The organism is Streptomyces sp. SCPE 10, assembly GCF_051980735.1.
In the GTDB taxonomy this organism is placed as follows: domain Bacteria; phylum Actinomycetota; class Actinomycetes; order Streptomycetales; family Streptomycetaceae; genus Streptomyces; species Streptomyces misionensis.
This window is the reverse complement of record NZ_CP197069.1, coordinates 3,894,889-3,951,121: the sequence shown is the minus strand read 5'-3', so window position 1 is coordinate 3,951,121 and position 56,233 is coordinate 3,894,889. Positions and strand designations below refer to the sequence as shown.

The following is a 56,233-nucleotide window of genomic DNA, read 5'->3' as shown; positions in this document are numbered from 1 at the left end:
CGGCCTAGTACGAGAAGGCCATCGGCTTGTCGGCGTCACGGGTGTCGCCGCCGATCTTCGTGGGCGGGTTGAGGTCGTCCTCGGTCAGCTCGGGCGGTCCGGCCTTGACGTACTTCGCGAGCAGCTTGACCTCGACCACCGCGAGGATCGCGTACAGCGCGGTGAAGACGATCAACGAGGTGAGGACCTCGCCCTGGGAGACACCGGGGGAGACCGCGTCCCTGGTCTGGAGGACGCCGTAGACGACCCATGGCTGGCGGCCCGTCTCGGTGAAGATCCAGCCCCAGGAGTTGGCGATCAGCGGGAAGGCCATGGTCCAGGTCGCGATGCGCCAGAACCAGGGAGCCATCTTGGGGCCGAGCGCCTTCTTCGGGAACAGCACCAGGTGCGGGATCTCGTCCTCGCCGACCCGCAGATGCTGGGGCAGCATGAACTTCTTGCGGGTCAGCCACAGTCCGGCCAGGCCGATGGCGAAGGAGGCCATGCCGAAGCCGATCATCCAGCGGAAGCCCCAGAAGGCGACCGGGATGTTGGGCCGGTAGTCGCCGGGCCCGAACTTCTGCTGCTCGGCCTTGTTGACGTCGTTGATCCCGGGGACCTCCGACGTGAAGTTGTCGTCGGCGAGGAAGGAGAGCAAGCCGGGTATCTCGATGGCGACCGTGTTGTGGCCCTTCTCCACGTCGCCGTAGGCGAAGATCGAGAACGGCGCCGGCTTCTGGCCGTCCCACAGCGCCTCGGCGGCGGCCATCTTCATCGGCTGCTGCTTGAACATGACCTTGCCGAGGGTGTCGCCGCTGACCGCGGTGAGCAGGCCGGCGATGACCACGGTGATCAGACCCAGCCGCAGCGAGGTCTTCATCTCGCGGATGTGCTTCTTGCGGGCCAGGTGGTAGGCGGATATGCCGACCATGAAGGCACCACCGGTCAGGAAGGCCGCGGAGAGAGTGTGGAAGGCCTGGCTCAGGGCGGTGTTCTGGGTCAGCACCGCCAGGAAGTCGGTCAGCTCGGCGCGCCCCCGCGCCTTGTCGATCTTGTAGCCGACCGGGTGCTGCATCCAGGAGTTGGCCGCCAGGATGAAGTACGCCGACAGGATCGTGCCGATCGAGACCATCCAGATGCAGGCCAGATGGATCTTCTTCGGCAGCTTGTCCCAGCCGAAGATCCACAGGCCGATGAAGGTGGACTCGAAGAAGAAGGCGATCAGCGCCTCGAAGGCGAGCGGGGCACCGAAGATGTCACCGACGAAGCGGGAGTAGTCCGACCAGTTCATACCGAACTGGAACTCCTGCACGATGCCGGTGACCACACCCATCGCGATGTTGATCAGGAAGAGCTTGCCCCAGAACTTCGTCGCCCTGAGGTACTTCTCCTTCTCCGTGCGGACCCAAGCCGTCTGCAGCCCGGCCGTGAGGGCGGCCAGGGAGATCGTCAGCGGAACGAACAGGAAGTGGTAGACGGTGGTGATCCCGAACTGCCAGCGCGCCAGTGTCTCCGGCGCCAAAGCCAAGTCCACGTCGTCACTCTCCTTACTACGCCGTGGTACTGCGGCGATTCGCCCCGACTGTCACGTACATACGGGGCAAACGGGACGCGCTTGTGAACGCGTTCACATTCACAAGCCATTATGGCGCACTGGTTTTCGGCCAGGAAGTCCGGGGTCGCCCTCTTGCCTCGGAGTCAAGATCCGCACGGCCCGGACTGTGTCCTCCGGCGGAGGCCCTTGCGCGGGCATGGATCTTCCAGCCTGCGGGTAATCCCCACCGCGGGCTGCGCAGATGCCCCGGAAACCCCTGTTTCACGTGAAACGGGCGCCCGGCAGAGCCGGGCGCCCGTGATCTTCTCCGCTGTGAGCCGGACTACATCTCCTTGCGGAACGCCTCCGTCACCTTCAGGAAGATGTCGTTCGCCTCGGTCTCGCCTACCGTGACCCGGACCCCCTCGCCCGCGAACGGCCGGACCACGACCCCGTGCTCCTCACAGACCTGGGCGAACGCGGTCGTCCGCTCCCCGAGCCGCAGCCACACGAAATTGGCCTGCGTCTCCGGCACCGTCCAGCCCTGCGCCCGCAGCCCCTCGACCACCCGATTGCGCTCGCACACCAGCGAGCCGACCCGGCCCAGCAGCGCGTCCTCCGCCCGCAGCGAGGCGATCGCCGCCTCCTGCGCCAGCTGGCTCACCCCGAAGGGCACCGCGGTCTTGCGCAGCGCCGCGGCCACCGGCTCATGGGCGATCGCGAAGCCGACCCGCAGCCCGGCCAGGCCGTACGCCTTGGAGAACGTCCGCAGGACGCAGACATTGGGCCGCTCCCGGTACAGCTCGACGCCGTCGGGCACCTCGGGGTCGCGGATGAACTCCCGGTAGGCCTCGTCCAGCACCACCAGCACATCCCGGGGCACCCGGTCGAGGAAGCGCTCCAGCTCGGCCCGCCGCACCACCGTGCCGGTCGGATTGTTCGGGTTGCAGACGAAGATCAGCCGCGTCCGGTCGGTGATCGCCTCGGCCATCGCGTCCAGGTCGTGCACCTCGCCGGACGTGAGCGGCACCTGTACCGACCGGGCCCCGCTGATCTGCGTGATGATCGGGTACGCCTCGAACGACCGCCAGGCGTAGATCACCTCGTCGCCGGGGCCGCTGGTCGCCTGGATCAGCTGCTGGGCGACGCCCACCGAGCCCGTGCCGGTGGCCACATGGGCGGCCGGCACCCCGAAGCGCTCCGCCAGCTCCGCCGTCAGGGCGGCGCACGACATGTCCGGGTAGCGGTTGAAGGAGGCGGCGGCCGCGGTCACGCTCTCCAGCACACCGGGCAGCGGGGGGTACGGGTTCTCGTTCGAGGACAGCTTGTAGGCGACCGGACCCTCGGCCGCGGCCGGCTTGCCCGGCTTGTAGGTGGGGATACCCTCCAGCTCGGCGCGCAGCTTGGGGCTCGTCTCGCTCACCGCAGTCCTCCTCGCGACCACCGGCGGACCGTCGACACCACCGGCTTCCAATACTGCTCACCATATGAGGATTCGGCTCCGCTGAGTATGGGTCGTGGGCAAACCTCCTGGATCGCGACAGCGGCACGGGCATCACGCCAGGAAGACACCGTTTCGGGGGGCGCACCGCACATATATCTATGCGCCGGTGGCTTACGCCCTGGCGCGCATCACCCGTCAAGGTGAGTTGAGACCTCTTCGAAACATCGGACCATTGGCAGGCTCATCCGCGCCGTCACATCGTGTCTTGCAAAGAAAGCGCTCAACTACCATGGATTCCGAGGTAGTTGACCCCGAACGGCCATGCAGAAACGTGCCTGTCAACGAGTGCATATGCGTCCGCCCTACCCCACCGCATGAGCCCTACTATCGGCTCGCCATGACAGCAGCAGGGAAGCACCAGGTGAGCCGCGCGGAAACCTCACGTCGAGGCAGCAGGCCGAGCCGGGCAGGCATCAGGGACGTGGCCGCCGCCGCCGGCGTCTCCATCACGACCGTCTCCGACGCCCTCAACGGCAAGGGCCGGCTCCCGGATGCCACCCGGCGCCACGTCCGCGAGGTCGCCGACCGGCTGGGGTACCGCCCCTCGGCCGCCGCCCGCACCCTTCGTACCGGAAAGTCGGGCCTGATCGGCCTGACCGTGACCACGTACGGGGATGAACCTTTCACCTTCACCGAGTTCGCGTACTTCGCCGAGATGGCGCGGGCCGCCACCTCGGCGGCGCTCGCCCGGGGCTACGCCCTGGTCATCCTGCCCGCGACCTCCCGCCACGACGTGTGGTCCAACGTCGCCCTGGACGGCACCGTCGTGATCGACCCCTCCGACCAGGACCCGGTGGTCAGCGAACTGGTACGCCAAGGCCTGCCCGTCGTCTCCGACGGCCGCCCGGCCGGCGCGCTCCCGGTCACCGCCTGGGTAGACAACGACCACGAGGCCGCCGTCCTCGGCATCCTCGACCACCTCGCCGCCGCCGGCGCCCGCCGTATCGGCCTGCTCACCGGCACCTCGACCGACACGTACACCCATCTGTCCACCACGGCCTATCTCCACTGGTGCGAGCGGGTCGGCCAGGACCCGGTCTACGAGTCGTATCCGGCGCACGATCCGTGCGCGGGCGCCGTCGCGGCCGACCGGCTGCTCGCCCGCCCGGACCGGCCCGACGCCGTCTACGGCCTGTTCGACCCCAACGGCACCGATCTGCTCGCCGCCGCCCGCCGCTACGGGCTGCGCGTCCCCGACGACCTGCTGCTGGTGTGCTGCAGCGAGTCCACCGTGTACGCCAGCACGGAGCCGCCCATCACCACGCTCTCCCTGAAGCCGCGCCGCATCGGCACGGCCGTCGTGCAACTGCTCATCGACGCCATCGAGGGCGTGGAGTCGGAGCAACCGGTGGAGCAGGTGATACCGACCGAACTGATCGTGCGCACGTCCTCCCAGCGGCGGCCCCCGCGCACCACGGTCAGCCCGCCGCGCACCCCCGACGACGCGTAGCACGGACGGCGCCGGAGCCCCGGACAGAACCCCCGGCGGCCGCGCGCCGCTCGGGCCACACAGGGCCCGCGGCCCCTGGAGCGGGGGCGAACACCTGCCCAAACAGGGAGAAATCGGCGGTGCGGCGGAGCCTTGTTCCGATTCACCACCCCTGGGTCATCACATGGCGCGACGCGCATTCCTATGATGGGCCCACGACACCGCGGACCGCTGCGACCAGGCAGTCCGAAGCGGTGCAGATGCGGCGCGATGGTGGAGGGGTCTGATGACTCAGGGGGCCGGTCAGGGACCCGAGGTGGAGCGGACGGCGACGCTGCGCGACTTCCGGGTACCCGCGTACGTCCACGAGACCGGTCCGTACGTCCACCAGGACCAGCAGGCCGACACCGCGCCACCCGCCGAGGAGTCGTACCCCGAGGGCTACACGCCCACCCAGCGCGATCTGCCCGTCATCAACCGCGGCGACGCGCTCCAGGTCCCCGTCGACCCGATGCCCGCGACCCCGGCCCCGCAGCCCGCGGCCGGCCCCGGCCCGCTGTTCGTCGTCGGCGACGTCCACGGCTACCTCGACGAACTGATGGCCGCCCTGCGGGAGCAGGGCCTCATCGACGACGCGGGCCAGTGGTGCGCCGGCACCACCCGGCTGTGGTTCCTCGGCGACTTCACCGACCGCGGCCCGGACGGTATCGGCGTCATCGACCTGGTGATGCGGCTGTCCGCCGAGGCGGCCGCGGCCGGCGGCTACTGCAAGGCCCTCATGGGCAACCACGAGCTGCTGCTGCTCGGCGCCAAGCGGTTCGGCGACACGCCCGTCAACTCCGGTGCGGGCACGGCCACTTTCCAGGCGGCCTGGCTGCTCAACGGCGGCCAGAAGACCGACATGGACCGCCTCCAGGACCACCACCTCCAGTGGATGGCCCGTCTGGACGCCGTCGAGCAGGTCGACGGCTATCTGCTGGTGCACTCCGACACCACCGCCTACCTGGACTTCGGCGACTCGATCGAGGCCGTCAACGACAACGTCCGCGAGACGCTCACCCGCAACGACGCGGACGAGTGCTGGGACCTGTTCCGCAAGTTCACCAAGCGCTTCTCCTTCCGCGACGAGGGCGGCGCCGACGCCGTACGCGCCCTGCTCGACACCTACGGCGGCACCCGGATCGTGCACGGCCACAGCCCCATCCCCTACCTCCTCGGCGAGGTCGGCTCCGAGGACGACGAGGAGGGCAACGGCCCGGTCGTCGAAGGACCGCACGTCTACGCCGACGGCCTCGCCATCGCGATGGACGGCGGAGTGACCATGGCCGGAAAGCTGCTGGTCCGCCAACTCCCCCTGGAGCACTGACCGTTCCTCCGGCGGGTCCCGCCCCCGCGGAGTACGCGCAGGCCGGGACCCAATTTCCGGCAATCCCCTGTCACCACGCGCCGTCGCGGCTCTACCATCGGCTTATCCGTAGCAGGCTCCCCTCCGTTTCTGCCCGACGGCTCGCAGGTGTGCGGGCCCCAAGCCCTACGGAGCATCGGGGGATGCACATGAACAGCCTTCCGCAGCACCTGCGGAGCGAGGACCGCCAGGAATTCGAGCGGCTCCTCGACGAGGTTCTGCGCTCAGCACCGCACCGAGCGGAACTGGCCGCCGCCGGACAGCGGCTCAGCCCCGCACAACTGCGCACCATGGCCATCGCCGCCTGTGCGCTCATCACGGCGGCCGCGTCCGCCGAGTACGCGCACTACGTACGGATCCGCGACGAACTGCGCCGCCCGGAACCACCGGCGACCACGGACGGCTCCGACCCCACCGGAACCGACCCGGCCGCCGGGCCCCATGGGGCGGGTGCCATCGCGGTCGTCGCCGTCCTGGCGCCCCTCCTGTCCGCCACCGCGGCGGCGATATTTCTGCTCATCGGCTACATCCTGAGAAGCCTGGACCCCGGACAGCCCCTGGCCGGCACCATGCTCACCGCCGGCTGGGTGTTCGGGGCCCTGACCGTGGCGGCGATACTCGTCGCCGCCGTCGGATTGCTGCTCACCGCGCTGCGCAACGGCGCCTCGCCCGAGTCCCGGGCCCGTGACGCCGCCGCCGAAGAGGTGGCCAGAGCGAGAGAGGCATGGCAGGACGCCCTGCTGGAGCGCGGCATCCTGCCGTTCCTGCGGGAGGCCCTCGGCGAGCCCGGCCCGGCCGCACCGCACCGCACACCCGCCCCGCGCGGCCGTATGCCCCGGCTGGGCTACGACCGTCCCGGCTTCAGCAGCCCCGACGACGGCATCCGCACCGACCGCCCCCGCTACACCAGCCCCGACTACACCAGCCCCGACTACGGCGGCCCGGAGCACCAGCCGGACTGACCTCGCCGGGCGGCCGTGCCACAGCCGGAGGGCCACAACGGGAGGACCACAGCGGGCAGGCCGCACCCGCCGTCCACCGAGCCGGTGCCGGCCGGCCCGTGCGGACGGCGGGTCCAGCCTGCCCCGCTCAGTCCGCGATCGGCAGGTACACCCGGTTCCCCGAGGCCGCGAACTCCGCCGACTTCTGCGCCATCCCCTCCTCGATCTCGGCCCGGCTGCCACCGTGCTCGCGGCGGATGTCCTGCGAGATCTTCATGCTGCAGAACTTCGGACCGCACATCGAACAGAAGTGCGCCGTCTTGGCGGGCTCGGCCGGCAGGGTCTCGTCGTGGAACTCGCGGGCCGTGTCCGGGTCGAGGGCCAGGTTGAACTGGTCCTCCCACCGGAACTCGAACCGCGCGTCCGACAGCGCGTCGTCCCACTCCTGCGCGCCCGGGTGTCCCTTGGCGAGGTCGGCCGCATGGGCGGCGATCTTGTAGGTGATGACACCGGTCTTGACGTCGTCTCGGTTGGGCAGGCCCAGGTGCTCCTTCGGCGTGACGTAGCAGAGCATCGCCGTGCCCCACCAGGCGATCATCGCGGCGCCGATGCCGGAGGTGATGTGGTCGTACGCCGGCGCGATGTCCGTGGTCAGCGGGCCGAGCGTATAGAACGGTGCTTCATCGCAGATCTCCTGCTGAAGGTCGATGTTCTCCTTGATCTTGTGCATCGGGACGTGCCCGGGGCCCTCGATCATCGTCTGTACGTTCAAACGCCTGGCGATCCGCCCGAGTTCCCCGAGCGTGCGCAGTTCCGCGAGCTGCGCCTCGTCGTTGGCGTCGGCGATGGAGCCGGGCCGCAGACCGTCACCCAGCGAGTACGTGACGTCGTAGGCGGCGAGGATCTCGCACAGTTCCTCGAAGTTCTCGTACAGGAACGACTCCTTGTGGTGCGCCAGGCACCACGCGGCCATGATGGAGCCGCCGCGCGAGACGATGCCGGTCTTGCGGTTGGCGGTGAGCGGTACGAACGGCAGCCGCACCCCTGCGTGGACGGTCATGTAGTCCACGCCCTGCTCGGCCTGCTCGATGACCGTGTCCTTGTAGATCTCCCAGGTCAGCTCCTCGGCCCTGCCGTCGACCTTCTCCAGGGCCTGATAGAGCGGCACCGTGCCGATGGGCACGGGGGAGTTGCGCAGCACCCACTCGCGGGTGGTGTGGATGTTGCGGCCGGTGGAGAGGTCCATGACCGTGTCGGCGCCCCAGCGGGTCGCCCAGGTCATCTTCTCCACCTCTTCCTCGATGGACGAGGTCACCGCGGAGTTGCCGATGTTGGCGTTCACCTTCACCAGGAACCGCTTGCCGATGATCATCGGCTCGATCTCCGGGTGGTTGACGTTGGCGGGCAGCACCGCGCGGCCCGCGGCGATCTCCTCACGGACCACCTCGGGGGAGACGTTCTCCCGAAGGGCCACGAACTCCATCTCCGGGGTGATCTCGCCCCGGCGCGCATACGCGAGCTGCGTCACCGCCTGCCCGTCACGGCCCCGCCGGGGCTGACGCGGGCGTCCCGGGAAGACCGCGTCCAGATTGCGCAGCCCCCCGCGCGGCGAGGTGTGCTTGATCCCGTCGTCCTCGGGGCGGACGGGACGGCCCGCGTACTCCTCGGTGTCGCCTCGGGCGATGATCCAGTTCTCCCGCAGCGGCGCCAGGCCCCTGCGGACATCGGTGTCGACGTGCGGATCGGTGTACGGGCCCGAGGTGTCGTACAGCGTGACCGACTGCCCGTTGGTGAGGTGCACCTGACGGACCGGCACGTGCAGGTCGGGGCGCGAACCCTCGACATACGCCTTGTGCCAGCCGATGGACTTCCCGGCCTCCTCGGACATGTCGTCCTGGATGGAGGCAGGCGTGCGTGCGTCCTTGTTGGTCATGAGACCTACTCCCTACGCCGGCATTACCCGGTAACAGGTTCGGCGGTCGACGCAGCGGTTTCCGTCGGTCCGACGCCTCCCGTGGAACATCGCTCGTTCCACGTGAAACATCGCGTCTACGGAGGTCAGCGCCCTCTCAGCCCGGTGCTCCGAGCTCCCGCGTGTGCAAAGGTGACTCCACGCTAGCGCCATCGATGGCGCGATGAACAGTGGGCCTCCCCGGTTCTTGCGATGATCTGGCGATGACCAGGATGGAGCAGCACCCGCGCCGGCCGTCCGGCCCACGCCGACCCGGCGGCTCGGACCGTCCGGGACCTGACCACCTGCACGGCCACGTCCACACCGCATCGCACGACTCCTCCCCCGGTCACGGCCACAGCCATGGCCACGGGCCCGCCGCGCCCGTGTCCCGGCATCTGCGCAAGGTGATCGCGGCGGTCCTGGTCCCGTTCGCCGCGGCGGTGGTGGTCGGCCTGGTGGCGCTCTGGCCCGGTGGCACCCCCTCCCACAAGCACAGCGGCGTCGGCTTCGACCGGCAGACCCAACAGGCCACCGTCACCCGGGTGGTGGCGGTCGACTGCGCCTCGGTGCACGCCTCGGGTGGAGCCCCGGCCGCCGACCCCTCCGCCACCGGCGGCTCCCCGGCGGGGCAACGGTCCGGTGGCACCTGCAAGAAGGCGACCGTCCGGGTCGACACCGGCAAGGACAAGGGCCGTACGTTCACCGAGATCGTGCAGCCCGACCAGTCCCGGCAGCTGCACCAGGGCGAGCAGGTGGTCGCCGCCTACGAGCCCACGGCGCCGCGGGACCTCCAGTACTCGGTGACCGATGTGAACCGCACGTTCCCGATGGCGCTGCTCGCGGGCGTCTTCGCGCTCGCCGTCGTGGTGGTGGGCCGGATGCGGGGTGTCATGGCCCTCGTCGCCCTCGCCGTGAGCTTCCTGGTGCTCAACCAGTTCATCCTGCCCGCGATCCTCCAGGGCTCCAACCCGCTGCTCGTGGCGGTCGTGGGGGCGAGCGCCATCATGCTGATCGCCCTGTACATGTGCCACGGCCTGTCGGCCCGTACGTCGGTGGCGGTTCTCGGCACCCTGATCTCGCTGTCGCTGATCGGCCTGCTCGGGGCGCAGTTCATCGGCTGGGCGGCCCTCACCGGCAACACCGACGACAGCACCGGGCTGATCCACGGGCTGTATCCCAAGATCGACATGAGCGGTCTGCTGCTGGCCGGGGTCATCATCGGTTCGCTCGGCGTCCTGGACGATGTGACGGTGACCCAGACCTCGGCCGTGTGGGAGCTGCACGAGGCCAATCCCTCGATGGGTCCGCGCGGTCTGTACCGGGCGGCCATCCGCATCGGCCGCGACCACATCGCCTCCGTCGTCAACACCCTTGTGCTCGCCTACGCCGGCGCCGCGCTGCCGTTGCTGCTGCTGTTCTCCATCGCGCAGAGCGGTGTGGGGACGGTGGCCGACAGCGAGCTGGTGGCCGAGGAGATCGTGCGCACCCTGGTGGGTTCCATCGGCCTGGTGGCCTCGGTGCCGGTCACCACCGCGCTGGCCGCCCTGGTCGTGGCGTCCGACCGGCGGGAACCGGGCACCGGGGCCGCCACGGGCGCCCGGCCCGCTGCGGCGCGGGGCGGCCGGGGCCGGCGCCGCAAGCGGTGAGCCGGGCGGGCCCCTCGCCGTAAGCGGTGCGCAAGGAGGGGCCACCACCGGAAAGGGTGCACGGGGTGGGGCCCCCGTCGGAAGTGCCGTTCGCCGTACCGCGCAGAAGCGTTCCTGCACTGTTCCGTGCGACACGACGGAGCGACGGCGCCCCGTTCCGCGCTGCCTCAGCCCGCGCTCTGCTCCTCGGCCAGGATGCGGTCCAGCGCCTCGTCGAGGTGTGCGTCGAAATCGGCCAGCGCCCCCTCCTGGCCGAGCGGCACCAGTTTGTCCGTACGGTCGAGGAAGGCCACGAGCGGCGACGCGGACGAGCGGAACAGGGCCTGGTCGCAGCCGACCTGAAGCCTGATCAGCACCTCGCCCAGCACCTCGGCCTCGACGGGGGAGATGCGCACATCGCCCTCCCCGCACGGCCGTCCGACGCCGTCGATCAGCAACTCCCGCCCGAAGACCCAGGTGACCGGGGCGTCGCCGGGCAGATGGAAGGTGAGCCGCACGGCGTAGGGATCGCCGGTCTCGTAGCGCAACTCCACCGGAATGCGGAAGGAGAGCTCCTCCGAGACGAGAAAGCTCATCATGACCTCTGCCTGTACGGACTCGCGCATCGCCTACCCCGTCGTATGACTTCGACTGGCCGGGTTTGATCCCTCTGCCCGTGGTAAATCTTGCTGAAAGTACACAGTGGATCACAAGGAGTAAGATTTCAGATACTGATAGACAGCGTGAGCGACCCGATGTTGCGGCCGATCTCCGTTTGCAACCGGTGGGCCGCGGGCAGCAGCCGGTCGGCCTGATGGGCCGGGAGCGCGAAGGCCACGGTGGCCGCGGTCGTGCCGACCGTGATGGGGACCGCCGCGCAGACCGTGCCGAGCGCGTACTCCTGGCGCTCCACCACCGGCTCCATGCGCCGCACCCGGGCCAGCCGCCGCAGCAGGGCGTCACCCTCGCGCACGGTGTACGGGGTGAGGGCCTGTACCGGGTAGCGCGCGAGGTGGTCGCGGCGGGCGTTCTCGTCCAGCTGGGAGAGCAGGCACTGGCCGATGGCGTGCGCATGCCCGGTCTCGCGGAAGTCGGCCCACTCCTCGGCCGCGGGGGCGTCCCGGGAGTCGGAGACACACAGGACCTCGATCTCGCCGTCCCGGTACATCGCGTAGTACATCGGCGCACCGATGGAATCACGCCAGTGCGCGAGCGTGTCCGCGACCTTGCAGCGACGATTTTCCCGGGCTCCGTTGCTGCTCAGCCGCTCGGCCGCGTCACCGAGGAAGAACAGCCCCTTCTCCCGGCGCAGATAGCCCTCGTGCACCAGAGTGCGCAGCAGGTGGTAGGCGGTGGGCAGGGCCAGGCCGGTCGCACGGGCGAGCTGCTTGGCGGGGGCGCCGTACGGATGGGCCGCGACCGTCTCCAGCAGCCGCATGGCGCGCTGCACGGAGCCGATGAGGGTCGCGGTGGCCGGCTGCGGCTCGACGGCCATGCCGGACGGCCGCCGCGGGGAAGCGGCACGGGAGCGGGGCTGGGCGGGGAGTGAGCGGGTTTCTGCCGGTGCGGTGTCGACCGTGGCCAAAGGTTACTCCGGAAGCGCGAGGGGGCAGGCCGTGCGAGAGCGGGGAGCACGGTTGGGGGTCTGCGCCACCCACGGGGCGGGCCCGTGGGGAGTTCCGGACTCTAACGGCCTGCCACCGCGCGCAGACCGGCTCGCGGGGAAACTTCCCTCCCCCGAGGGAACCGGCACCCCCTCACCGGTCACCGGCTCCCCTCGTCGTTCACCAGTCGCTGTGCGAGGAGGAGTTCGACATGAACTTGCGCACGATGTAGATCAGTCCGCCGACCAGGGCCACGAAGACCAGGACCTTGAACAGCAGCCCGATCACGAAACCGACGACGCTCGCTATCAGCCCGCCGAAGACGACCAGGGCGATGACCGGCACCGCGACCCACTTCACCCACCACGGCAGTCCCGCGAAGATCCCTCGCATGGCCCTCGTCCTTCTCGTCTCGTGCGTACGTCTCGTACGGTCCCGATGTCCTGCGTCCGATGCTAGGGCCGTCAAGGGGGCCCGCGGGGCACCCGCGGCCCTTGTCCTCCCCTGAACCGTCCCCTAGGGAATCCGGGGGTCCGTTCTCACGCCTCGGGCGGAGAGAAGACGACGAGCACCCTCAGGTCCTCGCTGATGTGGTGGAACTTGTGCGCGACACCGGCGGGCACGTACACGACGCTGCCCCGCGCCACCTCGGTCGTCTCCAGGCCGACGGTGATGGACGCGCGGCCGCTGACGACGAAGTACACCTCGTCCTGGTTGTGCGGCTTCTGCGGGTCGTGCTCGCCCGCGTCGAGGGCGTAGAGCCCGACCGACATGTTCCGCTCGCGCAGGAACTGTAGGTAGGCACCCTCGTTGGCGGCGCGTTCCGCCTCCAGTTCGTCCAGCCGGAATGCCTTCATCTTCGTTGCCGCCCTCGCCTCACTGCTCGCATCCGATCGGGTCTGCCACGATCAGACACATGAAGAATTTCGTAGTCAAGACGATCGCGAACGCGGGAGCCCTGGCGGTGGCCGTATGGCTCCTGGACAAGATCACCTTGACCGGTGCCGGCACCGCCGAGAAGGCCGGCACGCTCATCGTCGTCGCGCTGATCTTCGGTCTGGTGAACTGGCTGGTCAAGCCCGTTCTGAAGGTGCTCACCTTCCCGCTGTTCATTCTGACGCTGGGCCTGATCACCCTGGTCGTCAACGCCTTGATGCTGCTGCTGACCTCGTGGGTGTGCGGCAAGCTCCAGCTGAGCTTCCATGTGGAGGGGTTCTGGACGGCCGTCCTCGGCGGTCTGATCATCTCGGTCGTCTCCTGGGCTCTGCACATGATCCTTCCGGACGAGGACTGAGCGCCCCATGACCTACCGCGTCTGCTTCGTGTGCACCGGCAACATCTGCCGTTCCCCGATGGCCGAGTACGTCTTCCGCGCGCAGGTGGCGGAGGCCGGGCTGGAGGAACACGTGGAGATCGACAGCGCCGGGACCGGCGGCTGGCACGAGGGCGAGCCCGCCGACCCGCGCACCGTCGCCGTCCTGCACGACCACGGCTACGACTGCGACCACATCGCGCGTCAGTTCCAGCCCTCGTGGTTCGCCCGCCTCGATCTCGTGATCGCCTTGGACGCGGGGCACCTCAGGGCCCTGCGCCGGCTCGCGCCGACCGAGGCGGACGCGCGCAAGATCCGGCTGCTGCGTGCGTACGCCCACACCTCGCCCGGCTCCCCCGCGCCGGACGAGCCTCCCGCGGGCGGTGACGACCTCGATGTGCCGGACCCGTACTACGGCGGCCTGGACGGCTTCGAGGAATGCCTTGAGATGGTGGAGGAGGCGAGCACCGGTCTGCTCGCCGCCGTACGGGAACACCTGGAGGGACGGGCGGCATGAGCGCGACCGGTATGAGTGAGGACCCTGTCGGCGACGGCACTCGCGCGGTCCGGGCCGGGCTGCCCGAGCCGGTCAAACACGAGCCGACCCTGCCCGGCCCCGTCTTCGCTGCGCACTTCCATCTGCCGGGCGAGGTCGCGGGTCCGTACTCCTACGGCCGGGACGACAACCCGACCTGGACGCTGCTGGAGAACGCCATCGGCGAGCTGGAGGCTCCCGGGCGGGCGGATGTCGAGACGCTGGTGTTCGCCTCCGGCATGGCCGCGATCTCCGCCGTGCTCTTCTCACAGCTGCGTGCGGGGGACGCGGTGGTGCTGCCGTCCGACGGCTACCAGGCACTGCCCCTGGTCCGCGCCCAGCTGGAGGCGTACGGCGTCGAGGTGCGCACCGCCCCGACCGGCCGGGACGCCCAGCTGGAGGTGCTGGAGGGGGCCCGGCTGCTGTGGATCGAGTCGCCGTCGAACCCGGGGCTCGACGTGTGCGACATCCGGCGCCTGGCGGTCGCGGCCCACGCCCAGGGCACCCTGGTGGCCGTCGACAACACTCTCGCCACTCCGCTCGGGCAGCGCCCGCTGGCTCTGGGCGCCGACTTCTCCGTGGCCAGCGGCACCAAGCAGCTCACCGGGCACGGGGATGTCCTCCTGGGGTACGTGGCCGGGCGCGACGCCGAGGTGATGGCCGCCGTACGGCGCTGGCGCAAGATCGTCGGGGCGATCCCCGGGCCCATGGAGTCCTGGCTCGCGCACCGGTCCATCGCCACGCTCCAGTTGCGCGCCGACCGGCAGAACGCCACCGCGCTCACCGTCGCCGAGGCCCTGCGGCAGCGGCCGGAGGTGTCGGGCCTGCGGTACCCGGGGCTGCCCGACGACCCCGCGCACAAGGTCGCCTCCCGGCAGATGCGCCGCTACGGCTGTGTGGTGTCGTTCACGCTGCCCACGCGCGCGCGTGCCGAGCGCTTCCTCGCCGCCCTGCGCCTGGTGGAGGACGCGACGAGCTTCGGCGGGGTGCGTTCCACGGCCGAGCGTCGCGCCCGCTGGGGCGGGGACGCGGTCCCGGAGGGGTTCATCCGGATGTCGATCGGCGCCGAGGACCCCGGGGACCTGGTGGCGGACATCCTGCGCGCCCTGGACGAGTCGGCGGACTGACCGGCGTCCACCGGAAAAGGGACGACGGTCCGAGCCTCCCCCCTCTTGGCTCGGACCGTCTGCGGTTCCGCTTGCGAAGAACCGTGCGACCAAGGCTAGTTGACTCTGTGTCAGTGTCCAATCACGCTGATGGCAGGGGGGTATCGACATATTTATCGTTGCCGACTGCCGGGGCCGCAGGGCGAGGGCAGGGAGGGGCTTGCCATGGATCTGGCCTTGCTGCGCACCTTCGTCACCGTGCACCGGGCCGGTTCCTTCACCCGCGCCGCGGCGCTGCTCGGCCTCTCCCAGCCCGCCGTCACCTCGCAGATCCGCACGCTGGAACGCCAGCTGGGCAGGCCCCTCTTCCTCCGCCAGGCCCGCGGCGTCACCCCGACCAGCATCGGCGACGAACTCGCCCACAAGGCCGCGCCCCACCTCGACGCGCTGGTGGAGATAGCCGAGAGCCGGCTGGAGGACGCGTCCTCGCGAAGAACGCTGCACCTGGCCGGACCGCCTGAGTTCATCGCCGAACGGGCCCTGCCCGCCCTCACCAAGCCGGTCGGCGAGGACGGCAGGGGCTTCGCACTGCGGGCCTCCTTCGGGACCACGGAAGAGGTCCTGGAAGGGCTGGCGGCCGGGCACCACGATCTGGCCATCAGCACCACCCGCCCACGCGGCGCCCTGTTCACCGCGACCGCGCTCTGCGACGAGGAGCATGTGCTGGTCGCCGCTCCCCGCTGGGCCGAGCGCATCGGCCCGGACGCGTTACGGCTGAAGGGGGCACCCGCACTCAAGGACCTGCCCCTGATCGACATCCACGAGTCGCTGCCGTTCGTCTCCCGCTACTGGACCTCGGTCTTCGACGCCCGCCCGGCCGCCCCCGGCACAATCGTCGTCCCCGATCTGCGGGCCGTGCTCGCCTGTGCGAACGCGGGCGCGGGACTGGCCGTACTGCCCCGGTACCTGTGCGCACCGTCACTCGACGGGGGAGCGCTCGTCGCCCTGCACGACCCGGTGGTGCCGCCGTTGCGCACCCACTTCCTGGTGGTGCGCACGGGCACGCTCGCCCTGCCACCCGTGGCGCAGGCCCGTGAACGCCTGCTGAGGGCGGCCGCACGCTGGTACTGAGCCCTCCCGAGGGCCACGCAACGCGGTCGTCCGAACCCGCTTTACGATGTTTCACGTGGAACCAGCCGGGCCACATTTCTCCCATGACCGTCCGACCCGTGGTCAAGCGCACCGCCCGCGCCGTTCTCCTGGACGGTGACGACCTGATCTTGATCAAGCGCACCAAGCCCGGCGTCGATCCCTACTGGGTGACCCCCGGCGGCGGGGTCGAGCCCGGGGACTCGACCGTCGTGGACGCCCTGCACCGGGAGGTATACGAGGAACTGGGCGCCAAGATCGCCGATGTGGTGCCGTGCTTCGTGGACACCGTGGAGCACATCGGCGAGGACGGGGGCGCGACCGGTGTGAAGGTGCAGCACTTCTTCGTCTGCCGACTGGAGTCCATGGACCCCTCCCTGCGCCACGGCCCGGAGGTGGACGAGCCGGCCGGCGAGTACGAGATCGTCCGTGTCCCGTTCACCCGGGTCGGCATCGCCTCCGTCCATCTGGTCCCACTGTCGCTGCGGCACTATCTGGACGGCAACATCGAGGGCGTGCGCGCCATGCACGCTCCGGATCTGGGATAGCCAGGCATCTCCGAGCAGCCGGCGGGCCGGGCGATGTTTCACGTGAAACACTCCCGCTCGGCCGCGCACCGCCGGGCTGTCCACGGACTGTACGTACGGCTACGAGATGACCTAAAGCGCGTGCGTCCGCATCGAAACGGGTGGACGCCGGGGGCCTGCTTCGGACAGCCTGACGTGCGTGCCAACTCCTTCCCTCGACGCTCTGCCCATTCGCCGTCTGACGCTTCGCGATCTCGCCGCCTGCGCCGACCTGTCCGAGGACCGGGGGTGGCCACGCGAGGAACACAAGTGGGGCTTCCTCCTCACGGCAGGACGGGGCTTCGGTATCGACGACCCCCGGGGCGGCCTCGTCGCCGCCTGCGTCCTCACCGAGTACGGAACCTGGGAGCGGCCGGAACTCGGCTCCGTCGGCATGGTCCTCGTCGCCGAGCGCCATGCCCGTCGGGGCGTCGGACGCCGCCTGATGCGCCATGTGCTGTCGCTCATGGACGGCACCCCGCTGACGCTGCACGCCACGGAGAACGGCCGCCCGCTCTACGAGGAGCTGGGCTTCAAGGTGACGGGGCGGGCTGAGATGCTCATGGGCCGCTTCACGCCCGGCGGGCCGGAGACCGGGGTGCGCACGCGCGCCGCCACCGCGGAGGACCTGGCCGGGATCCTGCGGCTGGACGAGGAGGTGTTCGGCGCCGACCGCACGCCCCTCATCGCCCGGTTGCCCGCCTTCGCGGACCAGCTCCGGGTGGCCGAGGAGGACGGCCGGATCACCGGTTACGCGGCCGCCTGGCCGAACATGGACACCCATGTCGTCGGACCGCTGATCGCCCGGGACACGGAGACCGCCCGGGCGCTGATCACCTCCCTGGCAGCCGGCACGGACCGTCCGCTGCGCACCGACATCGACGTGCGCCACGAGGAGCTGCTGGCGTGGGCCAAGGCGCGGGGCCTGGCGTCCGTGGTGTTCAACTCGGTGATGTCGTACGGCACCCACGAGCTGCCCGGTGACTGGACGCGCCGGTTCGCCCCGTTGACGGTGGCCGCCGGCTGAGCCGCCGTACGACATGGACAGGCCCCGCCGCGGGAAGCGGCGGGGCCTGTGTCCGTACCGGAGCGGGCGATCAGGCGAGGGCCCGCACGGCCGCGGTGGCGAAGCCGTGGTCCTGCACGGGCGCCCCGCCACCGACGCCGACGGCGCCGATCAGCCGGCCGTCCCGGTGGACGGGGACGCCGCCCGCGATGAACAGCAGCGGCCGGTCGAGGGCCGTCGGCAGCGTGTGGAAGAGGCCGCCCGGCTGCACGGCGTCGACCAGGTCGGCGGTGGGGGTGTTCAGCTGAAGCGCGGTGTAGGCCTTGCGGGTGCTGGTCTCGCCGGAGATCAGCACGGCCCGGTCGTCCCGGCGGAAGGCGAGCAGGTGGCCGCCCGCGTCCAGAACGGTGACGCTGACGGTGACTCCCGCCTCCTCGGCCGCTCGGCGGGCCGTGGCGACCAGCAGCTCGGCGTCCTCGATGGTGAGCGGGGCGACGGCGGTGGTGGTCATGGACGTGTCTCCTCGGGTGTTGCGGTGGGGGCCGCACCGGGGCCGGTGCGGGTGGCTGTGAAGGGCGCTGTGGTGGCGTCCGGGGTGGTGACTCAGTGGTGGACGGCGGCGTGCCGACCGCTGGGGGCGCCCGCGGCGACCACGGTGGCGCGGGCGGCGTCGCGGCGCTCCAGGACGGCCGAGAGGACGGCGAGGACCAGCGCGGCTGCCGCGAGGACGGCACCGACCCAGTTGGGGGCCGTGTAGCCGAAGCCGGCCGAGATCACCAGGCCACCGAGCCAGGCGGAGAGGGCGTTGCCCAGGTTGAAGGCGCCGATGTTCACCGCCGAGGCGAGCGTGGGCGCGCCGTGCGCCTGGTCGAGGACGCGCTTCTGCAGCGGCGGGACGGTGGCGAAGCCGAGGGCGCCGATGAGGGCGATGGTCACGGCGGCCGCGATCTTGTTGTGGGCGGTCAGCGTGAACAGGGCGAGGACGAGGGCCAGGGCGCCCAGCGAGACGTACAGCATCGGCATCAGGGCGCGGTCGGCGAACTTGCCGCCGATGAGGTTGCCGCCGACCATGCCGATGCCGAACAGGACCAGCAGCCAGGTGACCGAACCGTCGGCGAAGCCGGCGACGTGGGTCATCATCGGCGCGATGTAGGTGATGGCCGCGAAGACACCGCCGAAACCGAGGACGGTCATCGCCATGGCGAGCAGGACCTGGGCGTTCTTGAAAGCGGCCACCTCGTGCCGCAGGTGCACGCCCTCGGGGCGGGGCAGCTCGGGCACCAGCTTGGCGATGCCGGCGAGACCGATCACGCCGAGCGCGGCGACGATCCCGAAGGTGACGCGCCAGCCGACGTGCTGGCCGACCAGGGTGCCCAGCGGGACACCGACGACATTGGCGACGGTCAGTCCGGTGAACATCATGGCGATGGCGCCGGCCTTCTTCTGCGGCGCGACCAGCTCGGCCGCCACGACCGAGCCGATGCCGAAGAAGGCTCCGTGAGCGAGCGAGGCGACCACACGGCCGATCAGCATGACCGCGAAGGCGGGGGCCAGCGCGGACAGCAGGTTGCCCGCGATGAAGAGGCCCATCAGCAGCATCAGCATCCGCTTGCGAGGGACCTTGGTGCCGAGCACGGTCATCAGCGGGGCGCCGATGACCACGCCGAGCGCGTAGCCGGTCACCAGCAGGCCGGCCGTGGGGATGGAGACCCCGAAATCACCCGCGACCTCGGGCAGCAAACCCATGATCACGAACTCGGTGGTCCCGATTCCGAAGGCCCCGATCGCGAGGGCCAGAAGCGCGAGAGGCATGTGGGGGTACACCTTCCCAAACGGTTGCAGGAGCGCTTTGCGTGTCATCACGATAATTGCAGACGCGGGATAATTGCAAGAGCGGGCTATCACGGAAGTGGTCTACTCTTGAGGAATCCGCTCCGGGACGGAGGAACACGCCAATGACAGCGACGGACCCCGCGCTCACCGCCCTCGCTCAGGGCTGGTGCGCCCTCTCTGCGCTGCACGGGAAGATCGAGGCGCACATCGAGCGCGCCCTGCAGGCGCAGCACGACCTCAGCGTGCGCGAGTACTCACTGCTCGACGTACTGAGCCGACAGCACGACGGCGAGGGCGGGCATCTCCAGATGAAGCAGGTCGCCGACGCGGTCGTGCTCAGCCAGAGCGCCACCACACGTCTGGTCACCCGCCTCGAGGACCGCGGCCTGCTGGAGCGCTATCTGTGCCCCACCGACCGGCGTGGCATCTACACCAACGTCACCGAGGAGGGCCTGCGGTTGCTGGAGAAGGCACGGCCCACCAATGACGCCGCCCTGCGCGAGGCGCTGGACAAGGCATCGGAGAACCCCGAACTGGCCCCGCTGGTCAGGGTCGTGGAGTCGCTGAACGTGCCCGCGTAGGGTGCGGGTATGGGAGATCTTGAGATACGGGCGGCAACCGCCGACGACCTTCCGGCGATCATCGCCATGCTCGTCGACGATCCGCTGGGCGCACAGCGGGAGTCGCCCGACGATCCCGCGCCGTACCAGGCGGCGCTGAAGCGGCTGGAGGCGGACCCGAACCAGCATCTCGTCGTCGCGGTGCGCGACGGCCGGGTGATCGGGACCCTCCAGCTCACCACCATCCCCGGGCTTTCCCACCGGGGCGCGACACGAGCGCTCATCGAGGCCGTGCGCATCCATGCCGACGAACGCGGCAGCGGGCTGGGCACCGAACTGATCCAGTGGGCCATCGACACGGCCCGGCGGCTCGACTGCCGGATGGTGCAGCTGACGTCCGACAAGGCCCGTCCCGACGCCCACCGCTTCTACGAGCGGCTCGGCTTCACCGCCTCCCACGAGGGCTTCAAGCTGCACCTCTGACGGCCTTCACCTCGCTGGAAGCGGAGCAAAGAGGGCCCGCGTTTCACGTGAAACGCGAGTCCCTCTTCGTCGGTGGACCGTTCGACGGATCAGGCGAGGCCCCGCCAGCCCTCCGGGTCCACGCCACCGGGCACCGGGGCCTCGGGGTCGTACGGCTGCCGGGTGAACACGAACGAGCCGAGGTCGAGATGGCTCAGCGACCCGTCCGGCCGCCGCACCGGCCGCAGCAGCTCACCGGCGTAGTAGTCCTCCAGCCCCGTCCAGGTGCCGTCGCCGTTCGAGCGGAAGCGGGAGCCGCGCCCGCCGCCGGTCAAGGGAGCGAGCGAGAGAAGACCGTCGGCCGTCACCCGCAGCCCGAAGGCAGCAGTCCCCCAGTACCACTGACCGGCCAGTTCCAGGACCGCCGGGTCGACCTCCCGCAGCGGGCGCCACGGCTCGGGGATCTTCGGCTCCGCCTCGGCGACGATCCGCACGAGATCGGCGCCCACGGTCCCCAGCGACGGCCCGCTGGTGCAGTTGGTGAGCACCACCGCGGCCAGATCGTCCTCCACGCTGATGGTGAGGTTGGCCAGGAAGCCGGGCAGCGAACCGGAGTGCCCGACCAGCAGCCGCCCGTCGCGGGTGGTGAGCTGCATCCCGAGGCCGTAACTGGTCCCGTCCACCACAGCGGATGCCTCGGCCGGCGCCGCCGGGGTCCGCATCTCCAGCACCGACTCCGCGCTCAGCACCCGCTCGTCGCCATGGGCCAGGAAGACCGCGAACCGCGCCAGGTCCCCCGTGGTCGACCACAGCTGGCCGGCGGACGCCATCCGGCCCAGGTCCTCCGCTGGCTCCGGCAGCAGCGCGTCGGCCCACGGATGCACCGCCCAGCCGCCCGCGTGCGGGGCCTGCGGCCGAGCACTGGTGCGGTGCAGGCCGAGCGGTTCGAGGATCTCCCGGCGCAGCACCTCCTCCCAGGGGGCGCCGCGCAGCTCCTCCACCAACGCGCCGAGCAATGTGTAGCCGGTGTTGGAGTAGTGGTGCAGCCGCCCCGCGGGATGCAGCAGGGGCTGCTCGCCGAGTACATCGCTCAGCTCGGGCCGCAGCGAGCCCGGGGTCCGCTCCCACCAGGGCCCGGGGGACTCGGCCGCCACCCCGCCCGTGTGCGCGAGCAGCTGGGCGATCGTGGCCTGCCCCACGGCGGTGCCCGGCAGATGCTTGTCCAGCGGATCACCGAGGTCGAGCACGCCCTCGTCGCGCAGCCGCATCACCAGTACGGCCGTGAAGGTCTTGGTGATGGACCCGATCCGGTACTGCACGTTCTCGTCCGGCGCGTGCCCCTCCACCGAGCTGCGCGCCCCGTGCCACACGGTTTGCCCGTCGCGCACCACGGCGGCGACCAGCGACGGTGTCCGTCCCTCGCGCTGGGCGACGGCGATCCTGTGCAGCAATGCGCGCTGCGTCCCCGGGAGCAGCACGTCCTGTGAAGTCGTCATCCCCCCAGTCCATCCGCTGGAACACCGGGCGTCGAATTCATTTCCGGCGCGGGCGCGTCACCCAGGGGCCGCGGCGTCCGATCAGGTCTGGGCCATGTCCACGAAGCGCGAGTAGTGGCCCTGGAAGGCGACCGTGATGGTGGCCGTGGGACCGTTTCGGTGCTTGGCGACGATCAGGTCGGCCTCGCCCGCGCGCGGGGACTCCTTCTCGTAGGCGTCCTCGCGGTGCAGCAGGATGACCATGTCGGCGTCCTGCTCGATCGAGCCGGACTCACGCAGGTCGGAGACCATCGGCTTCTTGTCGGTGCGCTGCTCGGGACCACGGTTGAGCTGGGACAGCGCGATGACCGGGATCTCCAGCTCCTTGGCGAGCAGCTTGAGGTTACGGGACATGTCCGAGACCTCCTGCTGACGGCTCTCGGCGCGCTTGGAGCCGCCGGACTGCATCAGCTGGAGATAGTCGATGACGACCAGCTTCAGGTCGTTGCGCTGCTTGAGCCGACGGCACTTGGCCCGGATCTCCATCATCGACAGGTTCGGGGAGTCGTCGATGTAGAGCGGGGCGGCCGAGACGTCCGGCATGCGGCGGGCGAGCCGGGTCCAGTCCTCGTCGGTCATCGTGCCGGAGCGCATGTGGTGCAGGGCGACCCGGGCCTCGGCGGACAGCAGACGCATCGCGATCTCGTTGCGCCCCATTTCGAGCGAGAAGATGACGCTCGGCAGGTTGTGCTTGATGGCCGCGGCCCGCGCGAAGTCCAGGGCGAGCGTCGACTTGCCCATGGCGGGACGGGCCGCGATGACGATCATCTGACCGGGGTGCAGACCGTTGGTGAGCGAGTCGAAGTCGGTGAAGCCGGTCGGCACGCCCGTCATCTCGCCGCTGCGCGAGCCGATCGCCTCGATCTCGTCGAGGGCGCCCTCCATGATGTCGCCCAGCGGCAGATAGTCCTCACTGGTGCGCTGCTCGGTGACGGCGTAGATCTCGGCCTGGGCGCTGTTGACGATCTCGTCCACGTCGCCGTCGGCCGCGTATCCCATCTGGGTGATGCGCGTCCCGGCCTCGACCAGACGGCGCAGGACGGCGCGCTCGTGGACGATCTCCGCGTAGTACTCGGCGTTGGCCGCCGTCGGCACCGTCTGGACCAGGCTGTGCAGGTACGCGGCGCCGCCGACCTTGTTGATCTCGCCGCGCTTGGTGAGCTCGGCGGCGATGGTGATCGGGTCGGCCGGCTCGCCCTTGGCGTAGACGTCCAGGATCGCCTGGTAGATCGTCTCGTGCGCGGGCTTGTAGAAGTCGTGGCCCTTGAGGATCTCCACGACGTCGGCGATGGCGTCCTTGGACAGCAGCATGCCGCCCAGCACCGACTGCTCGGCGTCGAGGTCCTGGGGGGGCACCCGCTCGAAGGAGGAGCCGCCGCCGTCCCAGGAAGCGTTGTCCCGGCCCCGGTCGTGCTGCTCGTCACGACCCCGGCCGCCGTCGGGACGCCGACGGGAGGCCGGCAGACGATCGCTGGGCCCGCTGTCCGCCCACGGATCGTCCAAGGGCTCGGAAATGCTCACCGAGCCACCTCCTCCCGTCCGCGCGGCGGACCTCGCCGTGACCTCTGTTGTACGGCACGGCACTGACAAATCGAGAGGCCCGACTCCGCTTCTGGCGCGGTCGGTATATGCCGTTTCCCGAACCTCGGAGGGAACGTCTTCCGGGGCCGGGAGAAGGAGCGGGCGCCGGACCACGGTAGGCCCGTCGGCACCGTCAGCCAATCTGGTTATCCACAGGCCATGTGGACGACCGGCCCGATGCTGTGGAGAACTCGCCGAAACCTGTGCACGACCCGGTGGACAGCCCTGTGAACAAGCCCTCGCCCTCGTCGGCAACACCTCTCTGACCTGCGGGTTCGGGATCCACGGGCTGTGCAGAAGAAAAAGTTTCCCGGTCGGGCCAAGATCGCTTCGAACGGTGCGCGAAACGACGGCGGCCGAGATCGCAAGTAAGGGGCGCCAGCCAATTGCATCTCTTACCTGTGGACGATTAGATTAGCGCTCATGACTCAGGCTCCCGAGATCCCCGAGGCCACCCGTCGGCGGCACGACCGAGAGATCGTCGCGCTGGCCGTCCCGGCCTTCGGCGCACTCGTCGCCGAGCCCCTCTTCGTCATGGTGGACAGCGCGATCGTCGGCCATCTCGGCACCGCTCAGCTCGCCGGTCTCGGCGTCGCCTCCGCACTGCTGACCACCGCCGTGAGCGTGTTCGTCTTCCTCGCCTACGCCACCACTGCCGCCGTGGCCCGCCGCACGGGCGCGGGCGATCTCCGGGGCGCCATCCGCCAGGGCATGGACGGCATCTGGCTGGCGCTGCTGCTCGGGTGTGCCGTCATCGCCGTCGTCCTTCCACTGGCCCCCGGCATCGTGGACCTCTTCGGCGCCTCCTCCACGGCCGCCCCCTACGCCACGACGTATCTGCGCATCTCCTCCCTGGGCATCCCGGCCATGCTCATGGTGCTCGCCGCCACCGGCGTGCTGCGCGGCCTCCAGGACACCAGGACTCCCCTGTATGTCGCCGTCGCCGGCTTCATCGCCAACGCCGTCCTCAACGCAAGCCTGGTCTACGGCGCCGGACTCGGCATCGCCGGCTCGGCCTGGGGCACGGTCGTCGCGCAGTGCGGGATGGCGGCCGTCTATCTGACCGTGGTCGTGCGCGGCGCCCGTCGGCACGGAGCCTCGCTCCGCCCGGACGCGGCCGGTATCCGGGCCTCGGCGCAGGCCGGCGTACCCCTGCTGGTCCGCACCCTGTCGCTGCGCGCCATCCTCATGATCGCCACCGCGGTCGCGGCCCGGCTCGGGGACGCCGACATCGCCGCCCACCAGATCATCCTGTCCCTGTGGAATCTGCTTGCCTTCGCGCTCGACGCGATCGCCATCGCGGGACAGGCCATCATCGGCCGCTACCTCGGTGCGAGCGATGCCCAGGGTGCTCGTGAGGCATGCCGGCGGATGGTCCGGTGGGGCATCGCGACCGGTGTCGTCCTCGGGCTGCTGGTGGTCGCCGCCCGGCCGCTCTTCCTCCCGCTGTTCACCGGTGACGCGGTGGTCAAGGACGCGGCGCTGCCCGCTCTGCTGATGGTGGCGCTGTCACAGCCCATCTGCGGGATCGTCTTCGTCCTGGACGGAGTCCTGATGGGCGCGGGCGACGGGCCCTATCTGGCCTGGGCCATGCTGCTGACCCTGGCCGTGTTCGTGCCGGTCGCCCTGCTCGTCCCGACGCTCGGCGGCGGACTGACCGCGCTGTGGGCCGCGATGACGCTGATGATGACCACCCGCATGGCGACCCTGTGGTGGCGCAGCCGCTCGGGCCGCTGGATCGTGACGGGCGCGACCCGCTGACCGTTTCACGTGAAACATCACCCTCCGCCCGAGGGCTGCACACGAAAGGGCCGCGCACAAAGGAGAGGGGCCGTACCCGCGATGGGTACGGCCCCTCTCTCTCAGCTGCTCAGACCGAGCACGGCGGTCAGCCCGCGACGACCTCGATGTTGACCTTGGCGGCCACCTCGGGGTGCAGACGCACGGACGTCTCGTGGGCGCCCAGGGTCTTGATCGGAGCGGACAGCTCCACACGGCGCTTGTCGACCTCGGGGCCACCGGAAGCCTTGATCGCGGACGCGATGTCGGCCGGGGTGACGGAACCGAAGAGACGGCCGGAGTCGCCGGAGCGAACGGCCAGGCGGACCTTCACGCCCTCGAGCTGGGCCTTGATCTGGTTGGCCTGCTCGATGGTCTGGATCTCGTGGATCTTGCGAGCACGACGGATCTGCTCGACGTCCTTCTCGCCACCCTTGGTCCAGCGGATAGCGAACTTCCGCGGGATCAGGTAGTTGCGAGCGTAGCCGTCCTTGACGTCGACGACGTCGCCGGCGGCACCGAGGCCGGAGACCTCGTGGGTGAGGATGATCTTCATGAGTCGGTCACCCTTCCCTTATCGCGCGGTGGACGTGTAGGGCAGCAGCGCCATCTCACGGCTGTTCTTCACGGCCGTGGCGACGTCACGCTGGTGCTGGGTGCAGTTGCCGGTCACGCGGCGGGCACGGATCTTGCCGCGGTCGGAAATGAACTTCCGCAGCATGTTCGTGTCCTTGTAGTCCACGTACGTGACCTTGTCCTTGCAGAAAGCGCAGACCTTCTTCTTCGGCTTGCGCACAGGCGGCTTCGCCATGGTGTTTCTCCTGTGTGATCAAGAAGTGTGGATACGAGCCCTAGAAGGGAGGCTCGTCCGAGTAGCCGCCACCGCCACCGGAGCCACCGCCCCAGCCGCCGCCACCCTGGTTGCCACCGGCGGGAGCGCCGGTCGCCCACGGGTCGTCAGCCGGAGCGCCGCCGCCCTGCTGGCCGCCACCGGGGCCGCCGCCCCAGCCGCCGCCACCCTGGCCGCCACCGCCGCCGTAACCGCCCTGGCCACCGCGACCGCCACCGCCGGAGGTCTTGGTGACCTTGGCCGTGGCATTGCGCAGGCTGGGGCCGACCTCGTCGACGTCCAGCTCGTAGACCGTGCGCTTGACGCCCTCACGGTCCTCGTAGGACCGCTGCTTCAGCCGGCCCTGCACGATCACGCGCATGCCTCGCTGGAGCGACTCGGCGACGTTCTCCGCCGCCTGGCGCCAGACCGAGCAGGTCAGGAAGAGGCTCTCGCCGTCCTTCCACTCGTTGGTCTGACGGTCGAAGGTGCGGGGAGTGGACGCGACGCGGAACTTCGCGACCGCCGCACCGGACGGGGTGAAGCGCAGCTCGGGGTCGTCGACAAGATTGCCGATGACCGTGATGACGGTCTCGCCTGCCATGGGGGAACCTCTCGGCGGGTTTGCTGCTGGCTGCTTGCTGCTACTCGAATCCCGGGATCAGCCGAGCGAAAGCTCAGTGGGTCTCGGGACGGAGGACCTTGGTCCGGAGGACCGACTCGTTCAGGTTCATCTGCCGGTCGAGCTCCTTGACGACCGCAGGCTCGGCCTGCAGGTCGATGACCGAGTAGATGCCCTCGGGCTTCTTCTTGATCTCGTAGGCGAGACGACGACGGCCCCAGGTGTCGACCTTCTCCACCTTGCCGCCGCCATCACGGACGACGGACATGAAGTTCTCGATCAGCGGGGAGACCGCACGCTCCTCGAGATCGGGGTCGAGGATGACCATCACCTCGTAGTGACGCATGTGGAACCCACCTCCTTTGGACTCAGCGGCCACGGTCGTTCCGTGGCAGGAGGGTCGTAATGCGTTCGCAACGGTATCGGCCACCACTGACAATCAGGGTTTTCCACTGACGATCGTGTGACGATCACGGGCCGGGAGGATTCCCCGCCCCGGATCCGGGCAGACACCGGTGCAGACGGTACAGACTACCCGCACACCCGCTTCCGGTTGAAATCCGGCCGGGAGGGCCGTCAATCTGTACGCGTCGGGTGTGTACGGCGCTACGATGCGCCGCCTTCCGCAGGAGGTGCCCCATGGCACAGGCTTTGCAGCCGAACACCGCCGGATCCCTCTTCGCCAGCGACGGCAAGACCCACCCAGTCCCGGACATCCTGATGGCCGTGACGCTGGTCCTGGGCCTGCTGTCCTTCATCACCGCGTTCTTCCCCGGCCTGCATCTGCTCACGTCCTGGGCCGGCCTGGTGGGCATCCTCACCGGCGCGTACGGGCAGTGGGTCTCGGTGACCACCCGCGAGCGCTTCGGGCTCGTCCTGGGTCTCGGCGCCTCCGGAATCGGCCTGCTGATCGGCATGTCGAACGGCGGCCTGTTCGGCGGGCTCTTCTGACCCGGCCCCTTGCGGGCGGGCCCTTCTGAGCCGTCCGCCCGGTCGGGGCGCTCACCCGGGCAGTAGGCTTCGGCGCGAGAGCCGGAGCCCCTGTACCCATGGGGACACACCAGCCCGAGGAGCGCCCCGACATGAGCCTGACCCTGAGGACCATCAGCCGCGAGCAACATCTGGCCTACATCCAGAGCCTGCCGTCGGCGAGTCACATGCAGGTCCCGGCCTGGGCAGACGTGAAGGCGGAATGGCGCTCGGAGAACCTCGGCTGGTTCGACGAGCGCACCGGCCAGCTGGTCGGCGTGGGCCTGGTCCTCTACCGCCAGCTGCCCAAGATCAAGCGCTACCTCGCCTATCTGCCCGAAGGCCCGGTCATCAACTGGTACGCGCCGAACCTGGACGACTGGATCCAGCCGATGCTGGCGCACCTGAAGCAGCAGGGCGCCTTCTCCGTGAAGATGGGCCCGCCGGTGATCATCCGGCGCTGGAACGCCGAGACGATCAAGAAGGGCATCCAGGACCAGGACGTCAAGCGCCTGCGCGACCTGGAGGCCGACTTCATCGAGCCGCGCGCCTTCGAGGTGGCCGACAAGCTGCGCCGCATGGGCTGGCAGCAGGGCGAGGACGGCGGCGCCGGCTTCGGTGACGTGCAGCCCCGTTACGTCTACCAGGTGCCGCTGGCGAACCGTTCCCTGGAAGAGGTCCACAAGAACTTCAACCAGCTGTGGCGACGCAACATCAAGAAGGCCGAGAAGGCCGGCGTCGAGGTCGTCCAGGGCGGTTACCAGGACCTCGCCGAGTGGCAGCGGCTGTACGAGATCACGGCCGTGCGCGACCACTTCCGGCCCCGCCCGCTGTCGTACTTCCAGCGCATGTGGACGGCCCTCAACACCGAGGACCCCAACCGGATGCGGCTGTACTTCGCCCGGCACAACGGCGTGAACCTCTCCGCGGCGACGATGCTGATCGTCGGCGGCCACGTCTGGTACTCCTACGGCGCCTCCGACAACATCGGCCGCGAGGTGCGGCCGTCGAACGCCATGCAGTGGCGGATGCTGCGCGACGCCTACGCGCTCGGTGCCACCGTCTACGACCTGCGCGGCATCTCCGACTCCCTGGACGAGTCCGACCACCTGTTCGGCCTGATCCAGTTCAAGGTCGGCACGGGCGGCCAGGCCGCGGAGTACCTCGGCGAATGGGACTTCCCGCTGAACAAGCTGCTCCACAAGGCGCTCGACATCTACATGTCGCGCCGCTGAGCCGCCGACGTTTGATTCCATAGGGTTCACAGCACTCACACCCCTGAAACACCTCAGCCACGAGAAAGGGTCCGGGTCCGGCCATGGCGCTCACGCTCTACGTCGACACCGCGCGCTGGCGGGCGCACCACAAGCATGTGCAGGAGCAGTTCCCGGGCCTGGTCCCGGTCTGCAAGGGCAACGGCTACGGCTTCGGGCACGAACGGCTGTCGGAAGAGGCCACCCGGCTCGGCTCGGACCTGCTCGCCGTCGGCACGACGTACGAGGCCGCGCGCATCAAGGATTTCTTCAGCGGTGACCTGCTGGTGCTGACGCCCTACCGGCGTGGCGAGGAGCCCGTGCCGCTGCCCGACCGGGTCGTGCGCTCGGTCTCCTCGATCGACGGCGTGTACGGCCTGGTGGGCGCCCGGGTCGTCATCGAGGTGATGTCCTCGATGAAGCGGCACGGCATCAGCGAGCAGGACCTGCCGCAGCTGCACCAGGCCATAGAGAACGTCCGCCTGGAGGGCTTCGCCATCCATCTGCCGCTGGACCGCACCGACGGCTCGGACGCCGTCGAGGAGGTCATCGGCTGGATGGACCGGCTGCGCGCGGCCCGGCTGCCGCTGCACACGATGTTCGTCAGCCACCTCAAGGCCGACGAACTGGCCCGGCTCCAGCAGCAGTTCCCGCAGACCCGGTTCCGCGCCCGCATCGGCACGCGGCTGTGGCTGGGGGACCACGAGGCGACCCAGTACCGCGGTGCCGTCCTGGACGTCACGCGGGTGGCCAAGGGCGACCGGTTCGGCTACCGGCAGCAGAAGGCGGCCTCCGACGGCTTCCTGGTGGTCGTGGCGGGCGGTACGTCGCACGGGGTGGGTCTGGAGGCCCCGAAGGCCCTGCACGGCGTCATGCCGCGCGCCAAGGGCGTCGCCCGCGCCGGTCTCGCCACGGTCAACCGGAACCTCTCCCCGTTCGTCTGGGACGGCAAGCAGCGCTGGTTCGCCGAGCCGCCGCACATGCAGGTGTCGATCCTGTTCGTCCCCTCGGACGCCGCGGAGCCCAAGGTCGGCGACGAGCTGGTGGCCCATCTGCGGCACACCACCACGCAGTTCGACCGCATCGTGGACCGCTGAGGCCCCAGTCCGGCGAGAAGGCCGTACACGGAGCACCGTGTACGGCCTTCTTCATGCCCTCGGGAAGCGTTCGCTCAGAGCGAATCGCCCTGGTGGGGTGCGGAGTCCTGCCTGCCCCAGTCCACCTGCGGCGCCTCGTGGCGGGTGGCGTGCCGGGGCGGGCGGGCCGCCGCGCCGAGGACGAAGACGTCGTCCGCCCCGTCGAGCACCCCGCCCGAGGGGTCGTCGTCCCCGGACCGGCGCACCACGTCCCGTTCCGGCGTCAGGATGTCGCGGACGACGACGGCGCACAGGTACAGCGTGCCCAGCAGGTGCAGCGCGATCGCCCAGTGGTAGCCGTGCGTCGGCAGGCCCTTGTGGGCGTCCCCGCTGGTCGTGTACGCGAGGTACATCCAGATGCCGAGGAAGTACGCCACCTCGCACGCCTGCCAGATCAGGAAGTCCCGCCACTTCGGCCGGGCGAGGGCCGCCAGCGGCACCAGCCAGAGCACGTACTGCGGCGAGTAGACCTTGTTGGTGAGGACGAAGACCGCGACGATGAGGAAGGCCAGCTGGGCGAAGCGCGGCCGGCGCGGGGCGGTGAAGGTGAGCACGGCGATGCCGAGGGCGCACAGCACCACCAGCACCGTCGCCGCGGTGTTCACGAAGCCGGTGCCGGGCGGGTTGCTGGAGTTCTGGGACCAGATCAGCCAGAAGGAGCCGAAGTCGACGCCCCGGTCCTGGCTGAACGTGTAGAACTTCGACCAGCCCGGGAAGGCGAACAGCATCACCGGCAGATTCACCACCAGCCAGGCGACCGCCGCGCCGGCCACGGCCTGCCCGTACTCCCGCCATTTGCCGGCCCGCCAGCACAGCACGAGCAGGGGCCCGAGCAGGAAGACGGGATAGAGCTTGGCGGCCGTGGCGAGCCCCAGGAGGACGCCGAAGGCGACCGGGCGGCGGCGGGCCCACATCAGCATCGCGGCGGCCGTCAGCGCCACCGCCAGCAGGTCCCAGTTGATGGTGGCGGTCAGCGCCGCGGCGGGCGCCAGGGCGACCAGCAGGCCGTCCCAGGGGCGCCGCCGGTGGGTGCGGGCCACGCAGACGGCGAGGACGGCCGTGCAGACCATCAGCATGGCGGCGTTGACGAACCAGTACCACTGCTCCTGGTCCTGGATGCTGCCGCTGTGCGGGGTCAGCCAGGAGGCCACCTGCATGAACACCCCGGTCAGCACCGGGTATTCGAGGTAGCCCATGCCGCCGGAGAGGTCGTCCGGGAGTCTGTCGAAATAGGGCACGAGGTGGTCGGCGAAGCCGCGGCCCTGGTAGAGGTGCGGGATGTCCGAGTAGCAGGCCTTCGTGTACTGGGAGCTCGCGCCGAAGAACCAGGCGCTGTGGTAGCACGGCGCCTTCTGTACCAGGCCGAGGGCGAACATGCCGATCGCCACCAGTGCGACGACCCGCACGGGCGTCCACCAGGAGGTCCTCAGCCGGGCATAGCGCCCGATGGGGCCGCCGATCAGCTCACTGCCGACCGCTGCGACCTCGTCCTCCCTGGTCGGGCGCACCGGCTCCGATGGGGCGGACCGCTCCGGCTCGGGCTCACGCACGCCCGCGGGTGTCGTCTCTGCACTGGGCATGGGCCACATCCTGCCGTACCCGTCCGGGAAAACGCGGAGGGCCGCCACACCTCACGGGTGCGGCGGCCCATGTTTCACGTGAAACGCACATGGCGGGCGATATGACCGCCGATCGGTCGGACGACCGGGTCAGCCTGTCGGGCCTCCCCAGAAGCCTCCCGTGCCGGTGCCCCGGTTGTCCCCATTGGGGTCGGTGGCCGACGTCGAGGGCGACGGGCCGCCGTCCCCGCCGGGGCCGCCCCCGCCGGGACCGCCGTTGCCCCCGCCGTTGCCGTTGTTGCCGCCGTTGCCGTTGCCACCGTCGCTGCAGCCGAAGAAGCCACAGCTCTGGCTGGCCGACGGGCTCGAGGAGGGCCCGCTGTCGCTCGGCGACGGGCTCGTGCTCGGGCTGGAGGACGGGCTCTGGGTGACCGACGGGGTCGGCGTCGGGCTCGGCTCGGGGTTGATCACCCTGCCGATGGGCTGGGGCGCCGGGAAGGTCAGCGCCGGCTGGCCCTGGAGCGCCTCGGCCATGTAGTCGTGCCAGATCTCCGCGGGGAACGAGGCACCGTGGATCTTCTTCTGGCCACCCGTTCCGTACATCTCCAGGAACGTCCGCTGCTTGTTGTTCGCGTTGTCGTCCAGACGGAACATGCTGATCGCGGTGGACAGCTGCGGGGTGTAGCCGACGAACCAGGCCGACTTGTTGCCGTCGGTGGTACCGGTCTTGCCGGCCACCTCACGTCCGGGCAGCCGGGCGCTGGTGCCCGTGCCCTTGTCGACCACGGTCCGCAGGACGTCGGTGACGTTGTTCGCCACGTTCGGGTCGAAGGCGTCCTTCGGCGCCGCCTTGTGCGTGAAGACGACCCCGTCCTTGTTCTCGACCCGGTCGACCGAGTACGGGTCGTTCTGCTTGCCGCTGGCGGCGAAGGTGCCGTAGGCCCCGGCCATGCGGATGGCGCTCGGGTCGGAGGTACCGATCGAGAAGGACGGGTAGTTGGCGCTGGCCAGGCTGCTCTCCAGCACACCCGCGTCCAGCGCGGACTGCTTCACCTTGTCCAGGCCCACGTCCATGCCGAGCTGCACATAGGCGGAGTTCACCGAGAACTGCATCGCCTCGCGAAGGTCGATCTTGTAGTCCGGCGGGTTGCCGACGTTGTCATTGCCGTCGTTGGTCTGGAGCCACTCCTTGCCGTCCTTGTCGGTCCAGACTGTGTGGTCGTAGTTCTCGATCTTGAGCTTGTTCTTGCCGCTGTACAGGCTCTTGGGGGAGGCGATCGTGCGCTGGTCGGGCCCCTGGTTCTCCTGGCCGTGCGGGTCGCGGACACCCCACTTCATCGCGGCCGCCAGCACGAAAGGCTTGAACGTCGAACCCACCTGGGCACCGGTCGAGTCGGCGTTGTCGGTGAAGTGCTTGGTCGCGTCCTCACCGCCGTAGATGGCCTTGATGGCGCCCGACGTCGGGTCGACCGAGGCACCGCCGAACTGGACGTAGGTGTCCGTCTCCGGGCGCTGCTTGGGCTTGATGTTGGCGTCCCGGACGCGCTTGACGGCGGCTTCCAGCGCGTCGACCTTCTTCTTGTCGAAGGTCGTGTAGATCCGGTAACCGCCCTTCTGCAGATCGTCCGCGGTGACGTGGGTCTTGTCGCTGTTGTTGATCAGGTAGGACTTGGCGAGGTCGACCAGGTAACCGATCTGGCCGCTGAGCCGGCTGTTGGACCGCGGGTTCTGCCAGTGCGGCAGCGTGCGGTACTTGTCCCGCTCGGCTGCGCTCAGATGGCCGTACTTGACCATCTTGTCGAGGGTGTCCTGCATCTGCCCCAGCGCACGCTTCTGGTTCGCCTGCGCCGTGGCGTTGGGGTCGAGGGACGTGGCGCCCGCCGGGTCGTAGTAGGTGGCGCCCTTCAGCATCGCCGCCAGGAACGCGCACTGACCCGGGTTGAGGTCCTTGGCGTCGACGTTGAAGTAGGCGCGGGCGGCCGCCTGGATGCCGTAGGCGCCGCGGCCGAAGTACGCCGAGTTCAGGTATCCGGCCATGATCTTCGGCTTGGGCACGGTGGCGCCCACCTTGATCGCGACGAAGATCTCCTTGAACTTGCGGGACAGGGTCTGCGACTGGTCGTCCAGCATGGCGTTCTTCACGTACTGCTGGGTGATCGTCGAACCGCCCTGGGTCTGACCGCCCCGCGCCATGTTGAAGATCGCGCGACCGATGCCCGACGGGTCGACACCGCTGTCGGTCTCGAAGGTCTTGTTCTCCTGGGAGATGACGGCGTAGCGCATCTCCCTGGGGATGTCCTCGTAGTTGATGATCTGCCGGTTGGTCTCACCGCCGGTGGCGACCATCACCGATTTGTCGGACCAGTAGTAGACGTTGTTCTGCGCCGTCGCCGTCTTGGCCACGTCCGGAACGCTCACCATCGCGTACCCGATACCGGCCACAGCCACGAGGCAGCCGACGAAACCGATGAACATGCCCGACACGAGCTTCCAGGACGGCACCCAGCGGCGCCATCCGTACTTGCCGACACGGGGATAGTCGATGATCCGCTTCTTGCCGGGCGGTGCCGTGCGTCCCCGGCCCCGTCCTGGTCCGGTGGGACCGCCCGGGCCGCCGCGGCGGCCCCCGGGATCGGCCCTGCGGCGCCCGCCCCCGCTTCTCTGGGCGGCGCGCCGGGCCTCGGCGCGGCCGCCGAGCGGCCGCTCCGCGTCTCCCGGAGAGTCGGCAGGCGATCCGCTGGCGCCTCGCGGTGCCGCGCGGCGACCGGGGGACGAGCCTGGCTGGCCACGTCGGGCCGCGGCACGTCCGCCTCCCTGCGGCTGCGGCGGTTTGCGACGGTGCTCGCTCATCGAACGATTACTCCTCGGGCAGGCGCACCCGTGCGCGCCTGGAACGGCGGCTGGTTTCCGGTCCCCCCGGCGTACGGATGCGGTCGGTCGCGCATTCACCCGTACTGCACCGGGGACGACGACGCTCCCCAGGCGTCGCATGGTTCCCGGTGGTCTGCATGCCGCACAGACTACGCACCGCCAAAACCCGCCGAGCCCCGAAGTTCACCGCAAACCAGGCAAGTTGCCTCCTACGAATCGGTTATGTGATCCCGTTCACCACCGCCCCTCTTGTCCCGTGCGATACGCCGTTCTATCGTCGGGATGTATCGAGTCGATACATCAGCGCGAGATAAAGACGCGTTGAGGGGCACGGAGAGACCCGCGGAGGACCCGCGGGCCGAGAGGAGGCGACGATGAGCCGGCGCTCCGGCATCCTTGAGTTCGCCGTGCTCGGCCTGCTGCGCGAGTCCCCCATGCACGGCTATGAGCTGCGTAAACGACTCAATACGTCCCTGGGTGTGTTCCGGGCGTTCAGTTACGGAACCTTGTATCCCTGCCTCAAGACGCTGCTCGCCAACGGCTGGTTGACCGAGGAGCCCGGCAACACCCACGAGGACGCCCTCGCCGCTCCCCTCGCCGGACGCCGCGCCAAGATCGTCTATCGGCTGACGGCGGAAGGTAAGGAGCATTTCGAGGACCTGCTCTCGCAGACCGGTCCCGACGCGTACGAGGACGAGCACTTCGCCGCACGGTTCGCCTTCTTCGGGCAGACCTCGCGCGATGTGCGCATGCGCGTGCTGGAGGGCCGACGCAGCCGCCTGGAGGAGCGCCTGGAGAAGATGCGCGCCTCCCTGGCTCGTACGCGGGAGCGGCTGGACGACTACACACTCGAGCTCCAGCGCCACGGGATGGAGTCCGTGGAGCGCGAAGTGCGCTGGCTGAACGAGCTCATCGAGAGCGAGCGAGCCGGACGGGACCTGAGGGGTTCCGCGTCCGGGGGGTCCGCTCAACAGGACACCACCACTGGATCGACGGGCGGCCTGCCCCGTCCGGGGGACACCTCCCGGACGGATACGCCCGACGACACCGCCACGTGAGTCCCAGTCAGGGCCTCACTCGTACACACAGGGAGCAACCGGAATGGGTTCGGTTCGCGTAGCCATCGTCGGCGTGGGCAACTGCGCCGCGTCGCTGGTGCAGGGAGTCGAGTACTACAAGGACGCCGACCCGGCGGCCAAGGTCCCCGGTCTGATGCACGTGCAGTTCGGTGACTACCACGTGCGTGACATCGAGTTCGTGGCCGCGTTCGACGTGGACGCCAAGAAGGTCGGCCTCGACCTGGCGGACGCCATCGGCGCCTCCGAGAACAACACCATCAAGATCTGCGACGTGCCGAACACCGGCATCACCGTGCAGCGCGGCCACACCCTCGACGGCCTCGGCAAGTACTACCGCGCCACCATCGAGGAGTCGGACGCCGAGCCGGTCGACGTCGTCCAGGTCCTGAAGGACAAGCAGGTCGACGTCCTGGTCTGCTACCTGCCGGTCGGCTCCGAGGACGCGGCGAAGTTCTACGCCCAGTGCGCCATCGACGCCAAGGTCGCCTTCGTCAACGCCCTTCCGGTCTTCATCGCCGGCACCAAGGAGTGGGCGGACAAGTTCACCGAGGCCGGTGTGCCGATCGTCGGTGACGACATCAAGTCCCAGGTCGGCGCCACCATCACGCACCGCGTCATGGCCAAGCTGTTCGAGGACCGCGGTGTCATCCTGGACCGCACGATGCAGCTGAACGTCGGCGGCAACATGGACTTCAAGAACATGCTCGAGCGTGAGCGCCTGGAGTCCAAGAAGATCTCCAAGACGCAGGCCGTCACCTCCCAGATCCCCGACCGGGACCTCGGCGAGAAGAACGTCCACATCGGCCCGTCCGACTACGTGGCCTGGCTGGACGACCGCAAGTGGGCGTACGTCCGCCTCGAGGGCCGTGCCTTCGGTGACGTTCCGCTGAACCTGGAGTACAAGCTCGAGGTCTGGGACTCCCCGAACTCCGCCGGCGTCATCATCGACGCCCTGCGCGCCGCGAAGATCGCCAAGGACCGCGGTATCGGTGGCCCCGTCCTCTCCGCGTCCTCCTACTTCATGAAGTCCCCGCCGGTCCAGTACTTCGACGACGAGGCCCGCGAGAACGTCGAGAAGTTCATCCGCGGCGAGGTCGAGCGCTAACTCGGCCCGGCACGGCGCTCCGGCCGGCGCGTGACGCGACGCGCCCCGGCGTGGAACCGCTCGCACAAAAATCGCTCCTGCCAGGGCTGTGAAGGTCCCCGGGTCCCGACCCGGGGACCTTCCGCATATGTGAGGCTGAGCCCCATGCCCGTCGTCCGTGACCTGCGCGTCCTGTTGCGCCTGCGGTACTTCCGGCGCCTGCTGTACGTCCGTCTGCTGTCCCAGGGCGCCGACGGGGTCTATCAGGTCGCGCTCGCCGCCTATGTCGTCTTCTCCCCGGAGAAACAGACCTCACCCGCCGCGATCGCGTCGGCGATGGCGGTGCTGCTGCTCCCCTATTCACTCGTCGGCCCCTTCGCGGGCGTCCTGCTGGACCGCTGGCGGCGCCGCCAGGTGTTCGTCCACGGCAATCTGCTGCGCGCGCTGCTGGCCGCCGCGACCGCCGTACTGATGGCGGGCCAGGTACCGGCCTGGCTCTTCTACGCCTCCGCGCTGTGCGTCACGGCCGTCAACCGCTTCATCCTCGCCGGGCTGTCCGCTGCCCTGCCCAGGGTGGTCGACACCGAGCGACTGGTGATCGCCAATGCGCTGTCCCCGACGGCCGGCACACTCGCCGCGACCGTCGGGGGCGGACTCGCCTTCGTGGTACGGCTGCTGTCCTCGGGGTCCGACGCAGCCGTGGTGCTGCTGGGCGCCTTCCTCTACCTGTGTGCGGCGGCCGTCTCCCTGAGCATGGCCCCCTCCCTCCTCGGCCCCGACCGGCAGCAGCTGCAACCGCATCTGACGACCGCGCTCGCCGACACGGCGCGCGATCTGCTCGCGGCCATGAAGCATCTGGCCACCCAGGGGCGCAGGGACGCGGCCTGGGCGCTGGGCTCGATGACGCTGATGCGCTTCTGCTACGGCGCGCTCCTCGTCCTGCTGCTCATGCTGTGCCGCTACTCGCTCGCGGCGACACCCGAGGCGGGGCTGCGGCTGCTCGGCCTGGCCCTGGCCCTGTCCGGTGCGGGCTTCTTCGCGGCGGCCGTGGTGACGCCCTGGGCGGCGGGGCGGCTGGGACCGATCCGCTGGATCGTGGTGTGCTCGGGGTCGGCCGCGCTGCTGGAACCCGCGCTCGGCCTGCCCTTCGCCGCCGTACCGCTGCTCGTCGCGGTATTCGTGCTGGGGCTGATCACCCAGGGAGCCAAGATCGCCACCGACACCATCGTCCAGGCCGGCGTGGACGACGGCTTCCGGGGGCGGGTCTTCTCCGTCTACGACGTGCTCTTCAATGTGGCCTTCGTCGGTGCCGCCGGCGTGGCCGCCCTGATACTCCCGCCGGACGGCCGATCACCGGCGCTGGTCGCCCTGGTGGCCGTGATCTACGCGGCCGTGGCGGTCTTCCTGGCGTACTTCGAGCGCCTGCGCGGGACGGGGACACGGAAAGAGGGTCGATGTTTCACGTGAAACATCGACCCTCGGCGCGGCCGGCCCGGCGATGTTTCACGTGAAACACCGGCCGGACCCTCCGCTCAGTTCTGCCCGGCCCACCACTCCTTGAGCGCGTCCACCGCGGCATCGTGCTCCATCGGACCGTTCTCCAGCCGCAGCTCCAGCAGGTGCTTGTACGCCTTGCCGATCACCGGGCCCGGGCCGACGCCCAGGATCTCCATGATCTGGTTGCCGTCGAGGTCCGGGCGGATCGCGTCCAGCTCCTCCTGCTCCTGCAACTGCGCGATGCGGTCCTCCAGGCCGTCGTAGGCCCGGGACAGCGCGGCCGCCTTCCGCTTGTTGCGGGTGGTGCAGTCGGAACGGGTCAGCTTGTGCAGGCGCTCCAGCAGGGGGCCCGCGTCACGGACATAGCGGCGGACCGCCGAGTCCGTCCACTCCCCGGTGCCATAGCCGTGGAAGCGCAGATGCAGCTCGACCAGCCGCGAGACGTCCTTCACCAGCTCGTTGGAGTACTTCAGGGCGGTCATGCGCTTCTTGGTCATCTTGGCGCCGACCACCTCGTGGTGGTGGAAGGAGACCCGGCCGTCCTTCTCGAAGCGACGGGTACGCGGCTTGCCGATGTCATGCAGCAGCGCGGCCAGTCGCAGCGTGAGGTCGGGGCCGTTCTCCTCCAGGGCGATCGCCTGCTCCAGCACGATCAGCGTGTGCTCGTAGACGTCCTTGTGCCGGTGGTGCTCGTCGCGCTCCAGGCGCAGCGCCGGCAGCTCGGGCAGCACATGACCGGCGAGCCCGCTGTCGACGAGCAGGGTCAGTCCCTTGCGCGGGTGCTCGGAGAGGATCAGCTTGTTCAGCTCATCCCGGACCCGTTCCGCCGAGACGATCTCGATGCGCCCCGCCATCTCCGTCATGGCGGTGACGACCTCGGGGGCGACCTCGAAGTCCAGCTGGGCGGCGAAGCGGGCGGCACGCATCATCCGCAGCGGGTCGTCCGAGAAGGACTCCTCCGGGGTGCCCGGCGTCCGCAGCACCCGTGCCGCGAGGTCGCCCAGACCGCCGTGCGGATCGATGAACTCCTTCTCCGGCAGCGCCACGGCCATCGCGTTGACCGTGAAGTCCCGGCGGACCAGATCCTCCTCGATGGAGTCACCGTAGGACACCTCGGGCTTGCGCGAGGTGCGGTCGTACGCCTCCGACCGGTAGGTGGTGACCTCGATCTGGTAGCCGTCCTTCTGGGCGCCGACGGTGCCGAAGGCGATCCCCACCTCCCAGACGGCGTCCGCCCAGGGCCGGACGATCTTCAGTACGTCCTCGGGGCGGGCGTCGGTGGTGAAGTCCAGATCATTGCCGAGCCGGCCGAGCAGCGCGTCGCGTACCGACCCGCCGACCAGGGCGAGGGAGAACCCGGCCTCCTGGAATCGGCGGGCGAGATCGTCGGCGACCGGCGCCACCCGCAGCAGCTCGGTGACCGCGCGCTGCTGCGCCTGGCTCAGGGCGGAGGGAGTGTCTTCGTTGGGGTTCGGCACAACAGAAGAGGGTACGTGCCCCGGGCCCTCCGGGGCTCCCCCATAAGGTCCGGGCCGCCCCTCCGGCGCAGGGTGCGGACAGCTACCGGCATACCCGCGCAAGCGCAGCTCTTGCGGCGTACGACCCCTCTCCCCTCGATACTGGATATAGAGGACGGGTCGCCGCCGCTCGACGATCTTGTGACGAGACCGCGGCACTTCCACTCGGCGCGCATCGTTACCATGCGGGGACGCACATTCCGACGACCACTGACTGACGACGAGGGACGGGCGAGCGCGTGGCCGAGGCGGCTGACTTCCAGGGGACCAGTGCCTCACCTGCGCGCCGCTGGCTGCGGCGCACCGGAGCGCTGCTCGCCGGGGCGCCACTGCTGGCCGGGCTGCTCCAGCTGCCCGCCGCCGCGCCCGCCCAGGCCGCGTCCGGGGACCCGGTGTCGGTCTCCCTGGACTCACTGACCCCCAACGCCCCCACGGACGGCGACACCCTGACCGTCTCCGGCACGGTGACCAACAACGGCAAGCAGACCGTCACCGGCGCCCACGTGGGCCTTCGGGTCGGCCCGATGCTGAACACCCGCTCGGAGATCAGCGCGGTGGCCCGCCATCCCGACGATCTCCAGGGTGCCGCCGGCACCGAGGTCGGCGGCAAGTACGAGCAGAAGTTCACCAAGCTGGCGCCGGGCGTCGCCGAGCACTTCAGCATCTCCGTCCCGGTGGACAAGCTGGACCTCGGCGCGGACGGCGTCTACGAATTCGGGGTCGCCCTGTCCGGGCAGACCTCCGCACAGCCCTGGCAGCAGCTGCTCGGCGTACAGCGGACCTTCCTGCCGTGGCAGCCGTCCGACGCCGACACCAAGACGCGGACGACGTTCCTGTGGCCCCTGCTGTCCACCGTCCATTTGACGGCCAAGACCGGCGCCGGGGAGCTGCAGACGCCCGAGTTCCTCAACGACGACCTGGCCAAGGAGCTGGCACCGGGCGGCCGCCTGGCCCAGATGGTCGACCTGGGCAAGGACCTGGACGTCACCTGGGTGATCGACCCGGATCTGCTGGCCTCCGTGGACGCCATGGCATCCGGCAACTACCAGCTGCCGGGAGACGGCGACACCACCACGCCCGGCCCCAAGGACCACCAGGCGCTCGCCAAGCAGTGGCTGGCCGATCTGCAGAAGGCGGTCGTGGGCAAGGAGGTCGTCGCGCTGCCCTTCGCCGACCCGGACCTGGCCTCCCTCGCCCACCGCGGCACCAGCGTCACCGGCTCCCTGAGCCATCTCAAGGACGCCACCGACGTCGCCGCCACCACCGTCAAGACCGTGCTCCATGTCACACCGAGTACGGACTACGCCTGGCCCGTGGACGGCGCCGTGGACCCCTCGATCATGAGGGTCGCGACCTCCGCCGGCGCCGACCGGGTGATCGCCCGCAGCGACAGCCTCCAGGACACCGCCGGGCTGTCGTACACGCCCTCGGCGGCCCGCCCGGTCGGCGGCGGCACCACGGCGATCGTCGCCGATGCCAAGCTGTCCACGGCCTTCGAGGACGATCTGACCAAGGCGGGACCGGCCACGCTCGCCGTGCAGCAGTTCCTGGCCCAGAGCCTGGAGATCAACGCACAGACCGACCAGCAGCGCAGCATCGTCGTCGCGCCGCAGCGCATGCCCACCGCGGGCCAGGCGCAGGCGATGGCCACGGCGGTGAAGGCGCTCCAGGGCGGCACCTGGTCCCAGGCCCAGGACCTGACCGCGGCGGCCAAGGCCAAGCCCGACCCGAACGCCACCACGCGCATCCCCTCGACCTCCGCCTACCCCTCCGCCCTGCGCCGCCAGGAGCTGCCGGTCTCGACCTTCGGGCAGATCGCCCGCACCCAGGACAAGCTCGACAACTTCCAGGTGATCCTCTCCGACCAGTCCCGCGTGGTGACCCCGTTCGGGCGGGCCATAAACCGCGGGATGTCCACGTCGTGGCGGGGCCGGGAAGAGGCGGGCGACAGCTACCGCAGCGGGGTCGAGTCCTGGCTCGACGACCTGGCCCGGCAGGTCAAGCTGATCGACAAGTCCGAGACCAAGCTCTCCGGACGCAGCGCGACCATCCCGGTGACCGTCCAGAACAACCTGGTCCAGCCGGTCGGCCATCTGGTGCTGCGCCTCAGCTCGACCATGCCGACCCGTCTGAAGATCGGCGGCAAGGCCTACGCGGAGCAACCCGTCGACATCGCCGGCGGCCACGCCCAGTCGGTGAAGTTCAGCACGTCGGCCAATGCCAACGGCCGGGCGACGGTGATCGCCCAGCTGTACACCGAGGACGGCCAGGAGTACGGCGCCCCCGTCACCTTCGACGTGAAGGTCACCGAGGTCACGCCCACGGTGATGCTGGTCATCGGCGGCGGTGTGCTGCTCCTCGTCCTCGCCGGCTTCCGGATGTACACCCAGCGCAAGCGCGCGGCCGCCCGTCAGGCCGGGGAGGGCGGACCGGGCGACGCGGCGGAGCAATCCGACGAGCCGGGGAACCCCGACGGGCCCGGGGACCGTCTCCCGGGGGAGTCCGACTCCGCCTCCGGGGCAGACGACCCGGAGCAGCCGAGTGACCCTGCGCCGGACACCGCACCGGAAAGCACCGACCCGTCCGGGACGGGTGAGAGAGTGGACCGTTGAGCGATGTCGTGGCCGGTGGGCCCGGGACGATGAGGTGGGGTAAGGCATGAACGCGCCGTACGACGGTGACCGCGGCCAGGGCGCGGCCGGCTCGGGCTACCCCGAGACGCCGCCCGACCCCGGCCAGGTGCCGCCGCAGCAAGCGGCGGACATGTACCTCCAGGACGCCTACGAGCAGGACCCCTACCGGGCGCACGACCTGACCGCCCAGGATCCGGTCGCCGAGGCGCTCTACGACCGTGCCGCGCACCCCCCGCCGCCCCAGGACGGCTACGAGCAGCCGCTGTACGGCCGGCCCGCCCAGTCGCCCTACGCCCCCGATCCGCGGGTGTGGGCGCAGACTCCGGCACCGGAGCCCGACGGCGCGGCGCCCTACCTGCCGTACGGCGACGATCCGCGCACCACCCAGTTCGTGGGGGTGGACGACCTGGTCTCGCACTCCGGCGAGGAGTACCACGAGCCGGACGCCTTCGCTCATCTCTTCAAGGACCAGCAGCACAGCGGCGGCCATCTGCCGATGGACTCCGCGGGCCTTCCGGGTCCGGCCGCGGCCCCGGGCAACGGCCCGGGGGCCGGCGGGTACGGTCCGCCGGCCCCCGGCCGGCACCCGCAGCAGCCGAACCCGTACGCGGGCTCCGGTTACCAGTCCGCGCCGTACGCCGCCCACAACCCGATGCAGCCACCCGTGCCGGCGCCGGCCGGGGCGCCCGAGCCCGCCGGGCCGACGAACGCCGGGGCCGCCGAGGCGGCCATGGCGCCCGCGGCCTCCGTGGCGACCGCCGCTCCCGCTCCCGCGAAGAAGGGCGGCAAGGCCGCCGGGCTGCTGAAGTCCAGCGCCGTCATGGCGGCGGGCACCCTGGTCTCCCGGCTCACCGGCTTCGTCCGTTCCGCGCTGATCGTCTCCGCGCTCGGCCTCGGCTTCCTCGGCGACTCCTTCCAGGTCGCCTACCAGCTGCCGACCATGATCTACATCCTCACCGTGGGCGGTGGCCTCAACTCGGTCTTCGTGCCGCAGCTGGTCCGCTCGATGAAGGAGGACGAGGACGGCGGCGAGGCCTTCGCCAACCGGCTGCTGACCCTCGTCATGGTGGCGCTGGCCGCGCTGACCGCCCTCGCGATGTTCGCGGCCCCCCTGCTGGTCCGCATGATCTCCAATCCGGTCGCCAGCAACCCGGCGGCCAACGAGGTCGCGGTCACCTTCACCCGCTACTTCCTGCCCTCGATCTTCTTCATGGGCATCCACGTGGTGATGGGTCAGGTCCTCAACGCGCGCGGCAAGTTCGGCGCGATGATGTGGACCCCGGTCCTGAACAACATCGTCATCATCGTGACGCTGGGCATGTTCATCTGGGTCTACGGCAGCGCCGCGCACTCCCACATGACGGTCACGAACATCCCGCCGCAGGGTCAGCGCCTGCTCGGTGTCGGTGTGTTGCTCGGCCTGGTCGTGCAGGCGCTGGCGATGATCCCGTATCTGCGCGAGACCGGGTTCCGGATCCGGCCGCGGTTCGACTGGCGCGGCCACGGTCTGGGCAAGGCGGCGGCGCTCGCCAAGTGGACGTTCCTGTTCGTGCTCGCCAACCAGGCCGGCGCCATGATCGTCACCCAGCTCTCCACCGCGGCCGGCAAGGAATCCGGTGTCTCCGGCACCGGCTTCGCCGCCTACGCCAACGCCCAGCTGATCTGGGGTCTGCCGCAGGCCATCATCACGGTCTCCCTGATGGCCGCCCTGCTGCCGCGCATCTCCCGCTCGGCCTCCGAGGGCGACGGCGGCGCCGTACGCGACGACATCTCGCAGGGCCTGCGGACCACCGCGGTCGCCATCGTCCCGGTCGCCTTCGGTTTCGTGGCGCTGGGCATCCCGATGTGCACCCTGATCTTCGGCAGCTCCGGCATCAGCTCGGCCACCAACATGGGTTACATGCTGATGGCCTTCGGCCTCGGCCTGATCCCGTTCTCGGTGCAGTACGTCGTCCTGCGTGCCTTCTACGCCTACGAGGACACCCGCACCCCCTTCTACAACACCGTCATCGTCGCCGCGGTGAACGCGGGCGCCTCGGCGCTGTGCTTCTTCCTGCTGCCGGCCCGCTGGGCGGTCGCCGGCATGGCCGCCGCGTACGGTGTCGCCTACGCGATCGGTGTGGCCGTCGCCTGGCGCCGGCTGCGCAAGCGGCTGGGCGGCGACCTGGACGGCGCCCGGGTGCTGCGGACGTACGCGCGGCTGTGCATCGCCTCCATTCCGGCGGCCCTGCTCAGCGGCGCGGCCTGCTACGGCATCGCGCACAGCCTCGGCCAGGGCGTCATCGGCTCCTTCGCGGCGCTGGTCGTCGGCGGAGCCGTTCTGCTGGGAGTCTTCTTCGTCGCCGCCCGCCGGATGCGGATCGACGAACTCAACTCGCTCGTGGGGATGGTGCGCGGGCGTCTGGGTCGCTGAGGCGGGGTAGGGGCACAACCATCGTCCGCCGCCGCGTGTCGTGCATTGCGGCGGACTGTGGGCACAATTGGTTTCGGCGTCGGACAGCGTGCAACGGATGGGGAGGCAGGGACGACGGTGGCGGAACGGAGCACGGCTGCCGTCGACGTGGCAGACAACAGCGGCGAGCAGCCGCTGACCGCGAAGGCGGACCAGTCCACGGCCGACGGGGTGGCCAAGAGCCCGGAGCGGGACACGGACGGTGACGGGGCGCAGGGGAGTGACGCGAAGGGTTCCTTGAAGCAGGCCTCGCCTCCGGAACTGCACAGCGGCCACAAGCTCGCCAGACGCTACCGGCTGGAGGAGTGCGTCACCCGACTGGACGGGTTCAGCAGCTGGCGTGCCGTCGACGAGAAACTCCGTCGGGCGGTCGGGGTCCATGTGCTGCCCGCGGATCACGCACGGGCCCGCTCCGTCCTCGCCGCGGCCCGGTCCTCCGCACTGCTCGGCGACCCGCGCTTCGTCCAGGTCCTCGACGCCGTCGAGGAGAACGACCTCGTCTACGTCGTGCACGAATGGCTGCCCGACGCCACCGAACTGACCACGCTGCTCACGGCCGGCCCGCTGGAACCGCACGACGCGTACCAGATGGTCAGTCAGGTGGCCTCCGCCATGGCCGCCGCGCACCGTGAGGGCCTCGCCCATCTGCGGCTGAACCCCAACGCCGTGCTGCGCACCTCGACCGGTCAGTGGCGCATCCGCGGCCTCGCGGTGAACGCCGCGCTGCGCGGCATCAGCTCCGACACCCCGCAGCGCACCGACACCGAAGCCATCGGCGCCCTGCTGTACGCGGCGCTGACCCAGCGCTGGCCCTACGAGAACGACGCCTACGGCCTGTCGGGCCTCCCGAAGGACATCGGTCTCATCGCACCGGACCAGGTGCGGGCCGGTGTCCACCGCGGTCTGTCCGAGCTGGCCATGCGGGCCCTCGCCAACGACGGCGCCACCGCGTCCCGGCACGAGGCGCCGTGCACCACGCCCGAGGAACTGGGGAAGGCGATCAGCGAGATGCCCCGCATCCGCCCGCCGGAGCCGACGTTCACCGCGCCGCCGGAGTACCAGCGCACCACGTACCAGCAGGGCACCTACGGCCGCCCGCCGGCGCACCCCGGCGCCGCCCAGCCGATCGCGCCACCGCCGCCCCCGCTGCAGAGCCGCACCGGCAAGGCCTTGAAGTGGGCGGTCTCCGCCCTCCTCATCGCCGCCCTAGGCCTCGGCAGCTGGCAGCTGGCCGATGCCCTGATGGACCAGAGCGGCAAGTCGAACGACACCAACAAGAGCCAGACCACCGACGACGGCGACAAGACCGCCGGCCAGCCGAAGACGACGCCGATAAAGATCCAGGGCGGCCAGGAGTTCGTCGCCAAGGGCGACGCCCAGAGCCCCGGAGACGTCGCCAAGACGTACGACGGCAATCCGTCGACCTACTGGAAGACCAAGTCCTTCAACGAGGGACCGCCCATCGCGCCGTTCAAGCCGGGCGTCGGCATCGTCTACGACCTCGGCTCGTCCACCCAGCTCGGCACCGCCACCCTCAACCTGCGCTACGGCGGCGACCACACCACCGTCGAGCTGTACGCGGCGGATTCGCTGAACCCGCCGTCGCTGGACTCGATGACCCGGATCGGCACCGCCACCACCAGCGGCACCACCGCCACCGTGAAGGTCACCAAGCAGCTGAAGACGCGGTACGTGCTCGTGTGGCTGACGGCCGTGCCGAACTCCGGCTACGACTCCCAGCTGTACGCCAGCGCCGGTTACAAGCAGGCCATCGGCGAAGTGAAGTTCACGGGCTGACGTCTCACCCGGACCGGAGGGGACAGATGGCGGAGGGCGTCGAATACGGCGGGGTGGGCGACCAGGAGTTGCTCACCCGCCATGTCCAGGGCGACCCCGATGCCTTCGGCGAGATCGTACGACGGCACCGGGACCGGCTCTGGGCGGTCGCGCTGAGGACGCTGGGCGACCGCGAGGAGGCCGCCGACGCGGTGCAGGACGCCCTGGTGTCCGCCTACCGGGCCGCGCACACCTTCCGGGGGCAGTCGGCGGTGACGACCTGGCTGCACCGGATCACGGTCAACGCCTGCCTGGACCGCGCCCGCAAGGCGGCCTCCCGCAAGACCGCCCCGGTGGACGACACCGAGCGGCTGGAGCAGCTGCTGGAGCCGCACGAGTCCGCCTCGGCGCCGGCCGAACGCAACGATCTGCACCGTCAGCTCATCGAAGCGCTCGGCACGCTGCCGCCGGAGCAGCGCGCCGCGCTGGTCCTCGTGGACATGCAGGGCTACCCGGTCGCCGAGGCGGCCCGGATCCTCGATGTGCCCACCGGGACGGTGAAGAGCCGCTGCGCCCGAGGCAGAGCCCGGCTGCTGCCACTGCTCACCCATCTGCGCCCCAGCCGTGGGGGAGCCCCCCGGCCCGACGCGTCCGGCGACGGAGAAGAGAGTGGCCGGGGACGGAACCGGGTGCAAGGGGCATCCGTCCCATCCGCAACGGAGTCTTCCGACGAAGGACTCCGGGATGCGGGACCGACCGATTCAGCCGTAGTGAAGGGCGGAGGTGGGCGAGCGTGACAGCGATGACCGACGCGGCCGGGCACCCGGACGTCACGGAGATCTCCGACCTCGCCGAAGGCCTGCTGCCCGCCGGACGCGGCACGGACATACGGCGTCATCTGGGCTCCTGTGAGCTGTGCGCGGACATCTATGCCTCGCTGGAGGAGATCCGGGGGCTGCTCGGGTCCGCCCCGGCGGACAAGACCATGCCGGCCGACGTGGCCCAGCGGATCGATGCCGCCCTTGCCGCCGAAGCCCTGCTCCATGCCTCTGCTCCCGAAGCGGAGCCCGCAGACGATGTTTCACGTGAAACATCGTCCGCTGCGGATCACTCGGTCCCGGCTCCGGCCGGACGTCCCGCCGGCCGCCCGCAGGCGGCGACCGGGCCGGGGAGGAAGCCGGGCAGGGAAAGGAGAGGGCGGCGGCGGGCCATGGTGCTGGGTGGCGTGCTGACCGCCGCCGTTCTGGGCGCCGGTGCGCTGGTGCTCCAGTCGCTCGGTGGGACGTCCACCACGACGGCACACGGCAAGCCAAGCGCTTCCGCCGGCGCTTTCTCCGGCACCAGCGTCCAGAACCAGGTGCGGGACCTGCTGGGAGCGAAGAAGGGTCCTCAGCATGACCCCGCCACCCAGCAACCACGGTCGGGCAGCGGCGTCCGGCCCAACACTCCGCAGACGACCGAGAGTGCGAACACACTCCTCCAGCCCCAGGTGCCGGTTCCGGACTGCGTGCGGCAGGCGATTCCCGGGGGCGAGCAGGCTCTGGCCGCCAAGAACGGCTCCTATGCCGGGAAGAGGGCCTATCTCGTGGTCCTTCCCGATCCCCAGGACAGTGCGCGCGTCACCGCTTACGTGGTCGACGCCGCCTGTGTGGGACAGCGGTCCGCGGCCGCCGGCACGGTTCTTCTGAAGCAGTCCGTCGACCGTCCCTGAGCGGGCTCCGGCCCGGCATGGCGCCCTCGTTCGCGCCGTCCTGTCCCGCACGCGTGTGCCCGGACACAACGGGAATGCGCGCCCCGTAGGATCCGTTGGGTGGGGTGAGAGCTCCGAAAGGAGCATTCACCGGTCACTGACGTAGACCAGAGACGAGGAATCAAGCCGTGAGCGACGTCCGTAACGTGATCATCATCGGCTCCGGGCCCGCAGGCTACACGTCGGCGCTGTACACCGCCCGTGCGTCGCTGAAGCCGCTGGTGTTCGAAGGCGCCGTCACCGCCGGTGGCGCGCTGATGAACACCACCGAGGTGGAGAACTTCCCGGGCTTCCGCGACGGCATCATGGGCCCCGACCTCATGGACAACATGCGGGCGCAGGCCGAGCGCTTCGGCGCCGAACTGATCCCCGACGACATCGTCTCGGTCGACCTGACCGGTGAGATCAAGACCGTCACCGACACCTCGGGCACGGTCCACAAGGCGAAGGCCGTCATCGTCACCACGGGCTCCCAGCACCGCAAGCTCGGCCTCCCGAACGAGGACGCGCTCTCCGGCCGCGGAGTCTCCTGGTGCGCCACCTGCGACGGGTTCTTCTTCAAGGACCAGGACATCGCCGTGATCGGCGGCGGCGACACCGCGATGGAGGAGGCCACCTTCCTCTCCCGCTTCGCCAAGTCCGTGACGATCGTCCACCGCCGGGACACGCTGCGCGCATCCAAGGCGATGCAGGAGCGCGCCTTCGGCGACCCGAAGATCAAGTTCGTCTGGGACAGCGAGGTCGCCGAGATCCAGGGCGACCAGAAGCTCTCCGGACTGAAGCTGCGCAACGTCAAGACCGGTGAGCTGTCCGAGCTGCCCGTGACGGGGCTGTTCATCGCGATCGGCCACGACCCGCGCACGGAGCTGTTCAAGGGCCAGCTCGACCTCGACGAGGAGGGCTACCTGAAGGTCGCCGCCCCGTCCACCCGCACCAATGTGACCGGTGTCTTCGCCGCCGGTGACGTGGTCGACCACACCTACCGGCAGGCGATCACCGCGGCCGGCACCGGCTGCTCCGCCGCCCTGGACGCCGAGCGCTACCTCGCCGCCCTGGCGGACGAGGACAAGGCCGAGCCCGAGAAGACCGCCGCGGTCTGAGCCTTTCTCTCAGCTTTCCTTCCCCGCCTACCCCACGACCAAGGTAAGGAGCCCAGAGTGGCCGCCCTGAAGAACGTGACCGACGCCTCCTTCGAAGAGGACGTCCTCAAGAACGACAAGCCCGTCCTGGTGGACTTCTGGGCCGCCTGGTGCGGTCCGTGCCGCCAGATCGCTCCCTCTCTTGAGGCGATCGCCGCCGAGCACGGCGACAAGATCGAGATCGTCAAGCTCAACATCGACGAGAACCCGGCCACGGCCGCGAAGTACGGCGTCATGTCCATCCCGACCCTGAACGTCTACCAGGGTGGCGAGGTCGCCAAGACCATCGTCGGCGCCAAGCCCAAGGCCGCGATCGTGCGCGACCTCGAGGACTTCATCGCCGAGTGATGTTTCACGTGAAACACGAATGGGCCAACCCCCAGGGGTTGGCCCATTCGCTTATGTCCCTACGGCCGGCCGACTAGAGCGGCCTCAGCGCGGGTTCCTTCTGGACGGCGCCCAGCAGCCGGTCGATCGCCATCTCGACGTCCTCCTTCCAGGAGAGCGTGGAGCGCAGCTCCAGCCGCAGCCGGGGATGCGTGGGGTGCTGTCGTACCGTCTTGAAGCCCACGGCCAGCAGATGGTCGGCCGGCAGCAGACAGGCGGGCTCCTTCCAGCGGGCGTCCCCGAATGCCTCTATGGCCTTGAAGCCCCGGCGGAGCAGATCCTTGGCGACCGTCTGCACCAGCACCCGTCCCAGGCCCTGTCCCTGGTATCCGGGCTTGATGAAGGACGTGATCAGCTGGACGGCGTCGGGAGAGATCGGGCTCGTGGGGAAGGCCGCCGAGCGCGGGACATAGGCGGGCGGGGCGTAGAGCACAAAGCCCACAGGTACGTCATCGACGTAGACCACGCGCCCGCACGAGCCCCAGTCGAGCAGGACGGCGGAGATCCAGGACTCCTTCTCCACGGCGGCCCTGCCGCCCTTGACCGCCGCCTCGCCGCTGACGGGGTCCAGCTCCCAGAAGACACATGAGCGACAGCGTTGGGGAAGGTCCTGAAGGTTGTCCAGAGTGAGCGGCACAAGCCGACGCCCCATGAAAGCTGTTCCTCGCTTCCGTCACCGACCGCCGCAACGCGAGCGGCCGTCAGAGCACTGCGCTCCCTGATCGGCATCGTATCCACGATGGGATTCGTTCGATACCGCCGCAAAGCAAAGAGCGGGGCCGTGTCCGGTGGATAACGGACACGGCCCCGCTCGAAGCCCGGACCCTAAGGCCCGGGGTGCCGGGGATCAGTCTTCCTGGTCCCCGTCGGCACCCTCCTGGAGGTCCTTGGGAAGGACGGGACCCTCGCCCGGCGCCAGGGTGCTCAGGATCCGCTGGAGGTCCTCTACGGAGGCGAACTCCACCGTGATCTTGCCCTTCTTCTGCCCGAGGTCGACCTTCACCCGGGTCTCGAAGCGATCGGACAACCGGGTCGCCAGCTCGTTCAGCGCCGGGGACAGCCGCGAGCCCGCGCGCGGCCCCTTGGGACGCTGCGGCTTCTGGGGCCGCGAGCCCATCAGGGTCACGATCTCCTCGACGGCCCGCACCGACAGTCCCTCGGCCACGATGCGGTGCGCCAGCCGGTCCTGCTCCTCCGAGTCCGCCACGGACAGCAGCGCCCGGGCATGTCCGGCGGAGAGGACGCCCGCGGCGACCCTCTTCTGCACCGTCGGTGAGAGCTTCAGCAGCCGCAGGGTGTTGGAGACCTGCGGGCGGGAGCGTCCGATCCGGTCGGCCAGCTGGTCGTGCGTGCAGTTGAAGTCCCTCAGCAACTGGTCGTAGGCGGCGGCCTCTTCCAGCGGGTTCAGCTGCGCGCGGTGCAGGTTCTCCAGCAGCGCGTCCAGAAGGAGCTTCTCGTCCTCCGTGGCCCGGACGATCGCCGGGATGGCCTCCAGGCCGGCCTCGCGACAGGCGCGCCAGCGGCGCTCGCCCATGATCAGCTCATAGCGGCCGGGCCCCAACTGCCGTACGACGACCGGCTGGAGCAGACCGACCTCCTTGATGGAGGTGACCAGCTCGTGCAGGGCGTCCTCGTCGAAGACCTCACGCGGCTGACGCGGATTCGGTGTGATGGCGTCGAGGGGGATCTCGGCGAAGTGGGCGCCCATCGGGGGCGCGGGCGTCTCCTGGGCGGGGCTCCCCTCCGGCTCCTCGGTTTCCCGTGAAACAGACGGCAGCGAGGCCACCTTCGCAGCGGCCACCCCGCGGTCCGTCGTCATCACCGGACCACCCGCGGAAGAGACGGACGGTCCCCCTCCCAACGCGGCCGGGACCGGGTTCTTCTCGACCGGGGCAGCGGGAATCAGTGCCCCTAGTCCTCGGCCGAGCCCCCTCCGTCGCTCACTCACTGGATCCCCTCCACCATGCTCGGGTCGCTCTGGGCGCCGACATGGGCCTGGCTCGCGTCATAGCTGATACCAATGCCCCGCAGCGCGATTTCTCGGGCCGCCTCAAGATACGAGAGAGCACCGCTCGATCCAGGATCGTAAGTCAGCACCGTCTGCCCGTAGCTCGGCGCCTCGGAGATACGGACCGAGCGGGGAATGCTCGTCCGCAGCACCTCTTCACCGAAGTGGCTGCGCACCTCTTCCGCGACCTGGGAGGCGAGACGCGTCCGGCCGTCGTACATGGTGAGCAGGATGGTCGATACATGCAGGCCGGGGTTGAGGTGCCCCCGCACCAGATCGACATTGCGCAGCAGCTGCCCCAGGCCCTCCAGCGCGTAGTACTCGCACTGGATCGGGATGAGGACCTCCTGGCCCGCGACCAGTGCGTTGACCGTCAACAGGCCGAGCGAGGGCGGGCAGTCGATGAGGATGTAGTCCAGCGGCTGTTCGTATGCCTGGATCGCGCGCTCCAGCCGGCTTTCCCGAGCCACCAGGGACACCAGCTCGATCTCCGCACCGGCGAGATCGATGGTGGCGGGGGCGCAGAAGAGTCCCTCGACGTCCGGCACGGGCTGAACGACCTCGGCGAGCGGCTTGCTCTCCACCAACACGTCGTAGATCGAGGGTACTTCGGCGTGGTGGTCGATCCCGAGGGCGGTGGACGCGTTGCCCTGCGGGTCCAGGTCGATCACCAGAACCCGGGCACCGTGCAGAGCCAGCGAGGCGGCAAGGTTGACGGTCGTCGTCGTCTTGCCCACGCCACCCTTCTGGTTGGCGACCACCATGACGCGGGTCTGCTCCGGTCGCGGCAGGCCTTCGCCGGCGCGGCCGATAGCCTCCACCGCCAGTTGGGCCGCACGACCGATGGGGGTGTCGTCCATGGGAGGCGGTGTTTCACGTGAAACATCCGCCCCCATCGACTCGGTACGGGGACCGGGGACCGGATCGGTCATCGGTCCCGCGATGTTGGCGTCGGACCGCAAGGATTCACTCTCCTCGACTTCAGGCTCGCAATGAACAGAGCCTCCCATGCCTTCGGGGTCGTGAACCAGTGAGGTCGGGTCTTCTGTGGAGAAATCCACCTCTGTGGACAACTCCGTGCCCCCTGAGGGGGCCGGAGCCGACCGGACAGTGGGATCGGGACCCTCTCCCAGGGAACCGAGAGGCTTCCGGTCGCGGGGTTCGGCCGCAGCGCGGCCGCGACTGATGATGCCGTGCAGCAGTGAGCGACGTTTCACGTGAAACACGATGCAGGGCCCCGGCGATCGGGACTCCGCGACACTCCGGCCGCACGGGCTCGGCAGCTTGTGTGGAGTACGCCCGTCCGGCTCAGCGACGCCGACGGGCGCGACCGGTGCGTGCGGCCTTCGCCCGCTTGGCGGCGAAGCGAACACCACCGGGGCTTTCCCCGACCTCCACCCGGACCACCGTCGACATCGGATCGACGATGCCCTCGCCCACATGGAGGATCGAGGTCTCCACCGCGCCGAGCTTGCTGAGCGCGGTGGACGCGGCCTTCAGCTCCTCCTCCGCGGTGTCGCCCTTGAGGGCCAGCATCTCGCCGTACGGGCGCAGCAGCGGAATCCCCCAGGTGGCCAGGCGGTCCAGCGGAGCCACGGCCCGGGCGGTCACCACATGCACCGGCGGCAGCGTGCCGAGGACCTCCTCGGCACGCCCCCGCACCACGGTGACATGGTCCAGGCCGAGCAGCTCGACGACCTCGGTGAGGAAGTTGGTGCGCCGCAGCAGAGGCTCCAGCAGGGTGATGTTGAGGTCGTCGCGGACCAGCGCCAGCGGGATGCCGGGCAGACCGGCACCGGAGCCGACATCGCAGACCGTCACCCCCTCGGGGACGGCCTCGGAGAGCACTGCACAGTTCAGAATGTGCCGCTCCCACAGGCGGGGCACTTCCCGCGGACCGATCAGACCGCGCTGCACTCCCGCCTCGGCGAGCAGTTCCGCGTAGCGCACCGCATCGGCGAAGCGATCACCGAACACTTCGCGCGCCTGCTCGGGGGCGGGGGGAAGCTCCGCTGCCTCCGTCACGGGGACCGTCCTTCCGTACAGCGCCGGTGCTTCGCGCACCGGCCACCAGAACTACCAGGCTGACAAAGTTCGGCCCCGCCTGCTCAACAGACGGGGCCGGTGTAACAAGGGGACCGATCAGGCGGGCAGCACGACGACGAAGCGCTGCGGCTCCTCGCCCTCGGACTCGCTGCGCAGTCCGGCGGCCTTGACCGCGTCGTGCACGACCTTGCGCTCGAAGGGGGTCATGGGCCGCAGCTTCACGGGCTCGCCGGAGCTCTTCACATCGGCGGCGGCCTCGGCGCCCAGCTCGGACAGCTCGGCGCGCTTCTTGGCCCGGTACCCGGCGATGTCCAGCATCAGCCGGCTGCGGTCACCGGTCTCCCGGTGCACGGCCAGACGCGTCAGCTCCTGCAGGGCCTCCAGCACCTCGCCGTCGCGGCCGACCAGCTTCTGCAGATCACGGCTGCCGCTGTCGCTGATGATCGACACGGAGGCACGATCGGCCTCGACATCCATGTCGATGTCGCCGTCGAGGTCGGCGATGTCCAGCAGACCCTCCAGGTAGTCCGCCGCGATCTCGCCCTCCTGCTCCAGGCGGGTGAGGGTGTCTGCACCCTCGGCAGCGGCGGAGGTGGTGCCTTCCGTCACGGGCTGGGCTCCTTCTTACTTCTTGGACGGGGACTTGGGCCGCTGCGAGCCACCCTTGCGCTGGCCGCTCTGGGCCTTGCTGCGGGCGCCCGTGCCGGGCTTCGAGGCCTGCCGGGCAGCGGCGGGCTTGCTGTCCTGCGGCTGGTCGGTCTTCTCCTGCGACTCGTCCTGGTCGGACTTCTCCGACTCGGGGGAGTCGCCCGCCGGCTTGGCCGCGCCGGACTGACGCTGGGCCTTGGTCTGGCGCTTGGGCTGCTGTCGCCGGGCGGTGGTGCCCGCGGCGGTGGTCGTACCGTCCTCGGTCTGCGTCTCGGCCTGGGCCACGCTCTTCGTCACCGTGCCGTCCGCCTGGGCGGCCAGGCCGGCCTTGTTCAGGGCGTTGATGAACTTGCGCTCGAACTCGTTGCGCTCGCGGCCCTTGGCGACGATCGCCTTGACGATCGCCTTCTCGCTGCGGCGGCTGACCTTGCCGTGGTGCGTGACGTGCTTGGTCAGACGCTCCAGGTACGCGGCCTGGGCCTTGGAGCCCGGGGTCGGGTTGTTGCGGATGACGTACATCTGCTGGCCCATGGTCCACACGTTGGTGGTCAGCCAGTAGATGAGGACACCGACCGGGAAGCGGATACCGAAGAAGGCGAACATGATCGGGAAGACATACATCAGCATCTTCTGCTGCTGCATGAACGGCGTCTTCACCGTGGTGTCGACGTTCTTCGTCATCAGCTGGCGCTGCGTGTAGAACTGCGACGCCGACATCAGGACGATCATGACCGCGGTGACGACTCGGACGTCGGTGAGCGAGGCACCGAGCTTCTGCACCGTGTCGGCGCCGTCGAGGAACTTCGCGGCCAGCGGGGCCCCGAAGATGTGTGCCTTACGGGCGCTGGCCAGCAGGTCGGCGTTGATGTAGCCGATCTTGGTGCCGGACGCGATGCCGTTGAGCACGTGGTACAGGGCGAAGAAGAACGGGGACTGCGCCAGGATGGGAAGGCACGAGGAGAGCGGGTTGGTGCCCGCCTCCTTGTACAGCTTCATCATCTCTTCGGACTGACGCTGTTTGTCGTTCTTGTAGCGCTCCTGGATCTTCTTCATCTCCGGCTGGAGCGTCTGCATCGCGCGAGTCGCCTTGATCTGCTTCACGAAGAGCGGGATCAGGCAGATGCGGATCAGAATCACCAGGGACACGATGGACAGGCCCCAGGCCCACCCGGTGTCAGGTCCGAAGATCGCTCCGTACACCGTGTGGAACTGGACGATGACCCAGGAGACGGGCCAGGTGATGAAACTGAACAGGCTGGCAATCGTGTCCACTAATCATGCTCCTTGGGCATGGGACGAGGTCTCTGCGGCCGGGCTTGGAGGAAGGTCGGAGTTGAGGTTCTCCGGCCTCTCTTCGGTGGCCGGTTCGGCGGCGGAGGACCCGCCTCTGCGTGTGCGCCAGGCGTCGCGCAGCATTTCGTGCCACCGCGGACGCTTGCGCGGCGGAACATGATCCACCCCGCCCAGCGACCACGGATTGCACCGGAGGATGCGCCAGGCGGTGAGTGCCGTGCCCTTGATCGCACCATGCCGGTCGATGGCCGTGTAGCCGTAATGGGAGCACGACGGGTAGTACTTG

At 69.7% G+C, this 56,233-nt stretch carries 51 protein-coding genes (1 of these 51 cut by a window edge); 26 read left to right on the top strand and 25 right to left on the bottom strand.

Annotated elements, in window-relative coordinates:
- Positions 1 to 4: 4 nt before the first annotated feature.
- Entirely contained in the window at positions 5 to 1,513 is a 1,509-nt protein-coding gene (locus tag ACSP97_RS18320) for a cytochrome ubiquinol oxidase subunit I (RefSeq protein ID WP_355321462.1), read from the bottom strand.
- Positions 1,514 to 1,856: 343 nt separating this feature from the next.
- Complete coding sequence (hisC, locus tag ACSP97_RS18315) at positions 1,857 to 2,936, bottom strand: histidinol-phosphate transaminase (RefSeq protein WP_355146588.1); 1,080 nt, start codon at positions 2,934 to 2,936, stop codon at positions 1,857 to 1,859.
- Positions 2,937 to 3,354: 418 nt separating this feature from the next.
- Here hisC and ACSP97_RS18310 point away from each other — a divergent pair, with 418 nt between their 5' ends.
- From ACSP97_RS18310 to ACSP97_RS18300, 3 genes are all read left to right on the top strand, one after another.
- Entirely contained in the window at positions 3,355 to 4,467 is a 1,113-nt protein-coding gene (locus tag ACSP97_RS18310; RefSeq protein ID WP_355146586.1) for a LacI family DNA-binding transcriptional regulator, read from the top strand.
- A gap of 265 nt (positions 4,468 to 4,732) precedes the next feature.
- Positions 4,733 to 5,812, top strand: a complete 1,080-nt coding sequence (locus ACSP97_RS18305; RefSeq protein WP_355321466.1) for a metallophosphoesterase — start codon at positions 4,733 to 4,735, stop codon at positions 5,810 to 5,812.
- Positions 5,813 to 5,994: 182 nt separating this feature from the next.
- Entirely contained in the window at positions 5,995 to 6,813 is an 819-nt protein-coding gene (locus ACSP97_RS18300) for a hypothetical protein (RefSeq protein ID WP_440558331.1), read from the top strand.
- Positions 6,814 to 6,940: 127 nt separating this feature from the next.
- Here ACSP97_RS18300 and thiC read toward each other — a convergent pair whose 3' ends face one another.
- Positions 6,941 to 8,725 carry a phosphomethylpyrimidine synthase ThiC gene (gene thiC / locus ACSP97_RS18295; protein ID WP_440558329.1) on the bottom strand — a complete coding sequence of 595 codons (1,785 nt, stop codon included), beginning with the start codon at positions 8,723 to 8,725 and terminating at the stop codon, positions 6,941 to 6,943.
- 242 nt (positions 8,726 to 8,967) lie between these two features.
- Here thiC and ACSP97_RS18290 point away from each other — a divergent pair, with 242 nt between their 5' ends.
- Complete coding sequence (locus tag ACSP97_RS18290) at positions 8,968 to 10,392, top strand: YibE/F family protein (RefSeq protein WP_440558326.1); 1,425 nt, start codon at positions 8,968 to 8,970, stop codon at positions 10,390 to 10,392.
- Positions 10,393 to 10,559: 167 nt separating this feature from the next.
- On the opposite strand, the gene ACSP97_RS18285 is transcribed toward ACSP97_RS18290, so the two are convergent.
- The 4 genes from ACSP97_RS18285 to ACSP97_RS18270 form a co-directional block, all read right to left on the bottom strand.
- Positions 10,560 to 10,997, bottom strand: a complete 438-nt coding sequence (locus ACSP97_RS18285) for an SsgA family sporulation/cell division regulator (RefSeq protein ID WP_070028813.1) — start codon at positions 10,995 to 10,997, stop codon at positions 10,560 to 10,562.
- Positions 10,998 to 11,095: 98 nt separating this feature from the next.
- The gene (locus ACSP97_RS18280; protein ID WP_355321472.1) at positions 11,096 to 11,866 is read right to left on the bottom strand and encodes an IclR family transcriptional regulator; all 771 of its coding nucleotides are present in this window, start codon (positions 11,864 to 11,866) and stop codon (positions 11,096 to 11,098) included.
- A 289-nt stretch (positions 11,867 to 12,155) separates the two neighbouring features.
- Positions 12,156 to 12,368 (bottom strand): DUF5326 family protein, encoded by a 213-nt coding sequence (locus tag ACSP97_RS18275; protein WP_070028814.1) that lies wholly within the window; start codon positions 12,366 to 12,368, stop codon positions 12,156 to 12,158.
- Positions 12,369 to 12,514: 146 nt separating this feature from the next.
- Positions 12,515 to 12,832 (bottom strand): cupin domain-containing protein, encoded by a 318-nt coding sequence (locus tag ACSP97_RS18270; protein ID WP_146468739.1) that lies wholly within the window; start codon positions 12,830 to 12,832, stop codon positions 12,515 to 12,517.
- A gap of 59 nt (positions 12,833 to 12,891) precedes the next feature.
- Between ACSP97_RS18270 and ACSP97_RS18265 the strand changes: the two genes are divergently transcribed.
- From ACSP97_RS18265 to ACSP97_RS18240, 6 genes are all read left to right on the top strand, one after another.
- Positions 12,892 to 13,269, top strand: a complete 378-nt coding sequence (locus ACSP97_RS18265; RefSeq protein ID WP_180330274.1) for a phage holin family protein — start codon at positions 12,892 to 12,894, stop codon at positions 13,267 to 13,269.
- Positions 13,270 to 13,276: 7 nt separating this feature from the next.
- Positions 13,277 to 13,804, top strand: a complete 528-nt coding sequence (locus ACSP97_RS18260) for a low molecular weight protein-tyrosine-phosphatase (RefSeq protein WP_440558323.1) — start codon at positions 13,277 to 13,279, stop codon at positions 13,802 to 13,804.
- A gap of 11 nt (positions 13,805 to 13,815) precedes the next feature.
- Entirely contained in the window at positions 13,816 to 14,949 is a 1,134-nt protein-coding gene (locus ACSP97_RS18255; protein WP_388292239.1) for a cystathionine gamma-lyase, read from the top strand.
- Positions 14,950 to 15,153: 204 nt separating this feature from the next.
- A complete protein-coding gene (locus ACSP97_RS18250) occupies positions 15,154 to 16,059 on the top strand; it encodes a LysR family transcriptional regulator (RefSeq protein ID WP_440558321.1) in 906 nt (301 codons plus the stop codon).
- A gap of 83 nt (positions 16,060 to 16,142) precedes the next feature.
- Positions 16,143 to 16,625, top strand: a complete 483-nt coding sequence (locus ACSP97_RS18245) for an NUDIX hydrolase (RefSeq protein WP_070028820.1) — start codon at positions 16,143 to 16,145, stop codon at positions 16,623 to 16,625.
- A gap of 178 nt (positions 16,626 to 16,803) precedes the next feature.
- Complete coding sequence (locus ACSP97_RS18240; RefSeq protein ID WP_440558319.1) at positions 16,804 to 17,670, top strand: GNAT family N-acetyltransferase; 867 nt, start codon at positions 16,804 to 16,806, stop codon at positions 17,668 to 17,670.
- Between the two features lie 70 nt (positions 17,671 to 17,740).
- Here the strand turns inward: ACSP97_RS18240 and ACSP97_RS18235 are convergent, their stop codons facing one another.
- Together ACSP97_RS18235 and ACSP97_RS18230 are read right to left on the bottom strand one after the other, a co-directional pair.
- A complete protein-coding gene (locus ACSP97_RS18235; RefSeq protein ID WP_440558318.1) occupies positions 17,741 to 18,160 on the bottom strand; it encodes a GlcG/HbpS family heme-binding protein in 420 nt (139 codons plus the stop codon).
- Between the two features lie 92 nt (positions 18,161 to 18,252).
- A complete protein-coding gene (locus tag ACSP97_RS18230) occupies positions 18,253 to 19,461 on the bottom strand; it encodes an MFS transporter (protein ID WP_440558317.1) in 1,209 nt (402 codons plus the stop codon).
- A gap of 143 nt (positions 19,462 to 19,604) precedes the next feature.
- On the opposite strand from ACSP97_RS18230, the gene ACSP97_RS18225 reads away from it, so the two are divergent.
- Positions 19,605 to 20,063, top strand: a complete 459-nt coding sequence (locus ACSP97_RS18225) for a MarR family winged helix-turn-helix transcriptional regulator (protein ID WP_358296215.1) — start codon at positions 19,605 to 19,607, stop codon at positions 20,061 to 20,063.
- 9 nt (positions 20,064 to 20,072) lie between these two features.
- A complete protein-coding gene (locus tag ACSP97_RS18220) occupies positions 20,073 to 20,525 on the top strand; it encodes a GNAT family N-acetyltransferase (RefSeq protein ID WP_440558315.1) in 453 nt (150 codons plus the stop codon).
- An 89-nt stretch (positions 20,526 to 20,614) separates the two neighbouring features.
- On the opposite strand, the gene ACSP97_RS18215 is transcribed toward ACSP97_RS18220, so the two are convergent.
- Entirely contained in the window at positions 20,615 to 22,000 is a 1,386-nt protein-coding gene (locus ACSP97_RS18215; RefSeq protein ID WP_440558314.1) for a serine hydrolase domain-containing protein, read from the bottom strand.
- Positions 22,001 to 22,081: 81 nt separating this feature from the next.
- Complete coding sequence (gene dnaB, locus ACSP97_RS18210) at positions 22,082 to 23,560, bottom strand: replicative DNA helicase (RefSeq protein ID WP_070028827.1); 1,479 nt, start codon at positions 23,558 to 23,560, stop codon at positions 22,082 to 22,084.
- Between the two features lie 483 nt (positions 23,561 to 24,043).
- Here dnaB and ACSP97_RS18205 point away from each other — a divergent pair, with 483 nt between their 5' ends.
- Complete coding sequence (locus ACSP97_RS18205; RefSeq protein WP_355146554.1) at positions 24,044 to 25,381, top strand: MATE family efflux transporter; 1,338 nt, start codon at positions 24,044 to 24,046, stop codon at positions 25,379 to 25,381.
- 127 nt (positions 25,382 to 25,508) lie between these two features.
- On the opposite strand, the gene rplI is transcribed toward ACSP97_RS18205, so the two are convergent.
- The 4 genes from rplI to rpsF form a co-directional block, all read right to left on the bottom strand.
- The gene (gene rplI / locus ACSP97_RS18200) at positions 25,509 to 25,955 is read right to left on the bottom strand and encodes a 50S ribosomal protein L9 (RefSeq protein WP_070028829.1); all 447 of its coding nucleotides are present in this window, start codon (positions 25,953 to 25,955) and stop codon (positions 25,509 to 25,511) included.
- An 18-nt stretch (positions 25,956 to 25,973) separates the two neighbouring features.
- Complete coding sequence (gene rpsR, locus ACSP97_RS18195; RefSeq protein ID WP_003949403.1) at positions 25,974 to 26,210, bottom strand: 30S ribosomal protein S18; 237 nt, start codon at positions 26,208 to 26,210, stop codon at positions 25,974 to 25,976.
- Positions 26,211 to 26,250: 40 nt separating this feature from the next.
- Positions 26,251 to 26,832, bottom strand: a complete 582-nt coding sequence (locus ACSP97_RS18190) for a single-stranded DNA-binding protein (RefSeq protein ID WP_070028830.1) — start codon at positions 26,830 to 26,832, stop codon at positions 26,251 to 26,253.
- Positions 26,833 to 26,905: 73 nt separating this feature from the next.
- The gene (gene rpsF, locus ACSP97_RS18185) at positions 26,906 to 27,196 is read right to left on the bottom strand and encodes a 30S ribosomal protein S6 (protein WP_070028831.1); all 291 of its coding nucleotides are present in this window, start codon (positions 27,194 to 27,196) and stop codon (positions 26,906 to 26,908) included.
- A gap of 293 nt (positions 27,197 to 27,489) precedes the next feature.
- On the opposite strand from rpsF, the gene ACSP97_RS18180 reads away from it, so the two are divergent.
- The 3 genes from ACSP97_RS18180 to ACSP97_RS18170 all read left to right on the top strand — a co-directional run bounded on the left by ACSP97_RS18180 (position 27,490) and on the right by ACSP97_RS18170 (position 30,169).
- Positions 27,490 to 27,801 (top strand): hypothetical protein, encoded by a 312-nt coding sequence (locus tag ACSP97_RS18180; RefSeq protein WP_391870221.1) that lies wholly within the window; start codon positions 27,490 to 27,492, stop codon positions 27,799 to 27,801.
- Positions 27,802 to 27,932: 131 nt separating this feature from the next.
- The gene (gene femX, locus ACSP97_RS18175; protein ID WP_070028833.1) at positions 27,933 to 29,054 is read left to right on the top strand and encodes a peptidoglycan bridge formation glycyltransferase FemX; all 1,122 of its coding nucleotides are present in this window, start codon (positions 27,933 to 27,935) and stop codon (positions 29,052 to 29,054) included.
- 83 nt (positions 29,055 to 29,137) lie between these two features.
- Positions 29,138 to 30,169 carry an alanine racemase gene (locus ACSP97_RS18170; RefSeq protein ID WP_355146549.1) on the top strand — a complete coding sequence of 344 codons (1,032 nt, stop codon included), beginning with the start codon at positions 29,138 to 29,140 and terminating at the stop codon, positions 30,167 to 30,169.
- 74 nt (positions 30,170 to 30,243) lie between these two features.
- Here ACSP97_RS18170 and ACSP97_RS18165 read toward each other — a convergent pair whose 3' ends face one another.
- Together ACSP97_RS18165 and ACSP97_RS18160 are read right to left on the bottom strand one after the other, a co-directional pair.
- Positions 30,244 to 31,788, bottom strand: coding sequence for a glycosyltransferase family 87 protein (locus ACSP97_RS18165; protein WP_355525793.1), 1,545 nt, complete (start codon positions 31,786 to 31,788; stop codon positions 30,244 to 30,246).
- 129 nt (positions 31,789 to 31,917) lie between these two features.
- The gene (locus ACSP97_RS18160; RefSeq protein ID WP_440558307.1) at positions 31,918 to 34,617 is read right to left on the bottom strand and encodes a transglycosylase domain-containing protein; all 2,700 of its coding nucleotides are present in this window, start codon (positions 34,615 to 34,617) and stop codon (positions 31,918 to 31,920) included.
- 395 nt (positions 34,618 to 35,012) lie between these two features.
- Here ACSP97_RS18160 and ACSP97_RS18155 point away from each other — a divergent pair, with 395 nt between their 5' ends.
- From ACSP97_RS18155 to ACSP97_RS18145, 3 genes are all read left to right on the top strand, one after another.
- Positions 35,013 to 35,696, top strand: coding sequence for a PadR family transcriptional regulator (locus ACSP97_RS18155; RefSeq protein ID WP_146468720.1), 684 nt, complete (start codon positions 35,013 to 35,015; stop codon positions 35,694 to 35,696).
- Positions 35,697 to 35,739: 43 nt separating this feature from the next.
- Positions 35,740 to 36,822: an inositol-3-phosphate synthase gene (locus ACSP97_RS18150; protein ID WP_355146543.1), complete on the top strand. Its 1,083-nt coding sequence runs from the start codon at positions 35,740 to 35,742 to the stop codon at positions 36,820 to 36,822.
- A gap of 144 nt (positions 36,823 to 36,966) precedes the next feature.
- Entirely contained in the window at positions 36,967 to 38,268 is a 1,302-nt protein-coding gene (locus ACSP97_RS18145; protein WP_440558306.1) for an MFS transporter, read from the top strand.
- A 65-nt stretch (positions 38,269 to 38,333) separates the two neighbouring features.
- Here ACSP97_RS18145 and ACSP97_RS18140 read toward each other — a convergent pair whose 3' ends face one another.
- Positions 38,334 to 39,776, bottom strand: coding sequence for a CCA tRNA nucleotidyltransferase (locus tag ACSP97_RS18140; RefSeq protein ID WP_355321495.1), 1,443 nt, complete (start codon positions 39,774 to 39,776; stop codon positions 38,334 to 38,336).
- Between the two features lie 278 nt (positions 39,777 to 40,054).
- On the opposite strand from ACSP97_RS18140, the gene ACSP97_RS18135 reads away from it, so the two are divergent.
- The 7 genes from ACSP97_RS18135 (at position 40,055) to trxA (ending at position 49,913) form a co-directional block, all read left to right on the top strand.
- Complete coding sequence (locus tag ACSP97_RS18135) at positions 40,055 to 42,427, top strand: DUF6049 family protein (RefSeq protein WP_440558304.1); 2,373 nt, start codon at positions 40,055 to 40,057, stop codon at positions 42,425 to 42,427.
- A gap of 46 nt (positions 42,428 to 42,473) precedes the next feature.
- Complete coding sequence (gene murJ, locus ACSP97_RS18130) at positions 42,474 to 44,861, top strand: murein biosynthesis integral membrane protein MurJ (RefSeq protein ID WP_355146535.1); 2,388 nt, start codon at positions 42,474 to 42,476, stop codon at positions 44,859 to 44,861.
- A 117-nt stretch (positions 44,862 to 44,978) separates the two neighbouring features.
- Positions 44,979 to 46,697 (top strand): protein kinase family protein, encoded by a 1,719-nt coding sequence (locus tag ACSP97_RS18125; RefSeq protein WP_355146533.1) that lies wholly within the window; start codon positions 44,979 to 44,981, stop codon positions 46,695 to 46,697.
- Positions 46,698 to 46,723: 26 nt separating this feature from the next.
- Entirely contained in the window at positions 46,724 to 47,473 is a 750-nt protein-coding gene (gene sigM / locus ACSP97_RS18120) for an RNA polymerase sigma factor SigM (RefSeq protein WP_355146531.1), read from the top strand.
- 5 nt (positions 47,474 to 47,478) lie between these two features.
- Positions 47,479 to 48,387 (top strand): hypothetical protein, encoded by a 909-nt coding sequence (locus ACSP97_RS18115; protein ID WP_355321501.1) that lies wholly within the window; start codon positions 47,479 to 47,481, stop codon positions 48,385 to 48,387.
- A 167-nt stretch (positions 48,388 to 48,554) separates the two neighbouring features.
- Positions 48,555 to 49,526 carry a thioredoxin-disulfide reductase gene (gene trxB / locus ACSP97_RS18110; protein WP_070028845.1) on the top strand — a complete coding sequence of 324 codons (972 nt, stop codon included), beginning with the start codon at positions 48,555 to 48,557 and terminating at the stop codon, positions 49,524 to 49,526.
- A 57-nt stretch (positions 49,527 to 49,583) separates the two neighbouring features.
- Positions 49,584 to 49,913 carry a thioredoxin gene (trxA, locus tag ACSP97_RS18105; protein WP_070028846.1) on the top strand — a complete coding sequence of 110 codons (330 nt, stop codon included), beginning with the start codon at positions 49,584 to 49,586 and terminating at the stop codon, positions 49,911 to 49,913.
- 73 nt (positions 49,914 to 49,986) lie between these two features.
- On the opposite strand, the gene ACSP97_RS18100 is transcribed toward trxA, so the two are convergent.
- The 7 genes from ACSP97_RS18100 to yidD all read right to left on the bottom strand — a co-directional run.
- Positions 49,987 to 50,604: a GNAT family N-acetyltransferase gene (locus ACSP97_RS18100; RefSeq protein ID WP_355146528.1), complete on the bottom strand. Its 618-nt coding sequence runs from the start codon at positions 50,602 to 50,604 to the stop codon at positions 49,987 to 49,989.
- A gap of 195 nt (positions 50,605 to 50,799) precedes the next feature.
- Positions 50,800 to 51,900 carry a ParB/RepB/Spo0J family partition protein gene (locus ACSP97_RS18095; protein WP_355321503.1) on the bottom strand — a complete coding sequence of 367 codons (1,101 nt, stop codon included), beginning with the start codon at positions 51,898 to 51,900 and terminating at the stop codon, positions 50,800 to 50,802.
- Positions 51,897 to 52,970, bottom strand: coding sequence for a ParA family protein (locus ACSP97_RS18090; protein WP_074992762.1), 1,074 nt, complete (start codon positions 52,968 to 52,970; stop codon positions 51,897 to 51,899). Before ACSP97_RS18090 ends, ACSP97_RS18095 begins: the two co-directional genes overlap by 4 nt.
- A gap of 298 nt (positions 52,971 to 53,268) precedes the next feature.
- On the bottom strand, positions 53,269 to 53,985 hold the full coding sequence (gene rsmG, locus ACSP97_RS18085) for a 16S rRNA (guanine(527)-N(7))-methyltransferase RsmG (protein ID WP_355321505.1): 717 nt from the start codon (positions 53,983 to 53,985) through the stop codon (positions 53,269 to 53,271).
- Positions 53,986 to 54,102: 117 nt separating this feature from the next.
- Positions 54,103 to 54,615 carry a Jag family protein gene (locus tag ACSP97_RS18080; protein WP_355146522.1) on the bottom strand — a complete coding sequence of 171 codons (513 nt, stop codon included), beginning with the start codon at positions 54,613 to 54,615 and terminating at the stop codon, positions 54,103 to 54,105.
- 15 nt (positions 54,616 to 54,630) lie between these two features.
- Complete coding sequence (gene yidC / locus ACSP97_RS18075) at positions 54,631 to 55,926, bottom strand: membrane protein insertase YidC (protein ID WP_355146520.1); 1,296 nt, start codon at positions 55,924 to 55,926, stop codon at positions 54,631 to 54,633.
- A gap of 3 nt (positions 55,927 to 55,929) precedes the next feature.
- Positions 55,930 to 56,233: the 3' portion of a membrane protein insertion efficiency factor YidD gene (gene yidD, locus ACSP97_RS18070; protein WP_355146518.1), read on the bottom strand. 71 nt of this gene lie beyond the right edge of the window; the window shows 304 of its 375 coding nt (coding positions 72–375); the start codon falls outside the window, past its right edge; the stop codon is at positions 55,930 to 55,932.

What these genes read in the sequence shown, in the direction of transcription:
- thiC (WP_440558329.1), bottom strand. Translation starts at nt 8,725, where the DNA reads ATGACCAACAAGGACGCACGCACGCCTGCCTCCATCCAGGACGACATG.
- femX (WP_070028833.1), top strand. Translation starts at nt 27,933, where the DNA reads ATGAGCCTGACCCTGAGGACCATCAGCCGCGAGCAACATCTGGCCTAC.
- ACSP97_RS18265 (WP_180330274.1), top strand. Translation starts at nt 12,892, where the DNA reads ATGAAGAATTTCGTAGTCAAGACGATCGCGAACGCGGGAGCCCTGGCG.
- ACSP97_RS18170 (WP_355146549.1), top strand. Translation starts at nt 29,138, where the DNA reads ATGGCGCTCACGCTCTACGTCGACACCGCGCGCTGGCGGGCGCACCAC.
- ACSP97_RS18190 (WP_070028830.1), bottom strand. Translation starts at nt 26,832, where the DNA reads ATGGCAGGCGAGACCGTCATCACGGTCATCGGCAATCTTGTCGACGAC.
- rpsF (WP_070028831.1), bottom strand. Translation starts at nt 27,196, where the DNA reads ATGCGTCACTACGAGGTGATGGTCATCCTCGACCCCGATCTCGAGGAG.
- ACSP97_RS18205 (WP_355146554.1), top strand. Translation starts at nt 24,044, where the DNA reads ATGACTCAGGCTCCCGAGATCCCCGAGGCCACCCGTCGGCGGCACGAC.
- ACSP97_RS18310 (WP_355146586.1), top strand. Translation starts at nt 3,355, where the DNA reads ATGACAGCAGCAGGGAAGCACCAGGTGAGCCGCGCGGAAACCTCACGT.
- ACSP97_RS18260 (WP_440558323.1), top strand. Translation starts at nt 13,277, where the DNA reads ATGACCTACCGCGTCTGCTTCGTGTGCACCGGCAACATCTGCCGTTCC.
- ACSP97_RS18145 (WP_440558306.1), top strand. Translation starts at nt 36,967, where the DNA reads ATGCCCGTCGTCCGTGACCTGCGCGTCCTGTTGCGCCTGCGGTACTTC.
- ACSP97_RS18220 (WP_440558315.1), top strand. Translation starts at nt 20,073, where the DNA reads ATGGGAGATCTTGAGATACGGGCGGCAACCGCCGACGACCTTCCGGCG.
- ACSP97_RS18305 (WP_355321466.1), top strand. Translation starts at nt 4,733, where the DNA reads ATGACTCAGGGGGCCGGTCAGGGACCCGAGGTGGAGCGGACGGCGACG.
- ACSP97_RS18160 (WP_440558307.1), bottom strand. Translation starts at nt 34,617, where the DNA reads ATGAGCGAGCACCGTCGCAAACCGCCGCAGCCGCAGGGAGGCGGACGT.
- ACSP97_RS18225 (WP_358296215.1), top strand. Translation starts at nt 19,605, where the DNA reads ATGACAGCGACGGACCCCGCGCTCACCGCCCTCGCTCAGGGCTGGTGC.
- ACSP97_RS18245 (WP_070028820.1), top strand. Translation starts at nt 16,143, where the DNA reads ATGACCGTCCGACCCGTGGTCAAGCGCACCGCCCGCGCCGTTCTCCTG.
- ACSP97_RS18090 (WP_074992762.1), bottom strand. Translation starts at nt 52,970, where the DNA reads ATGGGAGGCTCTGTTCATTGCGAGCCTGAAGTCGAGGAGAGTGAATCC.
- ACSP97_RS18150 (WP_355146543.1), top strand. Translation starts at nt 35,740, where the DNA reads ATGGGTTCGGTTCGCGTAGCCATCGTCGGCGTGGGCAACTGCGCCGCG.
- ACSP97_RS18155 (WP_146468720.1), top strand. Translation starts at nt 35,013, where the DNA reads ATGAGCCGGCGCTCCGGCATCCTTGAGTTCGCCGTGCTCGGCCTGCTG.
- ACSP97_RS18290 (WP_440558326.1), top strand. Translation starts at nt 8,968, where the DNA reads ATGACCAGGATGGAGCAGCACCCGCGCCGGCCGTCCGGCCCACGCCGA.
- murJ (WP_355146535.1), top strand. Translation starts at nt 42,474, where the DNA reads ATGAACGCGCCGTACGACGGTGACCGCGGCCAGGGCGCGGCCGGCTCG.
- ACSP97_RS18280 (WP_355321472.1), bottom strand. Translation starts at nt 11,866, where the DNA reads ATGGCCGTCGAGCCGCAGCCGGCCACCGCGACCCTCATCGGCTCCGTG.
- ACSP97_RS18255 (WP_388292239.1), top strand. Translation starts at nt 13,816, where the DNA reads ATGAGTGAGGACCCTGTCGGCGACGGCACTCGCGCGGTCCGGGCCGGG.
- sigM (WP_355146531.1), top strand. Translation starts at nt 46,724, where the DNA reads ATGGCGGAGGGCGTCGAATACGGCGGGGTGGGCGACCAGGAGTTGCTC.
- ACSP97_RS18215 (WP_440558314.1), bottom strand. Translation starts at nt 22,000, where the DNA reads ATGACGACTTCACAGGACGTGCTGCTCCCGGGGACGCAGCGCGCATTG.
- ACSP97_RS18235 (WP_440558318.1), bottom strand. Translation starts at nt 18,160, where the DNA reads ATGACCACCACCGCCGTCGCCCCGCTCACCATCGAGGACGCCGAGCTG.
- ACSP97_RS18165 (WP_355525793.1), bottom strand. Translation starts at nt 31,788, where the DNA reads ATGCCCAGTGCAGAGACGACACCCGCGGGCGTGCGTGAGCCCGAGCCG.
- ACSP97_RS18115 (WP_355321501.1), top strand. Translation starts at nt 47,479, where the DNA reads ATGACCGACGCGGCCGGGCACCCGGACGTCACGGAGATCTCCGACCTC.
- ACSP97_RS18300 (WP_440558331.1), top strand. Translation starts at nt 5,995, where the DNA reads ATGCACATGAACAGCCTTCCGCAGCACCTGCGGAGCGAGGACCGCCAG.
- ACSP97_RS18180 (WP_391870221.1), top strand. Translation starts at nt 27,490, where the DNA reads ATGGCACAGGCTTTGCAGCCGAACACCGCCGGATCCCTCTTCGCCAGC.
- ACSP97_RS18275 (WP_070028814.1), bottom strand. Translation starts at nt 12,368, where the DNA reads ATGCGAGGGATCTTCGCGGGACTGCCGTGGTGGGTGAAGTGGGTCGCG.
- ACSP97_RS18230 (WP_440558317.1), bottom strand. Translation starts at nt 19,461, where the DNA reads ATGCCTCTCGCGCTTCTGGCCCTCGCGATCGGGGCCTTCGGAATCGGG.
- ACSP97_RS18270 (WP_146468739.1), bottom strand. Translation starts at nt 12,832, where the DNA reads ATGAAGGCATTCCGGCTGGACGAACTGGAGGCGGAACGCGCCGCCAAC.
- ACSP97_RS18285 (WP_070028813.1), bottom strand. Translation starts at nt 10,997, where the DNA reads ATGCGCGAGTCCGTACAGGCAGAGGTCATGATGAGCTTTCTCGTCTCG.
- ACSP97_RS18100 (WP_355146528.1), bottom strand. Translation starts at nt 50,604, where the DNA reads ATGGGGCGTCGGCTTGTGCCGCTCACTCTGGACAACCTTCAGGACCTT.
- rpsR (WP_003949403.1), bottom strand. Translation starts at nt 26,210, where the DNA reads ATGGCGAAGCCGCCTGTGCGCAAGCCGAAGAAGAAGGTCTGCGCTTTC.
- rplI (WP_070028829.1), bottom strand. Translation starts at nt 25,955, where the DNA reads ATGAAGATCATCCTCACCCACGAGGTCTCCGGCCTCGGTGCCGCCGGC.
- ACSP97_RS18250 (WP_440558321.1), top strand. Translation starts at nt 15,154, where the DNA reads ATGGATCTGGCCTTGCTGCGCACCTTCGTCACCGTGCACCGGGCCGGT.